This is a genomic window from Labrys sp. ALF-8 (assembly GCF_059699065.1).
In genome coordinates this window covers 3670248-3726755 of sequence record NZ_AP048537.1, presented here as the reverse complement: position 1 = coordinate 3726755, position 56508 = coordinate 3670248, and the positions used below count along the sequence as shown (strand labels likewise).

Annotated in this window: 54 protein-coding genes, 1 tRNA gene, 1 pseudogene and 1 riboswitch (2 of these 57 running past the window's edge); of the genes and pseudogenes, 37 read left to right on the top strand and 19 right to left on the bottom strand. The window is 64.0% G+C overall.

Annotated features, from left to right (window positions below):
• From AC6H34_RS17065 to AC6H34_RS17000, 14 genes and pseudogenes are all read left to right on the top strand, one after another.
• Positions 1 to 407: the final stretch of a dihydrodipicolinate synthase family protein gene (locus AC6H34_RS17065; protein ID WP_497539519.1), read on the top strand. 526 nt of this gene lie to the left of the window's left edge; the window shows 407 of its 933 coding nt (coding positions 527-933); its start codon lies off the left edge, out of view; it ends in the stop codon at positions 405 to 407.
• A gap of 124 nt (positions 408 to 531) precedes the next feature.
• On the top strand, positions 532 to 1305 hold the full coding sequence (locus AC6H34_RS17060) for an SDR family NAD(P)-dependent oxidoreductase (RefSeq protein WP_497539518.1): 774 nt from the start codon (positions 532 to 534) through the stop codon (positions 1303 to 1305).
• Positions 1306 to 1524: 219 nt separating this feature from the next.
• The gene (gene hisD / locus AC6H34_RS17055; RefSeq protein ID WP_497539517.1) at positions 1525 to 2865 is read left to right on the top strand and encodes a histidinol dehydrogenase; all 1341 of its coding nucleotides are present in this window, start codon (positions 1525 to 1527) and stop codon (positions 2863 to 2865) included.
• Positions 2862 to 3875, top strand: a complete 1014-nt coding sequence (locus AC6H34_RS17050) for a zinc-dependent alcohol dehydrogenase (RefSeq protein WP_497539516.1) — start codon at positions 2862 to 2864, stop codon at positions 3873 to 3875. The genes hisD and AC6H34_RS17050 overlap by 4 nt, the downstream gene beginning before the upstream one ends.
• 44 nt (positions 3876 to 3919) lie before the next feature.
• Complete coding sequence (gene hutC / locus AC6H34_RS17045; protein ID WP_448148727.1) at positions 3920 to 4651, top strand: histidine utilization transcriptional repressor HutC; 732 nt, start codon at positions 3920 to 3922, stop codon at positions 4649 to 4651.
• A gap of 49 nt (positions 4652 to 4700) precedes the next feature.
• Positions 4701 to 5846, top strand: a complete 1146-nt coding sequence (locus AC6H34_RS17040) for an alpha-hydroxy acid oxidase (RefSeq protein WP_497539515.1) — start codon at positions 4701 to 4703, stop codon at positions 5844 to 5846.
• 276 nt (positions 5847 to 6122) lie between these two features.
• The gene (locus AC6H34_RS17035) at positions 6123 to 7094 is read left to right on the top strand and encodes an ABC transporter substrate-binding protein (RefSeq protein ID WP_497539910.1); all 972 of its coding nucleotides are present in this window, start codon (positions 6123 to 6125) and stop codon (positions 7092 to 7094) included.
• Positions 7095 to 7121: 27 nt separating this feature from the next.
• Positions 7122 to 7961, top strand: coding sequence for an ABC transporter permease (locus AC6H34_RS17030; RefSeq protein ID WP_448148729.1), 840 nt, complete (start codon positions 7122 to 7124; stop codon positions 7959 to 7961).
• Positions 7962 to 7971: 10 nt separating this feature from the next.
• On the top strand, positions 7972 to 8751 hold the full coding sequence (locus AC6H34_RS17025) for an ABC transporter ATP-binding protein (protein WP_497539514.1): 780 nt from the start codon (positions 7972 to 7974) through the stop codon (positions 8749 to 8751).
• Between the two features lie 525 nt (positions 8752 to 9276).
• A complete protein-coding gene (locus AC6H34_RS17020; RefSeq protein WP_497539513.1) occupies positions 9277 to 10092 on the top strand; it encodes an ABC transporter substrate-binding protein in 816 nt (271 codons plus the stop codon).
• An 82-nt stretch (positions 10093 to 10174) separates the two neighbouring features.
• Positions 10175 to 11634, top strand: a pseudogene (locus AC6H34_RS17015) (amino acid ABC transporter permease/ATP-binding protein).
• A 58-nt stretch (positions 11635 to 11692) separates the two neighbouring features.
• Entirely contained in the window at positions 11693 to 12853 is a 1161-nt protein-coding gene (gene solA / locus AC6H34_RS17010; protein ID WP_497539512.1) for an N-methyl-L-tryptophan oxidase, read from the top strand.
• 23 nt (positions 12854 to 12876) lie between these two features.
• A complete protein-coding gene (locus AC6H34_RS17005) occupies positions 12877 to 13437 on the top strand; it encodes a CGNR zinc finger domain-containing protein (protein WP_497539511.1) in 561 nt (186 codons plus the stop codon).
• A gap of 89 nt (positions 13438 to 13526) precedes the next feature.
• Positions 13527 to 14168, top strand: coding sequence for a VOC family protein (locus AC6H34_RS17000; RefSeq protein WP_497539510.1), 642 nt, complete (start codon positions 13527 to 13529; stop codon positions 14166 to 14168).
• Between the two features lie 54 nt (positions 14169 to 14222).
• On the opposite strand, the gene AC6H34_RS16995 is transcribed toward AC6H34_RS17000, so the two are convergent.
• Positions 14223 to 15014 carry a helix-turn-helix domain-containing protein gene (locus AC6H34_RS16995; RefSeq protein WP_497539509.1) on the bottom strand — a complete coding sequence of 264 codons (792 nt, stop codon included), beginning with the start codon at positions 15012 to 15014 and terminating at the stop codon, positions 14223 to 14225.
• A gap of 392 nt (positions 15015 to 15406) precedes the next feature.
• On the opposite strand from AC6H34_RS16995, the gene AC6H34_RS16990 reads away from it, so the two are divergent.
• A complete protein-coding gene (locus tag AC6H34_RS16990) occupies positions 15407 to 17878 on the top strand; it encodes an autotransporter family protein (protein WP_497539508.1) in 2472 nt (823 codons plus the stop codon).
• Between the two features lie 444 nt (positions 17879 to 18322).
• Here the strand turns inward: AC6H34_RS16990 and AC6H34_RS16985 are convergent.
• Positions 18323 to 18397: transfer RNA gene (locus tag AC6H34_RS16985), tRNA-Gly, on the bottom strand.
• Between the two features lie 216 nt (positions 18398 to 18613).
• On the opposite strand from AC6H34_RS16985, the gene AC6H34_RS16980 reads away from it, so the two are divergent.
• Positions 18614 to 20221, top strand: a complete 1608-nt coding sequence (locus AC6H34_RS16980) for a peptide chain release factor 3 (RefSeq protein ID WP_448148738.1) — start codon at positions 18614 to 18616, stop codon at positions 20219 to 20221.
• A 156-nt stretch (positions 20222 to 20377) separates the two neighbouring features.
• Here the strand turns inward: AC6H34_RS16980 and AC6H34_RS16975 are convergent, their stop codons facing one another.
• The gene (locus AC6H34_RS16975; RefSeq protein WP_497539507.1) at positions 20378 to 21442 is read right to left on the bottom strand and encodes an alkene reductase; all 1065 of its coding nucleotides are present in this window, start codon (positions 21440 to 21442) and stop codon (positions 20378 to 20380) included.
• A gap of 135 nt (positions 21443 to 21577) precedes the next feature.
• Between AC6H34_RS16975 and AC6H34_RS16970 the strand changes: the two genes are divergently transcribed.
• The 5 genes from AC6H34_RS16970 (at position 21578) to ugpC (ending at position 26389) form a co-directional block, all read left to right on the top strand.
• Entirely contained in the window at positions 21578 to 21877 is a 300-nt protein-coding gene (locus tag AC6H34_RS16970) for an ArsR/SmtB family transcription factor (protein WP_448148740.1), read from the top strand.
• A gap of 125 nt (positions 21878 to 22002) precedes the next feature.
• Entirely contained in the window at positions 22003 to 23373 is a 1371-nt protein-coding gene (locus AC6H34_RS16965; protein ID WP_448148741.1) for an extracellular solute-binding protein, read from the top strand.
• Positions 23374 to 23491: 118 nt separating this feature from the next.
• The gene (locus tag AC6H34_RS16960) at positions 23492 to 24376 is read left to right on the top strand and encodes a carbohydrate ABC transporter permease (RefSeq protein WP_497539506.1); all 885 of its coding nucleotides are present in this window, start codon (positions 23492 to 23494) and stop codon (positions 24374 to 24376) included.
• 9 nt (positions 24377 to 24385) lie between these two features.
• A complete protein-coding gene (locus AC6H34_RS16955; protein WP_497539505.1) occupies positions 24386 to 25300 on the top strand; it encodes an ABC transporter permease subunit in 915 nt (304 codons plus the stop codon).
• Positions 25301 to 25318: 18 nt separating this feature from the next.
• On the top strand, positions 25319 to 26389 hold the full coding sequence (gene ugpC / locus AC6H34_RS16950) for a sn-glycerol-3-phosphate ABC transporter ATP-binding protein UgpC (protein WP_497539504.1): 1071 nt from the start codon (positions 25319 to 25321) through the stop codon (positions 26387 to 26389).
• A gap of 59 nt (positions 26390 to 26448) precedes the next feature.
• Here ugpC and ftrA read toward each other — a convergent pair whose 3' ends face one another.
• Positions 26449 to 27483 (bottom strand): transcriptional regulator FtrA, encoded by a 1035-nt coding sequence (gene ftrA / locus AC6H34_RS16945; RefSeq protein ID WP_497539909.1) that lies wholly within the window; start codon positions 27481 to 27483, stop codon positions 26449 to 26451.
• Between the two features lie 73 nt (positions 27484 to 27556).
• Here ftrA and AC6H34_RS16940 point away from each other — a divergent pair, with 73 nt between their 5' ends.
• Positions 27557 to 27862 (top strand): NIPSNAP family protein, encoded by a 306-nt coding sequence (locus AC6H34_RS16940; RefSeq protein ID WP_497539503.1) that lies wholly within the window; start codon positions 27557 to 27559, stop codon positions 27860 to 27862.
• 78 nt (positions 27863 to 27940) lie between these two features.
• Here AC6H34_RS16940 and AC6H34_RS16935 read toward each other — a convergent pair whose 3' ends face one another.
• From AC6H34_RS16935 to AC6H34_RS16925, 3 genes are all read right to left on the bottom strand, one after another.
• The gene (locus AC6H34_RS16935; protein ID WP_497539502.1) at positions 27941 to 28792 is read right to left on the bottom strand and encodes an amino acid ABC transporter permease; all 852 of its coding nucleotides are present in this window, start codon (positions 28790 to 28792) and stop codon (positions 27941 to 27943) included.
• 153 nt (positions 28793 to 28945) lie between these two features.
• A complete protein-coding gene (locus AC6H34_RS16930; RefSeq protein ID WP_497539501.1) occupies positions 28946 to 29746 on the bottom strand; it encodes a transporter substrate-binding domain-containing protein in 801 nt (266 codons plus the stop codon).
• 162 nt (positions 29747 to 29908) lie between these two features.
• On the bottom strand, positions 29909 to 30721 hold the full coding sequence (locus AC6H34_RS16925) for a lytic murein transglycosylase (RefSeq protein WP_497539500.1): 813 nt from the start codon (positions 30719 to 30721) through the stop codon (positions 29909 to 29911).
• A 227-nt stretch (positions 30722 to 30948) separates the two neighbouring features.
• Here AC6H34_RS16925 and AC6H34_RS16920 point away from each other — a divergent pair, with 227 nt between their 5' ends.
• Genes AC6H34_RS16920 through AC6H34_RS16910 form a run of 3 tightly spaced genes read left to right on the top strand, consistent with a single transcriptional unit; the run spans position 30949 to position 32938 of the window.
• Positions 30949 to 31872, top strand: a complete 924-nt coding sequence (locus tag AC6H34_RS16920) for a carbohydrate kinase family protein (protein WP_497539499.1) — start codon at positions 30949 to 30951, stop codon at positions 31870 to 31872.
• Positions 31869 to 32042: a hypothetical protein gene (locus AC6H34_RS16915; protein WP_497539498.1), complete on the top strand. Its 174-nt coding sequence runs from the start codon at positions 31869 to 31871 to the stop codon at positions 32040 to 32042. The genes AC6H34_RS16920 and AC6H34_RS16915 overlap by 4 nt, the downstream gene beginning before the upstream one ends.
• Positions 32039 to 32938, top strand: coding sequence for a pseudouridine-5'-phosphate glycosidase (locus AC6H34_RS16910; RefSeq protein ID WP_448148750.1), 900 nt, complete (start codon positions 32039 to 32041; stop codon positions 32936 to 32938). The genes AC6H34_RS16915 and AC6H34_RS16910 overlap by 4 nt, the downstream gene beginning before the upstream one ends.
• A 20-nt stretch (positions 32939 to 32958) precedes the next feature.
• Here the strand turns inward: AC6H34_RS16910 and AC6H34_RS16905 are convergent, their stop codons facing one another.
• The 7 genes from AC6H34_RS16905 to cysQ form a co-directional block, all read right to left on the bottom strand.
• Positions 32959 to 33396, bottom strand: coding sequence for a DoxX family protein (locus AC6H34_RS16905; RefSeq protein WP_497539497.1), 438 nt, complete (start codon positions 33394 to 33396; stop codon positions 32959 to 32961).
• A gap of 155 nt (positions 33397 to 33551) precedes the next feature.
• Positions 33552 to 34001 carry a tetratricopeptide repeat protein gene (locus AC6H34_RS16900; RefSeq protein ID WP_448151327.1) on the bottom strand — a complete coding sequence of 150 codons (450 nt, stop codon included), beginning with the start codon at positions 33999 to 34001 and terminating at the stop codon, positions 33552 to 33554.
• A gap of 189 nt (positions 34002 to 34190) precedes the next feature.
• Positions 34191 to 35165 (bottom strand): MBL fold metallo-hydrolase, encoded by a 975-nt coding sequence (locus AC6H34_RS16895; protein WP_448148752.1) that lies wholly within the window; start codon positions 35163 to 35165, stop codon positions 34191 to 34193.
• A 284-nt stretch (positions 35166 to 35449) separates the two neighbouring features.
• The gene (gene ubiA, locus AC6H34_RS16890) at positions 35450 to 36364 is read right to left on the bottom strand and encodes a 4-hydroxybenzoate octaprenyltransferase (protein WP_497539496.1); all 915 of its coding nucleotides are present in this window, start codon (positions 36362 to 36364) and stop codon (positions 35450 to 35452) included.
• Positions 36365 to 36451: 87 nt separating this feature from the next.
• Positions 36452 to 37615 carry a coiled-coil domain-containing protein gene (locus AC6H34_RS16885; RefSeq protein WP_448148754.1) on the bottom strand — a complete coding sequence of 388 codons (1164 nt, stop codon included), beginning with the start codon at positions 37613 to 37615 and terminating at the stop codon, positions 36452 to 36454.
• Positions 37616 to 37745: 130 nt separating this feature from the next.
• Positions 37746 to 38339 (bottom strand): DUF1134 domain-containing protein, encoded by a 594-nt coding sequence (locus AC6H34_RS16880; RefSeq protein ID WP_448148755.1) that lies wholly within the window; start codon positions 38337 to 38339, stop codon positions 37746 to 37748.
• A gap of 437 nt (positions 38340 to 38776) precedes the next feature.
• Positions 38777 to 39532: a 3'(2'),5'-bisphosphate nucleotidase CysQ gene (cysQ, locus tag AC6H34_RS16875; RefSeq protein WP_448151328.1), complete on the bottom strand. Its 756-nt coding sequence runs from the start codon at positions 39530 to 39532 to the stop codon at positions 38777 to 38779.
• Between the two features lie 313 nt (positions 39533 to 39845).
• On the opposite strand from cysQ, the gene chpT reads away from it, so the two are divergent.
• The 4 genes from chpT to AC6H34_RS16855 are packed head-to-tail and all read left to right on the top strand — an operon-like array spanning position 39846 to position 41826.
• Complete coding sequence (gene chpT / locus AC6H34_RS16870) at positions 39846 to 40490, top strand: histidine phosphotransferase ChpT (RefSeq protein ID WP_497539495.1); 645 nt, start codon at positions 39846 to 39848, stop codon at positions 40488 to 40490.
• A gap of 8 nt (positions 40491 to 40498) precedes the next feature.
• Positions 40499 to 40879 (top strand): RidA family protein, encoded by a 381-nt coding sequence (locus AC6H34_RS16865; protein ID WP_497539494.1) that lies wholly within the window; start codon positions 40499 to 40501, stop codon positions 40877 to 40879.
• A 47-nt stretch (positions 40880 to 40926) separates the two neighbouring features.
• The gene (locus AC6H34_RS16860; RefSeq protein WP_497539493.1) at positions 40927 to 41229 is read left to right on the top strand and encodes a hypothetical protein; all 303 of its coding nucleotides are present in this window, start codon (positions 40927 to 40929) and stop codon (positions 41227 to 41229) included.
• Positions 41230 to 41265: 36 nt separating this feature from the next.
• Complete coding sequence (locus AC6H34_RS16855) at positions 41266 to 41826, top strand: putative glycolipid-binding domain-containing protein (RefSeq protein WP_497539492.1); 561 nt, start codon at positions 41266 to 41268, stop codon at positions 41824 to 41826.
• A gap of 124 nt (positions 41827 to 41950) precedes the next feature.
• Here the strand turns inward: AC6H34_RS16855 and fliJ are convergent, their stop codons facing one another.
• Entirely contained in the window at positions 41951 to 42313 is a 363-nt protein-coding gene (gene fliJ / locus AC6H34_RS16850) for a flagellar export protein FliJ (protein ID WP_448148760.1), read from the bottom strand.
• A gap of 854 nt (positions 42314 to 43167) precedes the next feature.
• On the opposite strand from fliJ, the gene ctrA reads away from it, so the two are divergent.
• The 7 genes from ctrA to gcvPB all read left to right on the top strand — a co-directional run bounded on the left by ctrA (position 43168) and on the right by gcvPB (position 50691).
• Positions 43168 to 43869, top strand: coding sequence for a response regulator transcription factor CtrA (ctrA, locus tag AC6H34_RS16845; protein ID WP_448148761.1), 702 nt, complete (start codon positions 43168 to 43170; stop codon positions 43867 to 43869).
• Between the two features lie 278 nt (positions 43870 to 44147).
• Complete coding sequence (locus AC6H34_RS16840; protein WP_448148762.1) at positions 44148 to 44930, top strand: 5'-methylthioadenosine/adenosylhomocysteine nucleosidase; 783 nt, start codon at positions 44148 to 44150, stop codon at positions 44928 to 44930.
• A 149-nt stretch (positions 44931 to 45079) separates the two neighbouring features.
• The gene (locus AC6H34_RS16835) at positions 45080 to 45676 is read left to right on the top strand and encodes a hypothetical protein (protein ID WP_448148763.1); all 597 of its coding nucleotides are present in this window, start codon (positions 45080 to 45082) and stop codon (positions 45674 to 45676) included.
• Between the two features lie 83 nt (positions 45677 to 45759).
• Positions 45760 to 45864: riboswitch (glycine riboswitch) on the top strand.
• Between the two features lie 173 nt (positions 45865 to 46037).
• Entirely contained in the window at positions 46038 to 47177 is a 1140-nt protein-coding gene (gcvT, locus tag AC6H34_RS16830) for a glycine cleavage system aminomethyltransferase GcvT (RefSeq protein ID WP_497539491.1), read from the top strand.
• Positions 47178 to 47409: 232 nt separating this feature from the next.
• Positions 47410 to 47781 (top strand): glycine cleavage system protein GcvH, encoded by a 372-nt coding sequence (gcvH, locus tag AC6H34_RS16825; protein ID WP_497539490.1) that lies wholly within the window; start codon positions 47410 to 47412, stop codon positions 47779 to 47781.
• 4 nt (positions 47782 to 47785) lie between these two features.
• Entirely contained in the window at positions 47786 to 49126 is a 1341-nt protein-coding gene (gene gcvPA, locus AC6H34_RS16820; RefSeq protein WP_497539489.1) for an aminomethyl-transferring glycine dehydrogenase subunit GcvPA, read from the top strand.
• On the top strand, positions 49126 to 50691 hold the full coding sequence (gcvPB, locus tag AC6H34_RS16815; RefSeq protein ID WP_497539488.1) for an aminomethyl-transferring glycine dehydrogenase subunit GcvPB: 1566 nt from the start codon (positions 49126 to 49128) through the stop codon (positions 50689 to 50691). The genes gcvPA and gcvPB overlap by 1 nt, the downstream gene beginning before the upstream one ends.
• A gap of 81 nt (positions 50692 to 50772) precedes the next feature.
• Here the strand turns inward: gcvPB and AC6H34_RS16810 are convergent, their stop codons facing one another.
• From AC6H34_RS16810 to AC6H34_RS16795, 4 genes are all read right to left on the bottom strand, one after another.
• The gene (locus AC6H34_RS16810; RefSeq protein WP_497539487.1) at positions 50773 to 51369 is read right to left on the bottom strand and encodes a hypothetical protein; all 597 of its coding nucleotides are present in this window, start codon (positions 51367 to 51369) and stop codon (positions 50773 to 50775) included.
• A 70-nt stretch (positions 51370 to 51439) separates the two neighbouring features.
• Positions 51440 to 52108, bottom strand: coding sequence for a hypothetical protein (locus AC6H34_RS16805; RefSeq protein ID WP_448148768.1), 669 nt, complete (start codon positions 52106 to 52108; stop codon positions 51440 to 51442).
• 44 nt (positions 52109 to 52152) lie between these two features.
• Positions 52153 to 52935 (bottom strand): hypothetical protein, encoded by a 783-nt coding sequence (locus AC6H34_RS16800; RefSeq protein ID WP_497539486.1) that lies wholly within the window; start codon positions 52933 to 52935, stop codon positions 52153 to 52155.
• A 196-nt stretch (positions 52936 to 53131) separates the two neighbouring features.
• The gene (locus AC6H34_RS16795; RefSeq protein WP_497539485.1) at positions 53132 to 55858 is read right to left on the bottom strand and encodes a YadA family autotransporter adhesin; all 2727 of its coding nucleotides are present in this window, start codon (positions 55856 to 55858) and stop codon (positions 53132 to 53134) included.
• A gap of 603 nt (positions 55859 to 56461) precedes the next feature.
• Between AC6H34_RS16795 and AC6H34_RS16790 the strand changes: the two genes are divergently transcribed.
• Positions 56462 to 56508: the 5' end (the start) of an electron transfer flavoprotein-ubiquinone oxidoreductase gene (locus AC6H34_RS16790; protein ID WP_497539484.1), read on the top strand. The gene runs 1630 nt beyond the window's last position; only the first 47 of its 1677 coding nucleotides appear in the window; its start codon is at positions 56462 to 56464; its stop codon lies beyond the right edge, outside the window.

Here is a 56508-nt window from a genome sequence, read left to right as displayed (position 1 = left end):
AGATCTCCATGCTCCGCAGATGGGAGGCGGAGGGAAGCCTTCGCCATGTCTCCATCCTCTGCGGCAATGGCGGCCTGTTCCTGGATTTCGAAACGGAGCGGGGCGCCGACGGCGCCATGACGGGCTATGCCTTCCCCGACATGCTCGTGGACGTGGTGCGCCGCGCCCAAGCTGGGGAGCGCGATGCGGCGCATGATCTCTTCGACGCCCATCTGCCGCTGCTGCGCTATGAACAGCAGCAGGGCGTGGGATTGGCCGTGCGCAAATATGTGATGGCGCGGCGCGGCCTCATTGCTTCGGACGCCCAGCGGGCGCCCGCCGGCGGCCTTTCGCTGACGGCCCGGGCCGAGGTCGAGTATCTGCTCGCCCGCCTCGCCCGCAGCGACCAGCGCGCTGCCATCGCCTGATCGTGCGCTCCTGGTTGCCACCGGGGCACGGTGGATGGTGATTGAACGCGCCACTGCAGGATGTATATGGAAGTATAGCTAAGCTCCGAGCTGTTCGGTATCTACCAGCCTCCAGGCCCGCCCAATGCGCAATACATCCATCTTCGATCTTTCCGGGAAGAAAGCCCTCGTGACGGGCGCCAGCCGTGGCATCGGGCGCAGTCTCGCCGAAGCCTTGGGCGCAGCCGGAGCCGAGGTCGCGGTGGCGGCCAGGAGCCTTGCCGCCCTCGACGAAACCGTCGCCGCCATCCGGTCCGAAGGCGGCGCGGTCCACGCGGTGGCCATGGATGTCTCTTCCGTCGAGAGTTGCCGTGAAGGTGTCGGACAGGCGATCGACAGGCTCGGCGGTCTCGACATACTCGTGAACAATGCCGGCATTGAGGAAGTGCGCCCCTCGCTCGAGGTCGACGAGGCCCTTTGGGACAGGATCCTCGACACCAACCTCAAGGGTGCCTTCTTCTGCGCTCAGGCGGCGGCGCGCTGGATGACCAGCGCCGGAAAGAACGGTTCCATCGTCAACCTGTGCTCCCTGACCTCCCATGTCGGCATTCCCACTGCGGTTCCCTATGGTTCCTCGAAGTCGGGCCTGCTGGGCATGACGAGAGCCCTGGCCACGGAATGGGCAGCGCGCGGCATCCGCGTGAACGCCATCGTTCCCGGCTATTTCCGCACGGCGATGACCGAGGGGTTCTATGCCGACGAGGCGTGGCAGCAGGCCATGCTCGCGAAGATCCCGCAGCGCCGCTTCGGTGATCTCTCCGACCTGCACGGCGTGGCCATCTTCCTGTGCTCGCAGGCCTCGGACTACGTCACCGGCCAGGCGATCCCGGTGGACGGCGGCTACCTCGCTTCGATCTGAACTCCGATGGGAGGCGCCCTGGCCCGGCCCCTTCCTTGCCCTTCGGCGGCCGTGGCAGCCGGCGGCTAGATCGGAATCCAGCGGATTCCGGCCGCCTGATAAACAGCGCAAAGTTTGGGCGTGGCGCGATAAAAATCAGCTTGGCCCTTTCTTGTATGTGCTTGTATATACTTTTGAGCTGCGCCGCCGGATTTCCCCTGCCCGATATTGAGAACCTCGATGTCAGAAATCAGCTTTCACGATCTTTCACGTCTCGACTCCTCCCAACGCGCCGGCCTCCTGAAGCGGGCCGAAGCGGACCTGTCCGTCTTTCGCGAAAAGGTACGCCCGATCATCGATGCCGTGAAGGAGGAAGGCGATGTCGCCCTCGTCCGGTTCGCCCGGGAGTTCGACAAGGCCGAAGTCTCGAAGGACAACCTGAAGGTTTCGCCGGCGGAGTTCGAGGCTGCCTTCGCTTCGGTCGACCAGGATGTCATCGAGAGCATCGAGTTCGGCATCTCCAATATTCGCAAGTTCCATGAGGAGCAGCGCCCCGAGACGATGTGGCTGAAGGAGGTGCGCCCCGGTGTCTATGCCGGCGACCGCTACACGCCGATCTCGTCGGTCGCCCTCTATGTGCCGCGCGGCAAGGGTGCTTTCCCTTCCGTCACCATGATGACGTCGGTTCCCGCCGTCATCGCGGGCGTACCGCAGATCGCCATCGTGACGCCGCCGACGCCGGACGGCTCCGTGGACGCGGCAACGCTTGTGGCCGCGAGGATCGCCGGCGTCGAGACGGTGTACAAATGCGGCGGAGCCCAGGCCGTCGCGGCCGTGGCCTACGGCACCGAGACGGTGAAGCCGGCCGTCAAGATCGTCGGCCCCGGCAGCCCCTTCGTGGTGGCAGCCAAGAGCCTTCTCTCCTCGGTGATCGATACGGGCCTGCCCGCCGGCCCCTCCGAGGCCATCATCTTCGCCGACGAAAGCGTCGACGGGGCCCTGGCCGCCCTCGACGTGCTGATCGAAGCGGAACACGGCCCCGATTCGTCCGCCTATATCGTCACCCATAGCCGCAAGGTCGCCGAAGCCGCGCTGGCCGCCATTCCAGGCTACTGGTCGAAGATGACCGAGCAGCGCGTCGAATTCTCCCGCGCGGTGCTGACGGGCAAGCGCGGCGGCATCGTGCTCACGCGCTCGCTCGAAGAAAGCTATCGCTTCATCAACGACTATGCGCCCGAACACCTCGAGATCCTGTCCCGCGAGCCCATGGCCCATCTGGGCCACATCACCGAGGCTGCCGAAATCCTGATGGGTCCGCATACGCCGGTGACCATCGCCAATTTCGTTCTCGGCCCCAACGCCGTCCTGCCTACCAGCCGCTGGGCGAGAACCTACGGCCCTCTCTCGGTCCACGATTTCGTCAAGCGCTCCTCGGTCGGCTATGTCACCTCGACGGCCTACCCCGAACTCGCCATGCATGCCCGGCGCCTCGCGCGCTACGAGGGCTTCAGCTCCCACGAGAATGCCGTCTCCGAGCTCCGCCAGCCCTACCTGGACGCCCACCGGAGCGACCCTGCATGAGGGCGGTGCGTCTCTACGGGCCTGGCGACCTCAGGGTCGAGGATATGGCGACGCCGGATGCGCCCGCGCCCGGATGGGCAATGCTGAGAGTACGTGCCGCGGGCATCTGCGGATCCGACCTGCACAATTTTCGCACCGGACAGTGGATCAGCCGGTCACCGTCCGTGGCGGGACACGAACTGACGGGCGAGGTGATCGCCCTCGGCGACGGCGTCGAGGGCATGGCCGTCGGGGATCGCGTGGTCGCGGATTCGCGGTTCTGGTGCGGCGAGTGTGCACGGTGCCGCGCGGGGCGGAGGCACCTTTGCGTCTCGCTCGGCTTCATCGGCGAAGTCTGCGACGGTGGCTTTGCCGAGCGTGTCTCCCTGCCGGCCCGTCTCCTCCATCGCGTCGCCCCTGAGATTGGTTATGCCGTTGCCGCGATGGCGGAACCGCTCGCCGTGGCGCTCCACGCCGTCCGCCGCCTGCCGAAACCCGATGGTGCAGTCCTCGTCGCCGGTTGCGGGCCGATCGGCGGTCTCGTGGCCCTGCTTCTCTCGAAGACCGGCAGAAGCAAGGTCCTTGTGGTGGACCGAAACGAAGCTCGGGCTTCCCTGGTGGCTCGCCTCACCGGAGCCACGGTGGTCGATCTCGACCACGCGTCCGTTGCCGCGGCCGCCGGCGCCCCATTGCTGGCGGCGGTGGAGGCAACGGGCAGCACCACGGTGCTCGGAAAGGTTCTGGATCTCCTCGAACCGGGCGGTGCCATCGCCATGGTGGGCATATTCCACGGCCGCCTCGACATCGATCCGAACCTGTTGATCGAGCGGGAGATCGCGCTGCTTGGTTCGCACGCTTTCGCGGACGAATTGCCCGAGGCGGTTTCCATGCTCGGCGTGTTGAGCGCGGAACTGACTGCGATGATCGACCGTCAGATCGGCCTCGACGACGTACCTGCAGCCTATGAAAGGTTGCTTTCGGGCCAGGCGGAAGGGCTGAAGACGATTATCCGTCTGGACCGGAGCGTCTGACGCAAATTCACCTCAAGCGGCATGTCGGAAAGGATCTCTGGACCATGGCTTCCCTGCCGGATACGGCCAGCCCGCTCTACGAGAAGGTGAAGGACTACATTCTCACCAATATCGGGACGGGACATTGGAGCAAGGACAGCAAACTGCCGTCGGAGAATGAGCTGGTCACCGCCTTGGGTGTTTCGCGGATGACGATCAACCGCGCCCTGCGGGAACTGACGACTGCCGGCCTGCTGATCAGGATCCAGGGTGTCGGCACCTTCGTTGCTCCGCCGCGTCCACAGTCGGCGCTGATCGAAATCAACAACATAGCAGCCGAGATCCTGGCACGCGGCAATCGCCATCGCTCCGAAGTGCTGGTTCTGGAAACGCTGGCAGCAACGGCCGATCTCGCGGCATCGTTCGAGATCGCCCGTGGGCAGCACCTCCATCATTCCATCGTGGTGCATTTCGAGAACGACCTGCCGGTGCAGATCGAGGAGCGCTTCGTCAATCCGGCGCTGGTGCCCGACTACGACAAGCAGGACTTCGTCAGGATGGCCACGTACGACTATCTGATGCAGAAGACACCGGCTACCGAAGTCGAGCACATCATCTCGGCGGTCCCGGCGGATCAGGTGACGGCTGCCCATCTCGATATTGCGGTCGGCACCTGCTGCCTCCTCCTGTACCGCCGCACCTGGACGGGCGCCGTCGTCGCGACCATCAGCCGGCTCACCTATGTGGGAAGCCGGTACTCGCTGGGCAGCCGATACCTCACCTCCAAGATTTCGTGATCGCCGGCGCGCTGCCGGTGATGGCAGCGGATGCAGCAGGGACAGGCCGATGAAGCTGATCAATGTGGACGATGCCCGAGAGGCGGCCAGACGGCGCCTGCCACGCATCTTCTTCGACTATATCGACGGCGGCTCCTTCGGCGAGACGACGCTGCGGGCGAACCAGGTGGACTTCGAGCGCTGGCGCCTCGTCCAGAAAGTGCTGGTGAATCCCGAGAGGCGTGACCTGTCCACCACTTTCCTCGGCGTGCGCCATCCCCTGCCCTTCATGCTCGGCCCGGTCGGCTTCCTCGGCCTCTATGCCGGAAAGGGCGAGCAGAAGGCCGCCCGGGCTGCCCATGCAGCCGGCATTCCGCTCTGCCTGTCGAGTTTCTCCATCGCATCGCTCGCGGAGCTGCGCCGCGACACGACCGGTCCACTCCACTTCCAGCTCTATATTCTCAAGGACAAGGCCTTCTGTGACGAGCTTTTGCAGGAGGCGGAGAAGGCTGGTGTCGACACCCTGTTCCTCACGGTCGACACGGCCATCACCTCTGTGCGCGAGAAGGACGTCCGCAACGGCTTTCGCTCGCTCACCCGGGTCGGCCCGGCCCTTGTGCTGCAGATGCTGATGAGCCCCCGCTGGTTCGCCGACATCATGCAGGCGGGCGCTCCGCAGGTCGGCGCCCTGGCGAACAAGCCCGAATTCGGGAAGGGCATCCTCGAACAGGCGTCCAACCTGTCGCGGTCCATCGACCAGACCCTTTCGTGGCGCGACGTCGCCTGGCTGCGCCAACGCTGGCGTGGGCGCCTCGTCATCAAGGGCATCCTCTCGGCCGACGATGCGGAGCGGGCGCAGGCCGAAGGCGCCGACGCCATCGTCGTCTCCAATCACGGCGGGCGACAGCTGGATTGCGCCAGCTCGACCATCGCCATGCTGCCCGAGATCGTCGCCGCGGTCGACGGCAAGCTCGAAGTCCTGATCGACGGCGGCTTCCGGAGAGGCGCGGACGTGATCAAGGGCCTTGCCCTCGGCGCCGACGGCGTCCTGCTCGGGCGCGCCTATGCGTTCGGACTGGCCGCCGGGGGGACGGAGGGTGTCGCGGCCATGATCCAGGCCATCGCGCAGGAGATCGACATCTCGCTCGCGCTGATGGGGATCGCCTCCGTCGAGGAGTTGAAATCCCTCGGCCGTTCAGCCTTGAGGGCTCCCTGATGCGGCCGCAGCCCGTCTCCGGCGCGCGGGCGGCCGAGGCGGTTTGCGGAGCTCGTAAGTTGTATAGTCATGTATATATTTTGATCTTGACAGCCATCGATCGCGACGATGAGATGATGCCTGTCGTTCATGAAAGTTCAGGGCCGGATAGTCGCGGCGACATGCCCCGATTTTCATGTCCGCCGTCAAAAGGCCGCATAGCCAAAGAAGCGGCTTGATCCACCAAGGGGACCGAGAGAGATGCGCAATTTCACTGGACGTTTCCGCGCGTTCGTCATGGCAGCGGCCATCGTCACCGCTTCGCCCGCCACGGTGTATGCGGCGGATGCCACCATTCCGGCCACGCCGGAAGCCGGTTCGTTCAAGATCGGCATCGAGCCCTGGCTGGGCTACGGGCAATGGCATGTCGCCGAAGCCAAGGGCCTGTTCAAGGCCAACGGGCTGTCGGACGTGCAGATCGTCAATTTCAGCGAGGACAAGGACATCAACGCGGCTCTCGCGAGCGGCCAGCTCGATGCTGCCAACATCGCGACCCACACCGCGATGGGCATGGTCGCGGCCGGCCTGCCGGTCAAGATCGTCCTGCTGCTCGACGTCAGCATGACCGCCGACGCCATGATCGCCGGCAAGGACATCGCCTCCGTGAAGGATCTCAAGGGCAAGCAGGTCGCCTTCGAGGAAGGCACCACCAGCGACATTCTGCTCAAATACGCGCTTTCCAAGAACGGCATGACCGTGGCCGACATCGAGCCCGTGCCGATGCCTGCCGCCGATGCCGGAAGTGCCCTGATCGCCGGCCGCGTCCCCGTCGCGGTGACCTACGAGCCCTATCTCACCACGGCCCGGGCACAGAACAAGGACGTCAAGCTCCTCTTCACGGCGGGCGAGGATCCGGGCCTGATCAGCGACGTACTGGTGGTGCGCGACGAGGTGATCAAGTCCAAGCCCGGCCAGGTGCTGGCCATGATCAAGAGCTGGGATGCCGCCCTGAAGGCCTACAACACCAATACGCCGGATGGCCGCTCGATCATCGCCAAGGCGGTTGGTTCCAGCGTGGACGATCTCAACACCGCCTTCGACGGCGTGCGCTACTATTCGCTGGCGGAAAACAAGACGGCCCTCACCGGCGACTTCTCGACCAAGACTTTCGCTGATGTCGAGGCTGCCGCCAAGAATGCCAAGCTGCTCCAGTCCGACGTGACGCCCGAGCAGATGATCGATCCTTCCTTCGTCAAGGCGGCGGAATGAGGCGGCACGAGGGTTGAGGAAGAGCCTATGACTGCGCCTCGTACGGCCGGAGGACCGGCTACCCAGCGCATGGCGGGGCGCCGGCGGCCCTTTCGCATCGGCGTGCCCATCTCGCGGTCGCGCTTCCTGACGATTGCGGTCGTCGTGTTCCTCACCCTCGGTGCGATCTGGTGGGCAGCGACGGCATTGGGGCTGGTCACTCCGATCTTCCTGCCCTCGCCGTCCGGCGTCGCCGGCCAACTCGTCAAGCTTGCCGGCGACGGCACGCTGTGGATCGATCTGAAGGCGTCGATCTATCGGATATCGGTCGGCTTTCTCATCGCTTCGGCGCTCGCGATCCCGATCGGCGTGCTGATCGGCAGCTTTGCCGGTTGGGAAGCCGCCATCGAACCCCTGGTCGACTTCATCCGCTACATGCCGGTCGTCGCCTTCGTTCCCCTGTCGATCCTCTGGGTCGGGACGGGAGACGCCCAGAAGTTCCTGATCATCTTCATCGGCACCTTCTTCCAGCAGGTGCTGATGTTCATGGACAATGTGAAGCGCGTTCCGAAGGACTTCATCGGGCTCGGGCGTACCCTCGGCCTGTCCGACACCAGGATCCTGACGCGCATCGTGGTTCCCAGCGCCCTCCCCGGGATCTGGGACACGCTGCGCATCAGCCTCGGCTGGGCCTGGACATGGCTGGTGCTGGCCGAGCTGGTCGCCGCCACGTCGGGGCTCGGCTACCGGATCACCGTGTCCCAGCGCTATTTCCAGACCAACACCATCATCGGCTACATCCTTCTACTCGGCGTGCTGGGACTGATCACCGACCAGGTCATGAAGGGGCTCGGCAAGGTCCTGTTCCGGCAGGACAGCCGGGCATGAGGCAAATCGCATGAGCATTCAAAAACTTCGGATAGGCGGCCTGCACAAGAGCTTCGGCGTCGCGGAGCGGCGCACGGAGGTTCTGAGAGACATCGATCTCGATCTGGCCGACAACGAATTCGTCTCGCTCGTCGGCACGTCCGGCTGCGGCAAGAGCACGCTCCTGTCCATCGTCGCCGGCCTGCAGCCCTTCGATGCCGGCGAACTCTCCATCGACGGCGCGCCCATCCTCCAGCCGGGGCTCGACAGGGGCGTCGTCTTTCAGTCCTACACCCTGCTGCCCTGGCTGACGGCACAGCAGAACATCGAATTCGCGCTCAAGGCCGCCGGCTATGACCGTGCGAGCTGCCGGCAACTGGCGCGAGAACATCTCGCGCTGGTCAAGCTGTCCCAGAGCGCGGATCGCTATCCCTCCGAACTGTCCGGCGGCATGAAGCAGCGCGTCGCCATAGCGCGGGCCCTCTCCTACCGGCCCAAGATGCTGCTGATGGACGAGCCCTTCGGCGCGCTCGATGCCCTCACGCGCCACCAGATGCAGGAACTCCTGACCCAGATCTGGGAGGAGCATCGGCTGACCGTCCTCTTCGTCACCCACGATGTCGAGGAAGCCGTCTACCTGTCCGACCGCATCGTCGTGATGGGCATCGGCCCCGGGCGCATCACCCGCTCGTTCGACGTCGACATTCCCCGCCCCCGGCGCGAAGAAGTCATGGAGACCCCTGCCTTCATGGAACTGCAGCGCAACGTCCACAAGGCGATCCGCGATGCTTCCCGGCCGCTGGCCGCCTGACAGCAACAGGGAATGCGGCCGCAGTCGGATTCCTCAAGCCTGGTACCGGAGCAAAATGCGGTCAGGCTGAATCCCTCTCCGGCTTGACCCTCGGCTATCACGAGCAATTTCCGATTCGGACGATTCCGTCTGAAAAGTAAAATGCACTGAGATCGCCCGTCGATGAACTCTTCCACCATTCCCGTTTCGAACCTGGACGCGCGCGCTGGCCGCCCCACAGGCCGGCGTTGGGAGGCGTTCGCATAAAAGATCTGCCGCCGGAGCCGACGACCCGGCGTCCCCGATGGCCCGCTCTCCATCCACGCTCCGCTCCCATTGACGCCGTTCGCCCGCGTCACCATCCCGGCGGGATGGTGAGAGCGATGTCGCCTTGCTGCCCCGTCCTTTCCGAAACGCGTTCCGCCCCGAAGAGGGAACTGGCACCGACGGGAAGGCACGCGAAGCAACCAACAAAAACAAATGAGCTAAACTTGACTAGCTCATTTTCTGTGCATAGCGTGGAGGTGCCTTCCATGGGAGCAGTCCATGCCAATCAACCTCCGTAAAAAAATCGTCACCCTCCTTGCAGCATCCATCCTCGGCTTCGTCGGCGCTCAGGCCGCCATGGCCCAGACGGCCCTCGAACTCAACGAGCCGGGCAAGCTCACCGTTTGCATCGTCGATGCCAATGCGCCGATGTCGTCGGTGGTCAACGGCAAGCTCGTGGGATACGAGGTGTCCTTTTCGGAAGAGGTCGCCAAGCGGCTCGGCCTCACGCCCGACTTCAAGTTCACCGTGTTCGAGGGGATCTTCGCCGCCGTCGCGAACCATGTCTGCGACATGTCGGCCGGGTCGCACTCCATCACCCTCAAGCGCCTCGAGATCATCAACTTCTCGAGACCGCATTTCGTTGGCTCCTACACGATCCTGAGCAAGGCCGACAGCGCGGTTAAGACCGCGGACGACCTTGCCGGCAAGCGCCTCGGCGTGGTAGCCGCCTCGATCCAGGAGACCTATGCCAACGAGACCTACAAGAGCACGACCATCGTGCCGTTTCCCGACTCGGCGGCCATGCAGATCGCGCTCCTGTCAGGCCAGCTCGATGCCGCCTTCTATGACGGGGGATTGGCCGCGATCTATATGAAGGAGGCGACCACGCCCCTCCATATCGTCGTCTCCATTCCCAATACCGACCAGCCGGCCGGCCTCGGCATTGCCAAGGATCGTCCTGAACTGCTCAAGGCCGTCAACAAGGCCGCCGGCGACATCATCGCCGATGGCACCTACGCCAAGATCTACAAGGACACGATCGGCGGCGACGTTCCCGAACTGCCGGGCGCCGACTTCAAGCCGGCGCGCTAGCGCATCTTGGATCGACACAGGGCCGTGGTGCGCCGTCGCCGCCACGGCCCTTTCAATGCCAAAACCAACGATAAGGTCGGTCATGGGCGGCTTCTGGAATACCTTCTTCACCCCCAGCTACATGCTGGCGGTCTTGCCTGACCTCATCAGGGTCGGCATCTGGAACACGCTGAGCATCTCCATCTTCGCCACGATGATCGGCATTCTGATCGGTGCGCCGATGTCGCTCCTCGCCTTGTCCCGCATCGTCGTCGTCCGGGTGCTGGCGAGGGCCTATATCGACGTCTTCCGGGGCTTGCCCGTGATCGTCACCATCTTCCTGGTCGGGCAAGGCCTGCCCTTTTCCGGCTTCCGACCCTTCGGGCAAAATCCTTATCCCTACGGCATCCTGGCCATCGGCATCGTCACGGGCGCCTATGTCGCCGAGATCCTTCGAGCCGGAATTCAGAGCGTCGATCGGGGACAGTTCGAGGCAGGCCGCGCGCTCGGGCTCAGCTACAGGCGCTCGATGATACAGATCGTCTTCCCACAGGGCGTGCGCCGCGTGCTGCCGGCCCTGACCAACCAGTTCATCAACACGATCAAGGATTCGAGCCTGATTTTCGTGCTCGGGCTCAGTGTGGACCAGCGCGAGATCTACCGCATCGGGCAGGATATCGCCCAACGCACCGGCAACCTCTCGCCGCTGACCGTCGTGGGCCTGGCCTATCTGACCTTCACCGTGCCGCTGACCTATCTCGTCAACTACCTGGATCGTCACCTGAGAGAAGGCCGGCGTCCCGCGCCGGACCGGACGGGAGAGACGGCATGAGCACGCTTGCGATCAGCCTGCGCGACATCCGCGTCGCGTTCCATGGCCAGCCTGCCCTGCGCGGCGTGAGCCTCGACATCGAGGCCGGCGAGGTGGTCTGCATCATCGGCCCATCCGGCTCGGGCAAGTCGACCCTGCTGCGCTGCATGAATGGCCTGCAAGGCGTCGACAAGGGCTCGATCGATATCGTGGGGCATCGGCTGCCATGCCCGGACCAGCGCCAGAATGCCCTGCGCACGGATGTCGGCATGGTGTTCCAGCACTTCAATCTGTTCGCGCATATGACCGTGATGCAGAACGTCGTCTTCGCCCTGCGGAAGGTCAAGCGCCTGCCTGCCGCCGAGGCCCGCAAGATTGCAGCGGAGCGCCTCACCGAGGTGGGGCTCGCCGCCAAGTTCGACGCGCGGCCGTCTTGGCTCTCGGGCGGGCAGCAGCAGAGAGTCGCCATCGCCCGGGCGCTCGCCATGCAGCCGAAGGTCATGCTCTTCGACGAGGCCACCTCGGCGCTGGATCCCGAACTCGTCAAGGGCGTGCTTTCCCTGATCGCCGGGCTCGCCGGCCATGGCATGACGATGGTGATCGTGACACACGAGATGGGTTTCGCCCGCAGCGTATCGAACCGCGTCATCTTCATGGACGAGGGGAGGATCGTGGAACAGGGTGAGCCTGACCTCCTCTTCCGGCAGCCCGCCACGCAACGGCTCAGAACCTTCCTGGACCAGGTGCTCTGACCGACTTCTCCTTCTGGAAACAACCGGCGCCATTAGGCCCGGCAAGCGAGAAACACCCATGGACGCAGATGTAGCAATTCTAGGAACCGGCACGATGGGCAGCATGGCCGCCTGGCGTCTTGCCAAGCGCGGCGTATCGGTGCTCGGGTTCGACCAGTTCGCCCCCGGCCACGACCAGAGCGGGGCGGGCGGCGAGAGCCGCATCTTCAGGACCGCCTATAAGGAAGGCGCCAAATATGTGCCGCTCCTGCTGCGGGCCCGCGAACTCTGGCGCGAACTGGAAGCCGAGACGGGCATACCGCTCCTGACCCTGAACGGCGGCCTCATGATGGGCAGGGACACGACGCCGGGAATGGTCAATGTCCTGGCGACGGCCGAGAGCTTCAATCTGGACCACGAAATCCTGACACCCCGGCAGGTTGCCGACCGCTATCCCGTGCACAGGCTCGACCCAGGGGAAATCGCCATACTCGACAAGGCCGCGGGCTTCCTCAAGCCGGAACTGGCGGTGCTGACGGCTGCGGCACAAGCCGAACGGCTCGGCGCCCGCCTCATGCGCTACACCAAGATCCGCGACATCGAGCCGGACGCCAATGGCGTCACGCTTCATTCCGACAATGCTTCCTGGAGGGTGGGCAAGCTGCTCGTCACCGCCGGAGCTTGGACGCGCAACCTCCTCGTCAACAGCGCCGACGATCATCAGGTCGTCCGCATCGTCCTGGCCTGGTACGTGCCGAAGCGACCGGAGCTGTTTTCTCCCGAGGCGTTTCCGATCTTCATCCGGGAAAAGGACGAGATCGACTTCTGCGGCTGGCCGATGGTCAACGGCACGTCGGTCAAGATCGGCCGCAACGGCTCCCACGGCATCGTCGCCGACGCGGACCTGCTCGATCGATCGGTCGACGCCTCGTGGATGGTGCGCTGGAGGCGCATGATCGAACGCTACCTGCCGGACCTGCACCCCCACCCCGTGCGCATCGGCGCCTATATGGACGGGTGGACCGCCTCGGGGGATCCCTTCATCGGGCCACAGCCGGAATTGCCCAACACTTTCAGCATGTACGGTTTCTCAGGCCATGGCTTCAAGATGGCGCCGGCCCTCGGCGAGGTCGCCGCGGATCTGGTGACGGGTGCGAAGTCCAACTTCGACCTCTCCCCCTTCGCCATTGCCAAAAGCCGCTATACATCGTCCGTTCCCAGGCAGATATTCGTGCCTTGATGCCATGACCGCAAAAAGACTCGATGCTGATTCCCGATACAGTCCGCTCCCTGGGCGTATGCGCCGATCTCGTGAACTACGCGGATGCACCGCAAAGCGAGGCGGTTACGCTCGAATGGGCGAAGTCGATGATCCGCCGGTACAAGATGTCCTACGCCGGCCCTCTCGACGCCCCCATTCGCCACGCCCTGCGCCAGCTCGGAGCGCAATTTCGACCGCTTTTCGAAATGAAGGAAGCCCAGCTCGCCCAATGGGCAAATGGGACGGTCCGGGATCTGCGGATCTATCCGCAGATTGTGACGCATGACGGCTTGGGCTGGCACATCCACTATTTCGAGCCGGATACACCGCTTGTCGATCGGATACGCGGTTCCACGGCGATGGCCGCGATGGACGTCGTCCAGCGCGGCGAAGCCCGGCGCCTCCGGATCTGTGCCGCGGAGGACTGCAACAACGTCTTCCTCGACACGACCCGCAACCTTTCAAAGATCTTCTGCGATCCCGCCGGATGCGGCAATCGCGTGCACGGGCTTCGTTTTCGCCAGCGCAACCGCGCCAACGGACAGGACAGCCCCGTCCAATAGGGGCCGGACGCCGCGGCTTGGCCGTGCCAGCTCCGGCGCCGAAAGCCACGCGCGCCACGCCGCCCTTCCAGCGAACATGGAATAGTTAGATGAGACTCGATCATTTTGCCTGGGCATCCGCGTCCCTCGAACGCGCGGTTGCCGATCTCGAATCCTGGACTGGCGCCCGCGCCCAGGCCGGAGGCAGCCATCCGGGCAAGGGCACGCGCAATGCCGTTCTCTCCCTCGGACAGGGGCTCTATCTGGCTCTCGATGGACCGGATCCGGCCCAGCCGCTCGTTGACAACAATGGCGCCTGGATGTCGAAACTCGATGGCTACCTGCTTTTCCTCTTCGCTGTCGCGACAGACGATCTGGAGGGCGCGCAGCGGATTCTGGCCGACCACGGAGTAACGACGCAGGTCGCCTCCGGCGAGCGCCGCACCCCGTCGGGGCGGTTGATCGCATGGGACTGCCTCGTCGGGGGCGATCCCGATTTCGGCAGTGCCCTTCCCCATGTGATGCGCTGGAAGACGGATGCCCACCCTTCACAGGACAATCCCGGCGATTGCCGCCTCGCCGGGTTCGGCATCAGGCACCCCCGGATCGATCGCGTCAGGCGGCTCTATGCCGATTTGGGCCTCGAAGGGGCCGAGCTTTCCAAAGGCAGCGCCGTCGAGCTTCGTCTGACGATCCAAAGTCCCAGGGGCAAGCTTTTGCTGCCGACACAGCCCTCCGCTCGCGAGCCATAGGTCTATGCCTCCTCGCGATGCCTGCCTGCGATCGCACCTTCGGCATACGAGGTCCTAGGGGCGCAGCTTCCGAATATGACCGGGTGTAATGCCTCGCCATTGCTTCATCGCCCTGGTGACATGACTCTGGCTGGCGAAACCAGACATTTGAGCGATCAACGAAAGCGGAAGATTTGTCTCGACCAGAAGCCGCTCCGCCGCCTCGATCCGCAGCTTCAGAAGATACTGGTGCGGCGGCATGCCCGCGATCTTCTGGAAGGCCCGACGGAAATGACTCTGGGACAGAGACGAGATGGAGGCGAGTTCCTGCAGAGTGACACGGTTAGCCAAGTTTGCATGCATGTATTCGATCACTCTATTCCAGATGTACGGAGGCAAACTGACAGGTGGTGTCTCGAGCACATTGGGAATGGAGGAATAAGTTCTTATTAGATGTATCCAGTATATATTCTCTACGCTGTCAACAAATAGATCGCTGAATTCATCCCTCACCGTTATTGCAGAGATCAGGAGTTGCCCAATCTGATTTGCAACCTCATCACGACGACCCGGATGCGGCGGACGAAGCTCTATCTTCGTTTTATTAAACTCATGCTCCGCAAGAATTTCGATCTCTTTCCTTGGAGCTCCGAGTATTATATTCGCCTTCGCTACATTCCATTGCGCAAAATAATCGACGTTTGGCGGTATTATTTCAAGAGTTCCGGCAGGCGCGGAGAATTCTTCTTTCCGACTGCTCGCGATCGAAGTGACCCTTCGAGGTTGTGGCGTCAGAAGAAGAAGGCTGTAGTAGTTATCGATGGGAGAAATATTGATTTCGCCCGCTTCGGCCTGCGTAAGCGACATCGCGCCAAGTCTGGAGTCGACTTTGCGACCCCAACTGTTCGGAACAAAACGTAACGGCATATTCTTTTACGACTGCTGCGACAATCGAAGGAACGTTCCTGCCCCTTCTCTTGCCGTTGAGGCGCTGCCGCCCTTCGTATCCTGCCCATCGGCCCGACCCTTTTCTTGGAACGGGCATGGATAGACACGCTGGCGACGCGGTGGAAGCGCCGAAATTGCGATAACCTGCCGTTAGGATAAGCCGTTCGGCGCAAGTAGCAACAAAAATGGTCGTATAAAAATCTAATACTTTCGAGCTATACCTCTCATAAATTTTGATCATTTCGTGATATAAGAATTTTTTGTTGAACGATAAGACTTACGCCATTGAATTAATATGGTGGTGAAACTCTATGAAAGGCGTTGCTTCCAAATATCTGATTTCAACGGCAGTTTTGTCGAGTTGTATCCTGGGACCTACAACTGTACTGGCAGCCTGCATACAAACGGGGAACACGTACAACTGCACTGGCACGGACCAGGTTGCCCCAATCGGCTCGGGGCCGGCCACGCCATCGGGAACCACCGTCAATCTCGACGGGAATGCCTCGATCAACGTTTCCGGCAATCAAAATGCTGTTTCTCTGGGAGACAATGCCAGCATCACGCTGCAAAACGGGGCTTCGATAAGCAACGCTCCAACTGCCAGCACCAATGGCGGACTATATCAAACGGGCTATGATACCGTTGAATTCAATAACAACGGTACGCTGCTGGTAAACGCTGGCGCCTCCATTCGCCAGAACGGTCCTTCCGCCGGCACGGCGGAGGCCGTCAACGTCGAGGGGGCCGGTAATACGATCACCAACTACGGCACGATCTACTCGGCAGGCTCGGCAGCGATCTGGTTCCAGGATTCTACGATCGGCGCAGCAAACACTGTCGACAACTACGGCACCATCGAGACGGGGGTCAACGGCGGCAATTCCTCCGTCATCGGCAACAGCGGCAACGGAGCCGTCCATTTCATCAACCAGAGCGGCGCGACGGTCATCGGCAATATCAGCTTTTCTGGCGGCGATGACAGCATGACCCTCTACACGGGGTCTACGGTCACCGGCTCGATCGACGGCGGCGGCGGCACGAACAGCATGGTGCTCCGCGGTAGCGGTACCGCGACGCTTCAGGGACCGGTCAGGAACTTCAGTACGCTGACCAAGGAAGACAGCGGCATGTGGACGCTGACCGGCACGATGGCCAACAGCGGCGCGACTGGCAATACGCCGATTGCCGTCGATATCCAGCAAGGCACTCTCGCCGTCGGCGACGCCGCCAATGCCGATGCCAACATCGTGGGCAATGTCTCCATCGAGCAAGCCGGTGTCCTGGCCGGCTACGGCACGGTCAACGGCAATGTCACCAACAATGGCACGATTGCCGTCGCCAATGCCCTGCCCGCCTTCAGCGGGGACCCGATGGGCACGCTGACCATCAACGGCAACTACGACGGTATCGGCAATCTCGTGATCAGGACCCAGCTGGGCGCCGACGATTCGCCTACGGATGTGCTGCATATCACCGGTGACGCCACGGGCAGCACGGCAGTCACGGTGATCAACGCCGGCGGCACCGGCGCCTACACGACGGAAAGCGGCATCCGGATCATCGAAGTGGACGGAACCTCGTCGGCCACGGCCTTCCACCTGAACCAGGCGGTCGTCGTCGGTCCCTATGAATACGGCCTGTTCTACGGTGGGGTGGGCGCCAATGCCGGCAACCAGGACTGGTATCTCCGCTCCGACCAGTCCGGGACAAGGGGGCCGGCGCCGAACTCGTCGACTCAGACGGTCCTCCCCTATGCCGAGATCCTCAGCAACTACGCCGAGGCGACCCTGGGCACGCTGCAGCAGCGCACGGGAAACCGCATCTGGCCGAACGGGGCGACGCCCGAGACGATCTGGTGCAAGGACCCATCCCGGAACTTTCGCTGCGCGGTCGATGCCGGTCAGTCCAGTGTCTATGTCAACGGCGGGCCGTTCCTCTACGGCGCGGGCGCCTGGGGGCGCGTCGGCGGCCAGTATTCCTCCTTCGAGCCGCAGAAAGGCACGTCCTACACCCAGAAACTCGGCTTCATGCAAGCCGGCTATGAAGGTGCTGTCTTCGAGAACGCCTATGGCCTGGCAACCCTGGGCGCCTACGCCACGTTCGGCCGCTCAGTTGCCGACGTCGATCTCACGCCGGATCTCGTCTCAGGCGCCAGGCGCAGGGGCAAGATCACCACGGACGGCTATGGTCTCGGCCTGAATACGACCTGGCTGGGCAACAACGGCTTCTATGCCGATGCCATCGGCCAGTTCACCTGGTACCAGAGCAGCCTGTCCAACAAGGCGGGGGGCGACAGCCAGGGCTGGTCGTCGGTCCTCAGCCTGGAAGTCGGCAAGCGCTTCGATCTCGGTTCCGGCTGGGCCGTCGTGCCGCAGGCTCAGCTTGCCTGGACACATGTGGATTTCCAGAGCTTCAACGATATCTACGGCAGCCGCGTCTCACTGGGCGACGGCGACAGCCTCAAGGGTCGGGCCGGCCTGCGCCTCGAGAAGCTCGCAAGCTGGAAGAGCGAGGATGGGCAGTCTCGCCACCTGCAGCTCTACGGCATCGCCAACCTGTCCTACGAATTCCTGAACGGCACGAAGGTGGACGTCGCGGGCGTATCCTTCACGCAGCAGGAAAAGAAGCTGTGGGGCGAGGTTGGGGCCGGGGGCACCTACGCCTGGAACGACAAGTGGAGCGCCTATGGAGAGGCAACCTACGCCATGGCGCTGTCATCCCATAGCGGCAGCGACAACTATACCGTCAAGGGCACGGCCGGCCTGCGCTATCGGTGGTGACGAGCGGTTTTCTGGTGCACCTCACCGGGGGTCGGTGCCTGGAAAGCAGGCGCCGGCCCCCATCGGCGTTTCCCGATCGCACCGCGGCCGACGCGGTGCGATTTCGCAATGGATTGAGCAGATCCGCATGGCGTGCCGCGCCTGACTGTACCTGCCTGCCCTGGGGACCCGTGTGGGCCGCGTCGTCCGACATCCTCGCGCAAGGCTGAGGGGTCCACGGACTTTTCATGACCCGCTTACAAATCTGCGGCCCCGGAAGCGCAGGCAGACCCGGCTCCCTTGAAGCTCGATCCCGGCCCACGCATTCCGCCTCGGTCCCGATTCGACGCTGGGCATCGGAAGGCTCGACCGCCGCAGATACCTGTCGATGACCTATGCCACAAACGAGAAAAGCCGCCTTGCGGCGGCCTTCTCATAAACCCTAAATTCTCCTGCGAGGGAGAATGGAGCGGGCGAAGGGATTCGAACCCTCGACCCCAACCTTGGCAAGGTTGTGCTCTACCCCTGAGCTACACCCGCATCCGTGGGCCGCTGACGTCAGTGCCGTCGGCGAGGCCGCTCTATGCCAAAGCCCGGTGAGGATTGCAACAGGCAAATACCAGAAAATTTCATTTCCTCTTTTTCATCCACAGGGCCAACCCCAAATCCCTGGGTGACGCGCGCGGCGTTTCGTGTCAAAAGCGCGCCAAATCCTAAAACTCTCCAGGCCTTTGTGCCTTTTTGAACGGTTTCGCCTTGAACGATCTGTCGCATACCTCCAACCTCACCCCGCTGGAACGTGAAGTCGAGCGGCGGCGCACCTTCGCCATCATTTCCCACCCGGACGCCGGCAAGACCACGCTCACCGAAAAGCTCCTGCTGTTCGGCGGAGCGATTCAGCTCGCGGGGCAGGTCAAGGCCAAGGCCGAGAAACGCAACACGCGCTCCGACTGGATGTCGATCGAGCGCGAGCGCGGCATCTCGGTCGTCACCTCCGTGATGACCTTCGAATATCAGGGACTGGTCTTCAACCTGCTCGACACGCCGGGCCACGAGGACTTCTCGGAAGACACCTACCGCACGCTCACCGCGGTCGATTCGGCCGTGATGGTGATCGACGCGGCCAAGGGCATCGAGGCGCGCACCAGGAAGCTGTTCGAGGTCTGCCGCCTGCGCGACATTCCCATCGTCACCTTCATCAACAAGATGGACCGCGAGGGCCGCGATCCCTTCGAGCTGCTCGACGAGATCGAGAAGACGCTTGCCCTTTCGACCGTGCCGATGACCTGGCCGCTCGGGCGCGGGCGTGATTTCGCCGGCACCTACGACCTCGCCGCCAGCCATGTCCGCCTGCTCGACAAGGACATCGCGCCGATTCCGGTGGAAGCCGGCGATGCCGAGGCGCTGGCCAAGGCGGTGCCCGCCATCGATGCCGAGGCGGCCTCCGAGGAGATCGCGCTGGTGCAGGAAGCCTGCGGCAGCTTCGATCTCAAGGCTTTCCGCGAAGGCCATATGACGCCCGTGTTCTTCGGCTCGGCCATCAAGAATTTCGGCGTGGGAGACCTGCTCCAGGGCCTCGGCGACTACGCGCCCCAGCCGCGCGACCAGGAGGCCGCCACCCGCATGGTGGAAGCCACCGAGAACAATCTCTCGGCCTTCGTCTTCAAGATCCAGGCCAACATGGATCCGAACCATCGCGACCGCATCGCCTTCGTGCGCCTGTGCTCGGGCAAGCTCACCCGCGGCATGAAGGTGAAGCAGGTGCGCACGGGCAAGTCCATGAGCCTCAACGCGCCGCAGTTCTTCTTCGCGCAGGACAGAGCCCTCGCCGAGGAGGCTTATGCGGGCGACGTGGTGGGCATCCCCAACCACGGCGCGCTGCGCATAGGGGACACGCTCACCGAACGCGAGGACATCGCCTTCCTGGGCGTGCCGAGCTTCGCGCCGGAAATCCTGCGCCGCGTACGCCTGCCCGACGCCATGAAGGCCAAGAAGCTCAAGGACGCCCTCCAGGACCTCGCGGAGGAAGGCGTGGTGCAGGTGTTCCGCCCGCGCGACGGCTCGCCGGCCCTGGTCGGCGTGGTCGGCGCGCTGCAGCTCGATGTGCTGCAGAACCGGCTCGATGCCGAATACGGCCTGGAGATCCGGTTCGAGCCTTCCGAATTCGCGCTCGCCCGCTGGATCTCGGCGCCGACGAGGCAGGAACTCGACGGCTTCGTCTCCTCGCACAACTTCTCGATCGCCGACGATCTCGACGGCGATCCCGTGTTCATGGCGAAGTCGGCCTTCGACCTGCGCTACCAGAGCGAACGGGCGCCGGCCATCGCCTTCGCCGACATCAAGGATGTCAAGAGGGCGAAGTAGGCGAGGAGCGCGGACGTCCGCGGTCCCAGCGTCCGCGCCTTTTCAACCCCTGCGGCGGCCCCGAACAGAAAAAAGGTGCGGCCGATATGGCTGCACCCTTTCTCCTCGACTTCGTCGTTTCGCCGGGCTGAGCGGAAGCCCGCCTACCCGGGAAGCTTACGCCGGCTCATTTTCCAGGGCCGGATAGTCCGTGTAGCCCTCCGCGCCCTTCGCGTAGAAGGTGGCGGCATTCCAGGCATTCAGTTCGGCCTTGGCCGCGATGCGGGCCGGCAGGTCTGGATTGGCAATGAAGAGCTTGCCGAAGGCAACCGCGTCGGCACCGCCCTGCTCCACCAGCGCCTCGGCGCTCTCGGGCGTATGCTTCTCATTGGCGATGAAGACGCCCTTGAAGTTCTTGCGGATCGTTGGGGCGATGCTGGTGCCGTCGAGATATTCGCGGGTGCAGATGAAGGCGACGCCGCGCTTGTCGAGTTCCTTCGCCACATAACCGAACAGGGCCGGCGCATCGCTGTCGCCCATGGAATGGGAATCGCCGCGCGGGGCGAGATGCATGCCGACGCGGTCAGCGCCCCAGACCGAGATCACCGCATCGGTGACTTCGAGCATCAGGCGGGCGCGGTGCTCGATCGAGCCGCCATAGGCGTCCTCGCGCTTGTTGGTGGAATCCTGCAGGAACTGGTCGAGAAGGTAGCCGTTGGCGCCGTGGATCTCGACGGCATCGAAGCCGGCTTCCTTGGCGTTGAGCGCGCCCAGGCGATAGGCCTCGACGATACCGGGAATCTCGCTGGTTTCGAGAGCCCGCGGCGTGACATAGGCCTTCTCGGGGCGGACGAGGCTCACATGGCCCTTGGGGGCGATGGCGCTGGGAGCGACGGGGAGCGCGCCGTCGAGATAGACCGGATCAGAGATGCGGCCCACATGCCAGAGCTGCAGGACGATCCGGCCGCCGGCGGCATGCACGGCCTTTGTGATTTCCTTCCAGCCCGCGACCTGCTCCTTCGACCAGATCCCGGGGGTGTCGGGATAGCCGACGCCCATGGGCGTGACGGATGTCGCCTCGGTAAGGATCAGGCCCGCGGAAGCGCGCTGCACATAGTAATCGCGCATCAGACCGTTGGGCACGCGGCCCTCGCTGGCACGCGTGCGCGTGAGGGGCGCCATGATGACGCGGTTGGGCAGGTCGAGAGCTCCGACGCGGAGCGGATCAAGCAAAGTCGGCATCGTCAATAAACCTTATCGAGTGTTGATCGACACGAAATCCGTACACCCGGCTCACACAGACCTGACTGGCAATCGGAGCGGCCCGGCATTAGAGTTTCAAAGTTCGATAATCATCGAATATAGGCGAGCAGGCGCGTGAAGCAACACCCTCACCCCGATGTGAATGAGATCAGCCTGATCGGCGTGCTGGCCGCGCTGGGCGACCCGGTACGGCTGAGCATCGTTTCGGCGCTGGTGGCGGAGGGCGAAAAGGGCTCGACGGATTTTGCCTGCGACGTCGCCAATTCCACGCTCAGCCACCACATCAAGCAGCTGCGCGAGGCGGGCGTCGTGGTCCATCGCAAGGAAGGAACGCGCTGCTTCGTGGCATTGCGGCCTGAAATCGAAAGGAAATTCCCGGGCCTCCTCGAATCGGTGCTCAAGTTCGCCGGCTAATCAATATTTTGGCAGAACCTTGCTGGCCGAAGTCTTTTCCAGCTTTGTTTATAAACTGTCATAGAGTCTGACTACGAGCGTCCTTCTGATTGCGGCACATTCGTGCTGCTCGGAGAGGACGAGCGATGTCTATTCTTGGCAAACTGGCGAACCTGCGAAATCTGGCGAGCGTCGCCGGCGGCGTGATGATGCTGGCGGCGACTGCCGGCGGCGCCCTGGCGGACAAGACGAAGTTCGATTTCTGGTTCGGCAACTCCGGCGACATCGCCAAGCGCGTCCAGGACGTCTGCCAGCACTTCAACGACTCCCAGTCGGACTATGAGGTGGTCTGCACCAGCCAGAACGGCTACGCGAACGCGCTGCAGAACACCATCGCCGCCTTCCGTGCCAACAAGCAGCCGACCATCGTCCAGGTCTTCGACATCGGTACGCTCGACCTGATGCTCTCCGGCGCTTACTACCCCGTCAACAAGCTGATGGACGAGAACGGCTACAAGGTCGACTGGAGCAACTATTTTGCCGGCATCCGGGCCTATTATGCCACCTCGAAGGGTGACATGTACTCGATGCCCTTCAACTCCTCGACCGCCCTGCTCTACTGGAACCAGGATGCCTTCAAGAAGATCGGCAAGGATGCCGCTCCCAAGACCTGGGAAGAAGTCGCCGCTGACATGGACGCCCTGAAGAAAGCGGGCTACGACTGCCCGCTGGGCATCGACATCAGCGCCGACGAGGTCTGGCAGCTCCTCGAGCAGTTCTCCGCCATCCACAACCAGCCCATCGCCAGCGAGAACAACGGCTATGACGGCCTCGACGCGGAGCTGGTCTTCAACAAGGGCAAGTTCGTCCAGTACGTGACCGACCTGAAGAAGTGGTATGATCAGGGCCTGGTGAAGCTCAAGTCCAAGCAGGCCGGCGAGGACTACATCACCGCTTTCGCCAACGGCAAGTGCCAGATGACGCTGACCTCGGTCGGCGACCACGGCACCATCTCCCGCACCGCTTCGCCCGACATGCACTGGTCGGTGGCGGAACTGCCGGTCTATGCCGGTACCGACCGCAAGAATTCGCTGGTCGGCGGTGCCTCGCTCTGGGTCCTGCAGGGTAAGTCGCCCGCCGAATACAAGGGCGCCGCGGCCTTCCTGAACTTCATCGCCCAGCCCGAGCAGGCGCTCTGGTGGTCCTCCAACACCGGCTATATCCCGGTGACCAAGACCGGCTACGACTTCATGGTCAAGAACGGTTTCTACGACAAGGCGCCCTACAAGGGCCGCGAAGTCGCCATCGCCTCGCTGACAGCCTCGGAGCCGACGCCGATCACGCGCGGCCTGCGCCTCGGCGGCATGCCGCAGATCCGCGCGGAAGTGGCCAACGCCCTGCAGGCGATCTTCTCCAACCAGGCCGAGGTCCAGCAGGCCCTCGATGATGCTGCCTCCCGCGGCAATACCGTGCTGCGCCGCTTCCAAGCGACCTACAAGGGCAAGGAACTACCCTGATCCTTTCGCAGCACGATTGACGAACATGAGGCCGGGGATCAGTCCCCGGCCTTTGTCAGTAGGCGGGGCCTTCGGTGTGCCGGTCTGAAGACCGCCAGCCATTCCCTGGGGTGGATGCATGGAAAAGCGCGCGATCTTCACGAACAAATGGCTCGGCATCGCCTTCATCCTGCCGCAGCTCTTCCTGATCTTCACCTTCTTCTACTGGCCCGCGAGCCAGGCCCTCTACTGGGCCTTCACCCTGCAGCGCCCTTGGGGCGGCGGCAATGAATGGGTGGGCTTTGCAAATTTCCAGGCCCTCTTCTCCGACGCCGTCTACTGGCAGTCGGTGGTACGCAGCCTGGCCTTCGCCTTCATCTCGACCGGGCTCGCCATGGGTTCGGCGCTCGGCCTCGCGCTCCTGGTGGACCGCGAACTCTCCGGCAACCGCCTCTATCGCTCCATGTTCGTGTGGCCCTACGCCATCTCCGCGCCCGCGATCGGCCTCGCCTTCCGGTTCATGCTCGGCTCCGACGCCGGCATGATCGCCTTCGTCAACCAGATCTGGCCCGGTATCTGGAACCCCACCATCAACGGCTATGATGCCATGGCCGCGGTGATCTTCGCCTTCTCCTGGAAATATGTGGGCTACAACTTCATCTTCATGCTCTCGGCGCTGCAGGCGATCCCGCGCTCGCAGATCGAGGCAGCGGCCATGGACGGTGCCGGCTGGCTGCGCCGGGCCTTCGACATCCAGATCCCGCTGCTGACGCCCACGCTCTTCTTCCTGCTGGTCATCAACATCACCGACAGTTTCCAGGACAGCTTCGGCATCGTCGACATCATGACCTCGGGTGGGCCGGCCCGCGCCACCGAACTGATGGTCTACAAGATCTATTTCGACGGCTTCAAGGGCCTCGACTATTCCGGCGCCGCCGCGCAGTCCATCGTGCTCATGCTGCTCGTCATCGGCCTCACAATCGTGCAGTTCCGCTTCCTGGAACGGCGCGTGCACTACCGATAGGAGGACGCCATGGTCGAACGCACCCCGATCCTCGACATCATCACGCATGTGCTGCTTCTGATCGGCGCCGTCATCACGCTGCTGCCCTTCTTCATCGTGACGATCGCCGCTACCCATTCGCTGCGGGAAGTCAACCTGGTGCCGATGCCGCTCTGGCCCGGCCGGGACTTCATCGCCAATGTGCAGGAGGCCTGGAACCGTGCTGATCTCGGCACACTCCTCATCAACAGCACGATCTTCGCCGCGGGCCTGGCCTTCGGCAAGGTGATCATCTCGGCGATCTCCGCCTACTCGCTGGTCTATTTCGGCTATCGCGGGCGCACGGTTATCTTCTGGGCAATCTTCATCACTTTGATGCTGCCGCTCGAAGTGCGCATCGTGCCGACCTATGCGGTCGCCACAAATGCGCTCTCGCCCTACCAGGCCATCCTCGACGGCCTCGGCATCACTTCCGCGATAGCGATGCTGACCGGCACGACGGTGGACCTGCAGTGGAACCTGCTCAACTCCTATCCCGGCCTGATCCTGCCCTTTGTCGCCACCGCCACCGGCACGTTCCTGTACCGCCAGCACTTCATGACGCTACCCGAGGAACTGGTGGAGGCCGCCAAGATGGACGGCGCCGGCGCACTGCGCTTCTTCTGGGACGTGCTGCTGCCGCTCTCCCGCAACAACATGGCGGCGCTGTTCACCATCATGTTCGTCTGGGGCTGGAACCAGTATCTGTGGCCCTTGCTCGTCACGACCGACCCTTCGCACATGGTCTCGGCCGTGGGCCTGCATGCGCTGATACCGGGCCAGAACGGCATCCCCGAATGGCACCTGGCCATGGCGGGCACCCTGATCGTGATGCTGCCGCCCCTCATCCTCGTGATCCTCATGCAGCGCTTCTTCGTGCGTGGCCTGGTCGCCACCGAGAAGTAATCCGGAGAGACAACGGCAATGGCCGAAATTACCATCCGCAAGGTCCGCAAGAGCTATGGCCGCAATGAGATCGTGCATGGCGTCGACCTCGACATCCATGACGGCGAGTTCATCGTGATCCTGGGTCCCTCGGGCTGCGGCAAGTCGACTTTGCTGCGCATGGTGGCGGGACTGGAGGCGATCACCTCCGGCGAGATCTCGATCTCCGGCAAGGTGGTGAACAAGCTGGAGCCGCGCGAACGCGGCTGCGCCATGGTATTCCAGAACTACGCGCTCTACCCGCATATGAGCGTGGCCGAGAATATCGGCTACAGCCTCAAGGTCGCCGGCATCAGGAAGGCCGAGCGCATGGAGCGCATCCGCAAGATCGCGGAACCCCTGGGCCTCAGCGACTATCTCGACCGCCGTCCCGCCGCTCTCTCGGGCGGCCAGCGCCAGCGCGTCGCCATGGGCCGCGCCATGATACGCGAGCCCAAGGTCTTCCTGTTCGACGAGCCGCTCTCCAATCTCGATGCGCGCCTGCGAGTGCAGATGCGCGCCGAACTTCGCCGGCTGCACCAGCGCCTGAAGACCACCTCGATCTTCGTTACACACGACCAGGTGGAGGCGATGACGCTGGCGGACCGCCTGGTGGTCATCAACAAGGGCCATATCGAACAGGTCGGCACGCCGGCCGAGGTCTATTCGAAGCCGGCCACCCGCTTCGTCGCCGGCTTCATCGGTTCCCCGCCGATGAATCTCCTCGACGGCACGATCGAAAGCGGCGGTGTCTTCTCGCAGGGCAGCCACGCACGCATCCCGGTGCCGATCCTCGGCGTGGCGGAGAAGGTCGGCCGCAAGGTGACGCTGGGCGTGCGCCCGGAGGAGACCGCAATCGTGGAGACGGGCACGCCGGGTGCGCTCGCCGCGACGGTCGACTTCGTGGAGGAACTCGGTTCAGGCCGCATCGTGCAGGCCGACCTCAAGGGCACGCCGTTTGCGATCTCGGTCAGCGACAAGCGTCCGCTCAATCCCGGCGACGCGATCGGCGTGGCGATCCAGCCGGAGGCGATCCACCTCTATGATGGCGAGACGGGATTGAGGATATAACGCCGGCAGCACGACGTCCCAGGGACCGCTGGCATCCTTGCCTGCTCTTCCGGGGCGGCCTACGCCACCGCGCGGCTCGACAGCGGGCGAGAGGCCTGCGGTCCCAGGAAGCGTGCCCGGTATGCCGCCGGGCTCACCCCCATGCGCTTGCGGAAATGATGGCGCATGGTTTCAAGCGAACCGAAGCCGCACTCCGCGGCGACGTCGTCCAGCGTAACGTCGCGATTGCGCTCCAGCTGTTCCCTGGCGAGGCGCAGGCGCTCGACCACCAGCCACTCGCCGGGGGGCAGGCCCGTCGTCTCCTCGAAACGGCGCTGGAAGGTGCGCTGGCTCATGCCCGAGCGGGCCGCTATGGTCTCGATACGATGCGGCTGTCCCAGATTCTGCCGCATCCAGTCGATCAGCGGGCCGAGGCGAGCCGCCTCGCGCTCCCTCGGCATCGGGCGTTCGATGAACTGGGCCTGGCCGCCGTCGCGATGGGGTGGCACCACGAGCCGGCGCGCCACGGCATTGGCGATGTCGGGGCCGAAGTCGCGCCGCACGACATGAAGGCAGAGATCGATGCCGGCCGCGCTGCCCGCCGCGGTCAGGACGTCGCCAAGATCGACATAGAGCCGGTCGGGATCGAGCCGGATGGCAGGATAGCGGGCGCCGATCGCCTCGGCATAGCGCCAATGCGTGGTCGCGGCGCGGCCGTCGAGGAAGCCGCAGGCGGCCAGCACGGCGATGCCCGAGCACAGCGACATGACGCGGGCACCCCGCGCGTGCGCGGCCTGGAGATGGGCTAAGAGTTCCGCCGGCACCGGCGCATCGATGCCACGCCAGCCGGGCACGACGATGAGATCGGCCTGCGCCAGTACTTCGAGGCCCGCACTCGCGCCGACCATCAGCCCACCGGCGGCGCAGAGCGGCCCCGGCTCTATGGCGGCGGTGACATAGCGATACCAGCCTTCGCCGATCTCCGGACGCGGCAGGCCGAACACCTCATAGGCAACTCCGAACTCGAAAGTGCAGAGGCCGTCATAGACGAGCACGGCCACCAGCGGGCCACCGGGAGGAACAGGATTTGGCATGATCTTGATGCAGCATGCCATTTCCGCCATTGGCGGGCAAGGCCGAGGCATGCGATGAGCCGCCGTCCAGGCTTTCAGCGAGAAGGATTCGCCCGTGATCACCTGCTACCTGAAATATGTCATCGACCCCTACAAGCTCGCCGAGTTCGAGGAGCATGCGCGCATCTGGATCCCCCTCGTAAACCGCATGGGCGGCACCCATCACGGCTATTTCCTGCCCCATGAAGGCGCAAGCAACATCGCCTACGCCCTTTTCAGTTTTCCGAGCCTCACGGATTACGAAGCTTATCGCAAGCGCATCCCGGAGGATGCCGAATGCCAGGCCGCATTGGAGATGGAAAAGCGCAACCGCAGCATCCTGAGCTACGAGCGCAGCTTCATGCGGCCGGTGCTGGAGTAGTCCCCAAGCCCAAAGGTCGAACGCGCCCTGGGACCGCCGGCGGGACGCCTGCGGTCCCGGGAGGGCTCCGCCCTGAGGCTAGTCCCTTCTCTCCTCGTTCCGCTTCATCCGTCTCTCCAGCCGTCGCACCAGCAGCGTGAGGCCGATGGTCATGACGAGATAGAAGAAGGCCACTACCGTGTAGGTCTGGAAGAAGAGGAAGGTCGAGGCAGTGTAGGTCTTGCCGTTCTGGGTGATGTCCGCGATGCCCAGCACCGAAACCAGCGACGAATCCTTCAGCATCGAGACGAGGTCGTTGCCGAGCGGCGGCGTCATCGTCTTGAAGGCCTGGGGCAGGATGACCAGGCGCAACGTCTTGAAACGGCTGAGGCCCAGTGCCTGCGCCGCCTCCCACTGGCCGATGTGGATCGACTGGATGCCGCCGCGCATGATCTCGGCGATGAAGGCCGAATAGGCGAGCGTCAGCGCGAAGATGGCCCGCCACTCGAAGCTGAAGTCGCGAATGGTGATCTGCGGCATGAGGCCGGCCGCGATGGCGGCGCGAAACAGCGAGGCATAGCCGTCTATCAGCGCCGGACCGATGGCGAAGGCAATGTAGTAGAGCAGCACGATCATCGGCACGCCGCGCATGATCTCGACATAGGCCTTCAGGCCCTCCGCGACCCAGCGAGAGGTGGAAACCAGCCCGAGCGCGAGAACGGTGCCCAGCAGGAGCGAGGCCGCGAAGGCGATGATCGTCACACGGATGGTGACGGTGAGTCCCGAACCCACCACCGTGAAGATGGTGCGGTACTGTTCGTCTGCGAGCCCGAGCGCGACCAACGCGAGGCCGAGCAGGCAGAGGATCACCAGCCACCATGGAATGCGGCTGAACCGGGACGGCGGCGGCGGGGGGCTATGTTGGCTCGCGGGGGGAGACGATGCGTTCATGATGAGCGGGATATCCCGGAAAACTGGATGTCCCGTCCAAGACGCCGACATCGAATGCACCGGCGCAGGGAACGGAGTGGCGATCTCCGACCGCCATTCTTGGAACGATGCGCTTGCCAGCGAGAAGATGGCGGTCGGAGACGGCCCCTCCAATCACTTCGCGGCTTGATATTCGTAGAACCACTTCTTGCTGAGTGCATCGAGCATGCCGTCGGCCTTCATCGCCGCCAAGGCGGCGTTGACGGGCGCCACGAGATCCGAGCCCTGCTTGAAGATGAAACCGAACTCGTCATGGCCGAGGCCGTTGCCGATGATCTTGAAGCTGTCGGGCGAGGCCGCGATGTTGCCCTCGGCGCCGGCCTTGTCCATCAGGACCGTATCGACGTCACCCGCCTTCAAGGCCTGAACCGACGCGCCGAAGGTTTCGAACAGCTTCATGCGCGGGCTCTTGTCGTTGCCGCCGAGCAGGTCCGACACCGAGACGAAGTAGTTGGTGGTGCCGGATTGGGCGCCCACCAGCAGCTTGTCGTCGGCCGCAAAGCTCTTGGCGTCGGTAAAGCGGCTTTCGTCCTTGCGCACCAGCATGAACTGCTCGGACACCATGTAGGGATCGGAGAAGGCCACCTGCTTCTTGCGCTCGTCGGTGATGGAGATGCCATCCATGCCGATATCGAACTGACCGCCCTGCACGGCCTGGATCATCGCGTCCCAGGACGAGGTCTTCCAGTCGATTTTGGCGTTGAGGCGCTTGCCGATCTCGTTGACGGCATCATATTCCCAACCGATGCCGTTGCCGCTCTTCGGGTCGGTGAAGTTCAGCGGAAAATAGGCGTTCTCGGTCACGGCGACGATGGTGCGGCCCTTGAGATCGGGCAGCGGGTCGGCCGCGGCGGATCCGACAGTGAACGCCAAGGCAATGGCGGCACCAAACCCAAGAAGTATGCGGCGAAGCATCGGGAAACTCCGGTGAAGCAGGATTGTTTTACAACCTTGCCACGCAGTTTCCCCATGGAACAGGGGGATCTGGCGCTTCTCCCGTGGAAAAGCGCCGGGTGCCCTGACGCCGGGCGACTTCCTGGGGCGGGGCGCGCCTGCCGAGGAGGACGTGACCGACCGTTACTGACCCGCAGCGATCTTCGTCGCGAGCAGCGCCACGGTCTTGCGGTAGATCTCGCTGCCATTCCAGGACTTCAGCGCATCGAAGTTGGGCTCGCCCGGCTCCCAGCCGGCGCCGCGCTGCCAGCCGCCGTCGGCGAGGAACTTGGCGACCGAGCCGATGACGTCTGCCTGGCTCTTCACCAGATCCTTACGGCCGTCGCCGTCGAAGTCGACCGCATGCTTCAGATAGCTGGAGGGCAGGAACTGCACCTGGCCGATCTCGCCAGCCCAGGCGCCCTTCATCTCCGAAAGCGGCACATCGCCCTCATCGACGATCTTGAGCGCGTCGATGAGTTCGGGACGGAACTTGTCGGCGCGGCGGCAATCATAGGCGAGCGTGGCGAGCGAACGGATGGAGTCGAACTTGCCGATATTGGCACCGAAATCCGTTTCGAGAGCCCAGAGCGAAGCGATGATCGGCGCCTGGACGCCATATTGCTCTTCCGCCCGGGCAAACACCGCCTGATATTTCTTGATGACCTGCTGGCCGCGCCTGATGCGGAAAGCGTTGACCATGCGTCCCGAAAATTCCTCGAAGCTCTGCTTGAAGACCTTCTGGCCACGATCGTGCGAGATGACGTTCTGGTCGAAGGTCACACCGTCGAGAGCCGCCAATCCGCGCGCGCCGATACCCTGGGCGGCCGCGTCCTTCTTCACACCTTCCAGCCACTGCGGAAACCCGTCGGGATTGGTGGCGCAGCTCTGGCTCTGGGCCAGGACCGGGGTTGCGGCGAACATCATCAGGGCAGCATAGAGCGTGGCGGTGCGCATGAACTCATCTCGAAGGGAAGGATGGCCACACAAGGCAGACAAGAATGCACAAAATGTGGCGATGGTGGGTGAAAGGATTGGCTGGAGGCAGTTATGGCCCGAAAACTGCGCCTCTATTGGCGGCAAACCGCCACCAAAACAAGAAGAATCCGGCGCTACTTCTGCTCGCATTGTTGGAAATGCGAATCTGTGGCACGGGGAGCGCGGATTGTCGGCCGCGAGGAGTCATGAAGGAGCGTTCCGTTCTCTGCCTGGGAGGCTGCGTGATCGACCGTGTCGGCGAGACCGTCGATGCGAAGGAGCGCCTGCACACCTCCAACATCGGCCGGATGCGGTCCAGCCTCGGCGGCGTCGCCCGAAATGTTGCGGAGAATCTGGCGCGGCTCGGCATAGCCGTCGGACTGGTCTCCCAGGTCGGCGACGATGCCGAAGGCGAGCGGGTCATCTCCGGCAGCCGGGAGGCCGGCATTGACATGGGCCTTGTCGGCCGGCGTCCGGAGGCGGCGACGGCCTCGTACACAGCCATCTTCAACGGCGAGGGCGAACTCGTCATAGGCCTCGCCGACATGGCGATCTTCGAGACGATCACGCCCCGAAACGCGACGGAGGGCATTGCCGCTTTCGCGCGTGACGGCTTCCTCTTCGCGGATGCCAATCTCCAGCCTCCGACCCTGGAGGCAATCGCAGGAGCCAAGAACGACCGGATCCTCGCCTGCGTGCCTGTTTCGATTCAAAAGCTTGCGCGCCTTGCGCCGTTGCTTGGCAAGATCGACATCCTCTTCCTCAATCTCTATGAAGCACGCGCCCTGCTCGGCAGCGAGGAGAGCGCCGAGGTACTGGCCACGCGTCTGGCACGCGGTCCCGTCCCCCGGGGATTGCTCACGCTCGGCCCGCGCGGGGCGCTCGCCTGGGCCAAGGGGGCAGTGACGGAAATACCCGCGCTTGCTTCCCGCCCCATCAACGTCAATGGTGCGGGCGATGCCCTTGCGGGCGCGACACTGGCGCGTCTCGCTGCAGGCGACGATTTCATTCTGGCGGCGCGCCGTGCCATGGCAGCCGCTGCGCTCACGGTGGAATCGCCCCACACCGTGCGCGCCGATCTGACCATGCAGGCCCTGCTGGCCCGCTACGACCTGGCCAACGCTCGATGAAGAAGGCCGTGGTATCTCGACTTGTCGTCATCACGGGGCTTGCCCCGCTGATCCTCTATGGCGCAAACGCGAGCGGCAGCCTGGACATGACGACAATCCGCATCTTCCCTGCCTTGCCGGGACGCGCATATCAGCCCCTTCCCCCACGCAACGAAACGATCATCCCATGAGCGCTGTCACCCACTCCCCCGCCGTCGCCGCCGCCCTCAAGGCCGGAAAGCCGGTGGTTGCCCTCGAATCGACCATCATCACCCACGGCATGCCCTTCCCGCAGAATGTCGAGACGGCCCGACAGGTGGAGGCCGCCGTTCGGGCCGAAGGCGCGGAGCCCGCGACCATCGCGGTGCTGGACGGTGTCATCCACGCAGGGCTCGACGATGCCCAGCTCGAGGCGATGGGGCAGGCCAAGGGGTTCCTCAAGCTCAGCCGCGCCGATCTGGGCTACGCCGTCGCCACCAAGAAGAACGGGTCGACGACGGTGGCCGCGACCATGATCGCCGCAGACCGCGCCGGCATCCGCGTCTTCGCTACCGGCGGCATCGGCGGCGTGCATCGCGGCGCCGAGAAGACCTATGACGTTTCGGCGGACTTGCAGGAACTGGCGCGCACACCGGTCTGTGTCGTCTGCGCCGGCGCCAAGGCCATCCTCGACCTGCCCAAGACGCTGGAGACCCTGGAGACGCTGGGCGTTCCGGTGGTCGTCAACGGCTCCGACGAATTCCCGGCGTTCTGGAGCCGCAAGAGCGGCCTGCCGGCCCCTCTCCGCCTCGACAGGCCGGAGGAGATCGCCGCCCTGATCCGCGCGCGCGCCGAGCTGAAGCTCGACGGCGGCGTGCTGGTGGGCAATCCCATCCCGCTCGACGACGAAATCGCCGCCAGCGAGATCAATCCGGCCATCGAGGCTGCCATCGACGAGGCGGACGCCACAGGCGTCTCGGGCAAGGCGCTGACGCCTTTCCTGCTCTCCCGCATGCTGACCCTCACCGAGGGCCGCAGCCTGATCGCCAACATCGCCCTGGTGGAGAACAATGCCCGTCTGGCCGCCCGGATCGCCGCGGCGCTGTGAAGCCGCAGGGCTTGCTCCCATCAGGACGGCCTGTTCCGTGAGGCCGCCATATAGGTAGGAAGGGGCAGCAGTCGATCCAGGGAGAGCCGGCCCGGCCCTGAAACGGCGAGCAGGAACATGCCGCCGGCTATGGCGAGGTCCTTCTCGAAGTGCAGCAATTCGTTCTGGTTCGCGAAATCCATATGGAACATCGTCGCCGTCGCGAGGCAGAACAGGCCGAGCAGGACGGCGCCGATGCGGGCCAGAATGCCCGAGGCGATGGCAAGGCCCGCCCCGAGCTGCAGGGCAATGACGCAGACGACGAGGGGAGCGCTGATGCCTACGGCCGCCATGGCGGTCACGGTGCCGGTGAAATGCGTCGCCAGGGTCGTTCCCTCGTGAACGAATATCAGGGCGAGCAGCAGCCGGCCCGCCAGCAGAACGGCGTCGGAAAGGCAGGCCTTCATGGTGTCGATCATCTTGGCGAACTCCGGATGAGAGGTGGGAGCGCGGGCGGGAGCGGCGATCGTGGACCGCCGCTCCTGGAAGCGACGCGCAGGGGGAGAGGAGATGACGGCCGCGGATCGCCACTTCGCCGGCCGCTCGCCTCATCTTGGAAGCGCGACGCCAGTCGTCACTTCGTCACCTTGGTTGCGATGGCCTTCTGCAGGTCCTCGAGTTCCTCGCACCCTTGCGGGCACAGCTTGCCGAGTGTCGCCAGCTGCTCGTTGGCCTTGGCCATGTCGCCGGTCTCGACATAGAGTTCGCCGAGATATTCATGCGCCGCCTTGTGGTCGGGCTGCATTTCCAGCGCCTTGGTGTAGTAGGTCAGGGCCGTCTTGTAGTCGCCGGTCTTGCGCAGCGTGAAGCCGAGAAGATTGTAGACATCGGCCTGCTGGGTGTCCTCGGCAAGGCCGCGAAGCTCCTCGAGGGCGCCGGTGTAGTTCTTGGCGTCGATCTTGGCCTTGACGGAGGTCAGGTCCGGAGCGTCTGCGGATTCGATATTGTCGACGGCGTAGGCGGGGATCGAAAGCACCGTCGTAGCGACGGTAAAGACGGCGAGCGAGCCGAGCGCAGTCGCCATGGCATATTTCAACATGGTTTTTCTCTCATTATTTCAAATGGTTAAAGTCATCGAGGCTTCGGCGTTGTCATGTCCGGGTCCAGCCCGGGCATCCGGCCTGGATGCTTGAAACGCCCGCGATTGGGGGACCACCGGAACATGCCCGGTGATGACTGGCGTCGAGGCTCTCGCGCCTCCCTACATGGCCCTTCAGGTCTGCGAAGTCGGCGTGAACCCATAGGCGTTGCCGTCCTTCACGAAGGTGCCGGTGCCCGGGAAGGGGAAATGCGAGCCGCAGATCCTGATGTTGTCGGCGATCACCCTGTCGATGAGCTTGCGCCGCGTGGTGATAGCCATGGGGCCGTCCTGATCGTAGGTGCCCTGCCATTCCGGATGAGGCGCCAGCAGGGCTGGGACATACATGATGTCCGCCGAGACCATGAACTGCTCATTGCCGGAGCCCATGAGATAGACGGAGTGCCCGGGCGTGTGGCCGGGAGCAGCCAGGATATGGATGCCCGGCGCGACCTCGGCGCCATCCTGGACGAGCTTCCAGTTTTTCCATTTCGGGAAGTTCTCGACGATGCGCTTGCCGGCCGGGCGGCGGCCCTCGGCGAGCTTCTCGACGCGTGAGGGGTCGGTCCACCAATTGTATTCGGTGGCGTTGACGATCAGTTCGGCATTGGGGAACACCGGCGTATTGGTACCCTTCTCCATCAGGCCCCAGACATGGTCCGGATGGAAATGCGAGATCATGATGGTGTCGATCGCCTTGTAGTCGATCCCGGCCGCAGCCATGTTGGCCGGCAGGTGGGTCGCATTGGCCTGCCATTGGCCCACGCCCGAACCGGCATCCATCATGATCAGCCGGCCATTGACCTTCAGCACCACCACGGTAAGTGGAATGGGCATGAAATCCGTCGTCAGGCCGGCCTTGGCCAGCGCATCCTTGGTGTCTTCCACCGACGCGTTCTTGATGAAGGCCGGGTCGTGCGGCTTGCGCCAGATACCGTCATAGATGGCGGTCACCTCGATATCGCCGACCTTGTACTTGTAGAAGCCGACGCTGGGCTCGACCGGCGTGTCGGCCAGGGCGGGGGCCACGAACTCCAGCTTTCCCGCGAGACCGAAGGCAGCGGCTGCCAGAGTAGAGCCGAGCACCGTGCGGCGCGTTACATTCAACATCCTGTTCACTCCTCTTTCGAAGCGGCATGGGCCGTGCGGCTGCACTTGCTTGCGTGCCTTCGATGAGTGTCCAGACTGGACGCCTGCCGGATTTATTCCCGCAGGCGTAAAAATTTTCGCCGGGAGATTTGGCAAAGGTGCGCGAAGGGCGGCGGGGCCGGCAATCCTCGCCCTCACCGATGGCGATTTTCGGGGTTCAGGAGCGCATGGCTGATCGTACGCAGAAGGGGCGGACGATCTCCTCGGGATCAGACGTCCGCGTTCGTCGCCCCACAGCCCGGCGCTCACATCGTGCCGATGAAGGCTGCGCCCGTGAGCAATATTCCGGTAAGAATGTTCGCCAGGAAAAGACGGAAATTCACTTCGGGACGGCCAAGGTCGATCCGCAAGGTCTGCCAGGCGAGGTGCGCGGCGATCACCAGCATTCCCATGGCGTAGGGCAACGACATGCCCTGCATCCAGCCCCCGATCGACCACGCCGTGACTGCAAGGAGATAGAACAGGCCGATGCAGGCCCTGCCGTGCCGGCCGAACAGAAGCGCCGTGGACTTCAGGCCGAGTTGCGCATCGTCCTTCACGTCGACATAGGCGTACACCGTGTCGTAGCCGATCTGCCATGCCACGGCCCCGCACCACATCAGAACGGCGCCGACCGGGATGTGGCCGGCAACCTCCGCCCACGCCATCAGCATGCCCCAGTTGAAGGCGGCTCCGAGAACGGCCTGGGGCCAGTATGTGAAGCGCTTGCAGAACGGGTAGACGAAGACGAGAGGCAGAACGCAGAGCGCGGCCAGGCGCGCGTAGGGCGTCAGGAAGAAGAGAAGAGAAGCAGCCAGGGCAAGCTGGACCGCCAGAAAGACGAGAGCTCGCGGCACGCCGATCTGTCCGCTCGCCAGGGGTCGGAAGCGCGTACGCTCGACATGACCGTCAAACCTGCAGTCCGCAATGTCGTTGATGGTGGAACCGGCGCTTCTCATCAGCAGGGCGCCGAGCGTGAAGAGGGCCAGTTCCCGAAGATCCGGCACACCGCGCGATGCCTGGACGAGCGCCGCCCAGCAAGGAAAAAGCGTAAGCCATATGCCCACCGGGCGGTCGAGTCGTGCCAGGCGCGTATAGGGCCGCCATGCCGTCGGCAGCCGGCGATCCACCCAATCGCCCCGGTGAATGTCGCTCAGGTCCGGGCGGCTCAGAGTGGTCATGGTCGTATCCGGAACCTTGGGTCTGGCTGTGTCGATCGATTGTTCGCGCCGGGCGTTCGAACGCCCCGTCGAGGCAGGAAGGCGGGCTCAATGCCTGTCGGAAATGGTCGTAGCGCCCGTGCCCGCATTGTCCTGATCGTTGGCCGCCACCCGCTCGGCAGGCCCCACGCCAACGGCCGGACGACTCGCCACATCCCGGGCGATCTCGGCAGCGATTTGTGCCATTTCGCGGCGAAGCATGCGGTTGTCGGCCTCAATGCGCAGCCAGGAGTCGTGTGCTTCCTCGCGAAGAGCCGCCAACTCGGCCTGCAGGCGGGCGCGCTCCAGGCGAAGCGCCGCGATCTCCTCATCGGCGGCACCCGGCTCGTTGCCCCGGCGCAGGCGCGTCACCTCCGCCACCAATTCCGCTTCGCGGCCGGCCGCGATGGCAAGGCGGACGTCGCGTTCCGCCAGCGCGGCATCGCGGCGCCGCATGTCGCCGGTGAGGTTGGCCAGACGCGTCTCCAGATCCGCGCGCTCGATCTCCGAACTCTGGCGACGATCGGCCATCACCTGGAATTCGTGGTGGAGCGAAGCCGCCCGGGCTTCGAGCGCGGCGATGGCGGTCTCGCGCCGCATGAGTTCGACCGCCTGGACGGCGAGGCGGTCGTCCTTGTCCGTCACCGCGTCGAGCGCGAGCAGAAGCTCGCGCTGGCCCAGCACGGCACCGTCCTCCGCTGCGCTCAGCTTGGTGCGCAAGGCAACCAGCTCGACGCGCAGGCTGTCATTGCTGATGCGCGCGGCATTGAGTTCCCGCTCATGCTCCGTGGCCTTGTCGTCGCGAAGGGCTATGGTGACGCGGGCGGCGGCGAGTTCCGCCTTGAGAGCCGAGAGATCCTGGTGGGCCGTGAGCACGTCGCGCTGCGCGGAGGCGGCTCCCTCCTCGATATTCCCCAGGCGATTGGCATCGACGCCGAGCAGGGCCTCGGCACGGCGCAGCCGCTCGCTCTGCCGTCCATGTTCGGCCATGAGGTCGTGGCGCAGGCCGCGTTCGCGATCCAGCTTCTGTTCGAGGCGCCGATGGGTCATCGCGGCCTGGGCGCGGACATGATCCTGCGCCGCCTGGACCTGCGCCATCGACAAGGGTAGCGCATTCTCCATCTCCCGGCGGATCAGCCGGCGCGCACGCGCCCAGATCGCCGGCACCAGGGCCAGGGCGACCAGGCCGGCGAGGGTTCCCCCCAGGAAAAAGGCGATCGCGTAGTCGAGCACCGTAAAACCTCAGTGCGGCGATGAATTCCGCCACACTATACGTCAATGCCCCCGGAATGAAGGAACAAAACGCACAATGTGCTTAAGACGTATCGTCATCTTCCCGTGATCCCAAAGAATGGGGCCAGGGTCAGAAGGGGTTCCAGGTAGCGGAGGGCGTGAACTTCAGATAGCCCAGATTGATGCCGAGCCGGGCACCCACGCCCGACTTGATCGGCACCACCATCATGCTTCCATCGCCCAGAGCCGTCATGCCGAAGCCGCCGACGATGTAGGCCGAGCCGGCGATGCCGGGGAAGCGGCTGTAAATCTCATCGACCCGCGACATGTTGTAGACAAGCATCATCGTGCGGGCGCCGTCGCCGCCGAAATCCCAGCCCACGGACGGCCCCTGCCAATACACCTTGCGGTCACCCACATTGCGGGTGAACAGCGTGCCTTCGCCATAACGCAGGCCCCCGATGAAGGCGCCGGAGCCTTCCTGGCCGAGGACATAGCCGTTCGGCTCGCCCCAGCGCGAGACCGCCTTCTGGATCGCCAGTGCAAGGTCGCGGGAAACCGTGCCGAAGAAGCGGTGGCCGGAATTGATGAGTTCATTGGAAGAGATCTGCTCGGGGCGCTCGGCCTGCGCCACCGCCAGGGAAGAAGTAACGAAACCGGTCGCCGAGAGGGTCATACCGGCCATGACCGTCAGAGCCTTGCGGCGAGGGAGAAGGTCGCTCATGTCAAACCTCGTTTGCTTAGGCCTTTCGATCCCAATTTGTGCCCCATCAGGGTTAACAAATTGCTTCCATCAGCCACCAATTTGTCGATTTGGCCAAGCAAACGGCACGGAACTGTGGCTCGACTCGCGCTGAATTGCGGCAGAATCCGCAAGAATTTCCAGTAGATCCGGCCTTTCGGCAGGCATGCAAGCTCTCGAGCATGCCGAGGCTGCATCGACTGACCTTCAGGGCGCAAGCGAATGGCCGAAGAGATCTCGACGGCCGGCGCATTTCGCTTTCGGACGGAATCACCCTGAATCGCAAAAATGTTCGTGATCCACGCGGGTCAGGCTGGATGATCGAGTCGACCTGATCGCATTTTGCTCGAGCGTCGATGCGCGCAGAAAAGCACCGGACGCCGAAGGCGACCGGTGATCGAGCGCCCGTCGCCGCTCCGTTACTTCGGTTCGTTCTGGCCCCAAGCGACGAAGGCGACATTCTTGAAGCCGCTCTCGGTCTTGCCATAGGTGAAGGGCGCCCCGTCGGGCATCAGCACCTTGCCGCCGGCTGCCGCCAGCACGGCGTGCCCCGCGGCCACGTCCCACTCCATCGTCGGCCCGAAACGCGGATAGACATCCGCCGCCCCTTCCGCCACGCGGCAGAACTTCAACGAAGAGCCGGCCTCGCGGCGATCGGCAATCGTGAAATTTGCGAGGAAGGCCTCGCTTTTCGGGTCGGGATGGGAACGGCTGCACAGGGCGGTGAGGCCCTCGGCGGGATATTCGCGCGTGGCGATCCCGCTCTCGACACCGTCGCGCACGCGCCAGGCGGTATCGCCGCCAGCGTAGAGCGTGTCGACCGCCGGTGCAAAGACGCAGCCCGCCACGGGCTTGCCGTCCTCGATCAGGGCGATGTTCACGGTAAACTCGCCGTTGCGGTTCAGGAACTCCTTGGTGCCGTCGAGCGGGTCGACCAGGATGAAGCGCGAGCCGACATTGTCGGGCAGCACGCCCTTGGCGGCGCATTCCTCCGCGACCACGGGCACATCGGGCACCAGCGCGGCGAGGCGTTCCAGGATGATGGCCTCTGCCAGTTCGTCGGCCTCGGTCACCGGGGACCGGTCATCCTTCATGCGGGCGGCGCAGCCCTTGGCGTAGACCTGCATGATGGCTACACCCGCCTCGCGGGCGATATCGGCAAAGGCGCGCGCCATCGCGTCATGCGAAGGAACCTGCGGCGCTGCTTGCAGGGAATGGGACACTGTCGACCCTCTGTTGATCCCGGCCTGTTTAGTCACACAGGCCGCAACTGACAAGCATATAGGGATGACCGGAGCCGATTGCGCCCCGCTCCCCGGGCGCATCTGACCGGCGAAAACCAGGGACCGGCACGCCTGGTCGCCTGCCTTTCCGGTCAGGCTCATTCGGGAAGTCCGGAAGGCTGCCTTCACATCCGCAGCGGCAGAGTCTATCTGGAAACGCGTTCGATGTGACGTGATTCTCTCTTCTTCTGTCCCGGGTGCTGCGATGACCGCCGGTTTTCAACTCGATGCGCTTGATCTTGCCGCCCTGCTCTGCTCGCGCGTTTGCCATGACGTGATCAACCCCGTCGGCGCCATCGTCAACGGGCTGGAAGTTCTCGAGGACGAGGACGACGCCTCGATGAAGGCCTTCGCCCTGGAACTCATCAAGAAGAGCTCCCGCACGGCCTCGGCCCGTCTGCAATTCGCCCGCATCGCCTTCGGAGCTGCCGGTTCGGCCGGCGCCTCGATCGATCTCGGCGATGCCGAGAACGTCGCCCGCGGCTTCATCCAGGACGAGAAGGTGACCCTGCACTGGACGGCCCCACGCCTGTTCATGCCAAAGAACAAGGTGAAGCTGCTGCTCAACCTCCTTGTGGTCGCCGGCTCCACCATCCCGCGCGGCGGCACCATCAACGCCAGTGTCACGGGAGATGCCGAGGCACCGCGCTTCGAGATCGTGACGCAAGGCGGCAATTCGCGCATTCCGCAGGGGCTGATGGGCCTGCTTGCGGGCGAGCCCGAGAACGGATCGCTCGACAGCCATGTGATCCAGCCCTACTACACCGGCCTCATCGCCCGAGCCGCCGGCATGGGCGTCAAGGTCGAGGCGATCGACGGCGGCGTGCGCATCGTCGCAACACCTGACTGAGGTTCGTGATGCCCCGCAAGCTCATTTCCAGCGGTTCGCCCTTCGAACGCACCGCAGGCTATTCGCGCGCCGTGGTGCAAGGCGACTGGTGCTTCGTCGCGGGCACCACCGGCTATGACTATGCCCGCATGGTGATGCCGGAGGATGTCTCGTCCCAGGCGGAGAATGCGCTTGCCACGATCGAGAAAGCCCTGGCCGAGGGCGGATTTGCCATGAGCGAAGTGGTGCGCGCCACCTACTACGTCACTCAGGCCGAGCATGCCGATGCCGTCTTTGCCGTGACCGGCCGCATCTTCGGGGACATCCGGCCTGCGGCAACCCTCCTGGTCTGCGATCTCCTCAAGCCCGAAATGAAGGTCGAGATCGAAGTCACCGCATTTCGCGGGTAGCATGCCCGGCGGGGCCAAGGCTCGGCCGACCGGAAGGACCCATCACCATGCGCAATGCATTTCTCCGTCTCTGTCTGTTCGCCGCTGTTGCGGCGTGCCTCGCCGGCGGCTCCGCGAGGGCTGAGGATGCGCCGGCCAAGCCAGAGACTCCTGCCCCCTCGCAGCCGGTAGCGCCCGACAACACGATCCTCTCCTTCGTCGCCGCCAATCCGGACTGCAGCGAACTGACGGACGAATGCATCATCTGCGCCGTCGTCAACGGCAACCCGATGTGCTCCACGCCGGGCATCTCATGCGTGCGCAAGGCGGTGCGTTGCACGAGCACCAAGCCCCCTACCCCCAAACAGTGATAGGGTGCGGCCCGGCCGAGACGCGGCTTGGGGGCGATGATGAACGAATTCGTGTTCTGGCGACGGCTGGACGTGCCGGGTCACGACATGGCCGTGCTGAGTGCGACGGCGACGGGCGGCTGGCTCCTGCAAGGGCACGCGGTGTTCAGCGAGGCGGGTGTCCCAACAGGCCTTCGCTACGAGGTCGAACTGGACACCCGCTGGCATAGCCGCGCGGGGCGGGTCCAGGGTTTCGTGGGGTCTCGCGGCTTCGACCATGTGATCCGGCGCCACGACGAAGGCTGGTCGCTGGATGGAAGCCTAGTACCGCACCTCGGCCATCTCGTTGACCTCGACTTCGGTTTCACGCCGGCAACCAACATGCAGCAACTGCGCCGAGTGCCCATCGACATCGGGCAAGGAGTCCATCTGCCGGCGGTGTGGTTCGACGTTGATGCCGGCACGTTGACGGAGCTGCCGCAATTCTATCGCCGGGAGAGCGAGACGACCTATTGGTATGAATCACCCACCGCAGCCTTCGAGGGACTGATCGAACTCGCGCCCAGCGGCTTTGCGAGACTGTATTCCACGCTGTGGGAGGAGGAGAGGCCGGGCTGAGCATCCGGCGGCGCCGGGGGCGCCCGCGTTGAGCACGAAACCGCAGCGGCGGCCTGTGACCGCCGCTTGCTTCACTATAGAGGCCCGCCATCCCGAGTGCGGTGGCGGAAGGCCAGCATTCCCTTCAGCCCGGTACCGCCAGGCTGCGTTCTGTGGCCTTCTCGCGATCCTCCAGCGTCTCGACCATCTTGAGGTCCTCGACGGCGTCGGCGAGGGCAACCTTGGCATCCTCGAGCTTGATCTTGAGATCGTCCGCCGAGCCCCGGAGATTGTCGCGGCGGGAAGTCGCCGCGCGGGCATAGGTCGGATAGGCGAAATGGCTGGGATCGGTGATGCCGGCCTTGGTTTCCTCGACCTTGATTTCCCGGTCGAGGTCGGCCGCCATGCGCTCGAATTCGGCAACCATGGTTTCGATCTGCATGACCTGGCGGCGCTTCTCTTCCACCTGGAAGCGCTTGAGACGAATGAGACTATTGCGCGACTTCATTACTCATACTCCATCAGCCGCATCGGTCCGTGACCCGCTGGCGCGGAACGGACCGCATAACTTGGCCGCCCGGCAACAGGCCCGGCGAGGGCTTCACCTTCCAGCATGGACGTGAATTCTTCCTTACTGGCCGCAAAAAAGCCGCGAACCAACGCGGGACACGGCAAGTGCAGGGCGAGCAAAGGCGCCGTTCACAAAGATGAATCGTCTCCCCTCCCCATGCGGGCAAATTTTCTTAAGATTTTTTCGAGGTGCCGACACGGCGAGCGCAAGCTCCATGTCCTTGCGTCATGCACGGTTCGCCGGAACCCTCGTCCCGCTCTGTCGAAGGTCACTGAAAGATGTTCATAACATATTGGTATTTAACGATTTTTTATCGTATTGCCCATCCCCCTCGACCTGTGGGCAAGGGGACCTGAAACGGCGTCCGGAGAACGCCGGCAGTCCCGTCAAAAACGGGGCAGCACGGCTGACTGATTCGGCCGAAATCGCTAAGAGCCTGCCGCCACGGTAACCTTTAATTTACCTGGCTCGTTAATGATCCCTAATGCGGATCAACGGTCCCGCAACCAAGTTTGTCAATCTTTGCGGCGGAATGGTTGAGTCCGATGAATCGCTTAGGTGGGTTTCTTCATGTGAATGTTGACGCCTTCCATTCGCCAAATTCGTCTTTCAGGCAATGTGTTACGGGAAGTTTCACATCCTTTTTTCAGGTTTCGCTTGCATGAGAGAATCACAATTTGTTAACCATTCCTGCGTAGCGTCGCGGTTGATCATCGACGAGGTGAATTTACCGTGTCGTCTGCGCATTCGCGACGGCGGTCGACCCTCCGAGGCCGCAGTGGGGGATTGAGATGCGCGTACTTCTTGTCGAAGACGATAGCGCCACGGCGCAGAGCATTGAGCTGATGCTCAAGTCAGAAAGCTTCAATGTCTATACGACGGACCTCGGCGAAGAGGGCGTCGACCTGGGCAAGCTTTATGACTATGACATCATTCTGCTTGACCTGAACTTGCCCGATATGTCGGGTTACGAAGTATTGCGCTCGCTGCGCGTTGCCAAGGTCAAGACGCCCATCCTCATCCTGTCGGGCCTCGCCGGCATCGAGGACAAGGTGAAGGGCCTCGGCTTCGGCGCCGACGACTACCTCACCAAGCCCTTCCACAAGGATGAGCTGGTGGCCCGCATCCACGCCATTGTGCGCCGCTCGAAGGGGCATGCCCAGTCGGTGATCGCCACCGGGGACCTCATCGTCAATCTCGACACCAAGACGGTGGAAGTCCACGGCTCGCGCGTCCATCTGACGGGCAAGGAATACCAGATGCTGGAGCTGCTCTCGCTGCGCAAGGGCACGACGCTCACGAAGGAAATGTTCCTCAACCACCTCTATGGCGGCATGGACGAGCCGGAACTGAAGATCATCGACGTCTTCATCTGCAAGCTGCGCAAGAAGCTCGCCAACGCCACCAGCGGCACCAATTACATCGAGACCGTCTGGGGCCGCGGCTATGTGCTGCGCGAGCCCAACGAGCTGGAAGAACGCATCGCGGTGTGAGCCGCGTGCCATCGAACCCCTGAGCAGGCCGGGCGTCGTCCCGGCCTTTCTTTTTGGAGCAGCAACGGTAGGATCGAACACGATGGAAGACAGCGCGATCGGAGACTGCTCCGAGCCGCGTGTCTTTCCGGATAGTTATATGTTTCGACTCGAGTTTCAGCCGCAACCTCCCTGGGATCGCAGGCATCTCGCGTGCTCTTGAACAGCCGTCATTTCCAAGAGCAGGCGAGATGCCTGCGATCCCGGGAATACTCCCACCGCACTCCTCGGAACCCCCCATGACCTCCACCCGTCCTTTCGGCATCCTCGTTCCTCTCGCCGAGGAGGCCGAGGCGCTCTTCGCGCTCATGCAGGAGGACGGCGCCACCAAGACCCACCGGATCGGCGGGCGGGACTACCACACCGGGCACCTCTTCGGGCGACCCTGCGTGCTCACGCTCTCGCGCGTCGGCAAGGTGGCTGCGGCCACGGCCGCCGTGGGGCTGATCCACGAATATGCAGTGGGCGCGATCCTGAATGTCGGCGTTGCCGGCGGCGCGGCCACCTCGGTGAAGGTCGGCGACATCGTGGTGGGCGAAACCATGCTCCAGCACGACCTCGACGCCCGGCCGATCTTCCCGCGCTACGAGGTGCCGCTGACCGGCGTGTCGCGCTTCTCCGCTGATGCCGCCATCAGCGAGAACCTGTCCCAGGCCGTCCTCGACTTTCTCACCGAGGACCTGCCGGCGCTCCCAGCCGAGATTCGCGACCAGTTCGCGCTGGCCTCACCCAGGCTCCACCAGGGCCTGATCATCAGCGGAGACCAGTTCGTCAACGGCCACGACGCCGTAGCCGCCTTGCGCCACGACCTTCCCGACGCGCTGGCGATCGAGATGGAAAGCGGCGCCATCGGGCAGGTCTGCCACGACTACGGCATACCCTGCGCCGTGCTGCGCATCATCTCCGACAGTGCCGACGACAATGCCCATGTGGATTTCCCGGCCTTTCTCAGGGCGGTGGCGAGCTACTACTCCCATCACATCCTGCGCCGTTTCCTGACGAGAGCCGACTGGACGCTGTAGGAGGACGCCGTTTCGGGCGCTCTGGACGGGATGCGGCGGTCTCGACCGGTTCGTCCCCTACCCTGTGCAAGCCGCGTTCGGGTACACTGGCCGAAGCTGGCGGGCGTGTTATAAGGGCGCCGGTAACTATGCGCCCAGGGAGTGTTTCGATGGTTGGCAGTCAGTTTGGCGTTTGGGCGGCTCGTGGTGCCCTGTTGGCGGGCGTCTTCGCCCTTGCTGGATGTTCCGGCGCCAACACCTTCATATCGGGCGTCTACGGGACGCCCCCCGCACCGACCGAAGCCCAGAACGCCAATGCAGGCCCCACTCGCGTCGATTTCGATCCGGACACGGAGTGCCCGGTCATCAATGTTCCTACCGGCGCCTCTTCCTACGGCACCCCCAATGGCTCGCAGTTCTCGATCTCGAACTTTGCGCGCGAGTGCAACCTTGCGAGCGGCGACACCGTGACCATCAAGATCGGGGCCGAGGGCCACGTCATCCTCGCGGGCTCGGGCAGCGGCAGCTATTCCGCGCCGCTGCGCATCACCATCCGCGACCGCGACGAAAAGCCGGTCTACACCAAGGTCATCCGCGTCGCGGCTTCGGTGGATCCCGGCGCGGCCCAGGGCAAGTTCAGGGTGGTCGATACCTCCGCGCCGATCACCATCGGCCTCCAGCAGCCGCTGAGTTCCTACGACATCGTGCTCGGCTTCGACGGCAAGGGCATGGCCAACGCACCGCACAAGAAGAAACGGCGTGGGTAACGCTCCCAACGCACTTTTCCGGTTACGCCCTCTTTTGACCGGTTGACGACAGGGAGGGGCGGCGATAGGGTCCGGCCATTCGGTCGATCCCCGCGGAAGAGACTGGCCCGATTCGGGTTGAATCGATGGTCGGCGCCGAAGGAGCAACCGCCCCGGAAACTCTCAGGCATCCGGACCGCGGGGGAACGAAACTCTGGAAAGCGGCACGGGCGTCGAGACGTCCGGGCTCACCGACGGGCGTAAGCGGCTCCCAACTTCGGCACCTCATTCGGGTGCGGGGTCGTGAAATCTCTCAGGTACCGCGACAGAGGGGGCACAACCGGACATTCGTCCGGCGTGCAACCTTTTTGTCGGAGTGCCTATGGCCGAAGCCTCAGCCGGACCGCTTCTCACCACCCCCCTTCACGCGGAGCATGTTGCGCTCGGCGCCCGCATGGTGCCCTTTGCGGGCTATGACATGCCGGTGCAGTACCCGACGGGCATCATCGCCGAGCACAACCACACCCGCAACGCTGCCGGGCTGTTCGACGTCTCCCATATGGGCCAGGCTCTCCTCGTGGCCGAGAGCCACGAGTCCGTCGCGGCAGCCCTGGAAACGCTGCTGCCGGCCGACATCCTCAATCTCGGCCGCGGCAGGCAGCGTTATTCGCAATTCCTCAATGATGCGGGCGGCACGCTCGACGACCTGATGGTCGCCCGCTCACCCGATCCGGCCGAGGATGGCTCCCTGGTGCTGGTGGTGAACGCAGCTTGCAAGGAAGCCGATTTCGCCCTCCTGCGCGAGAAGATCGGCGACAGGACGAAGCTTCTCGTCGCCGAGGACCGCGCCCTCCTCGCCATCCAGGGGCCGCTGGCCGCGGCCGTGATGGCGGATCACTGCCCCGATGCCGCCGCCATGCCCTTCATGGCGTGGCAGCGCTCCACGTTCGACGGCATCGAGATCGGGATCTCCCGTTCGGGCTACACCGGCGAGGACGGCTACGAGATCTCGGTCAAGGCCGACAAGGCCGTGGCCGTCTGGCGTGCCCTCGTCGCCGACGAGCGCGTCCGGCCGATCGGCCTCGGCGCCCGCGACAGCCTGCGCCTCGAAGCCGGGCTCTGCCTCTACGGCCACGAGTTGAACGAGACGATCTCACCCGTCGAAGCCGGCCTGGTCTGGTCGATCCAGAAGCGCCGCCGCGAGCAGGGCGGCTTTCCCGGTGCCTCGCGCATCCAGAGGGAAATCGCCGACGGCGTCGGGCGCACCCGTGTCGGCCTCGTCCCGGAGGGGCGTTCACCCGTACGCGATGGCGCGCCGCTGAAGAACACCGACGGCGAGACCATCGGCACCGTCACCTCCGGGGGTTTCGGCCCCACGGTCGGCGGCCCGGTTGCCATCGGCTACGTGCCCCCTGCCCTTTCGGCCCCGGGCACGGCCCTACTCGTCGAGCTTCGCGGCAAGGACGTGTCCATCAAGGTCGCTGCGATGCCCTTCGCGCCGCACCGGTTTCATCGTTCTTAGGAAGAACCCGATGGCAAGAGTCACGCAGATCGGAGCCGACCATCCAGGACGGGACGCCGGTCTGGCGTGGCAGTCCGCCGGCGGCCCCTTTCCAGCCAACGCTCCGTTTCCGGAAATGGCGGTCGGAGACCGCCACTCCGCCCCGGCGCCAAACCCGCCGCGGCAGCGCTCATGACCATTGCCCACCCTCTCGCCTGAGCCACGTCAACCCACCCTCCACAGGACCCCACCCATGGCCACCATCAAGTTCACCACCGATCACGAATATGTCTCCGTCGAGGGCGATGTCGCCACCATCGGCATCACCGACTACGCCCAGTCCCAGCTCGGCGACGTGGTGTTCGTGGAGTTGCCGGCGAACGGCAAGGTGCTCAAGCAGGGCGACGAAGCGGCCGTCGTCGAGTCCGTGAAGGCGGCCAGCGAGGTCTATGCACCCGTATCCGGCACGGTGATCGAGATCAACGAGGGCCTCCCCGACACGCCCTCCAACGTGAACGAGGATCCGCTCGGCAAGGGCTGGTTCATCAAGGTCAAACTCTCCAACCCCGCCGAGCTCGACGCCCTCATGGATGATGCGGCCTACAAGGCCCATATCGGAGCCTGATAGAATGCGCTACCTGCCCCTGACCCCCGACGATCGCAGCACCATGCTGGCGAAGATCGGCGTCCGCGATATCGACGCCCTTTTTGCCAATGTTCCGGCTGACAAGCTCCTGAAATCCTCACCCGTCCTGCCGAACGGCAAGGGCGAAATGGCGGTCGAGAAGATCATGGGCGCCTTCGCGGCCCGTAATCTGGCCGCCTCCTCCGTGCCCTTCTTCGTCGGTGCCGGCGCCTACAAGCACCATGTGCCCGCGACCGTCGACCATCTCATCCAGCGTTCGGAGTTCCTGACCTCCTATACGCCCTACCAGCCGGAGATCGCGCAGGGCACGCTGCAATATCTCTACGAGTTCCAGACGCAGGTAGCCCTGCTGACGGGAATGGAGGTCGCCAACGCCTCAATGTATGACGGCTCCACGGGCGCGGCCGAGGCCGTGCTGATGGCCCATCGCGTCACCCGCCGCGGCAAGGCCGTGCTCTCGGGCGGACTGCACCCGCATTATACCGACGTGATCAAGACGGTCTCGCTGATGGCCGGGCACAACGTGAAGGCAATGTCTTGCGACGTGCAAGCCACCGAAGACCTCATCGCCGAGATTGACGGCGAGACCTCCTGCGTGGTGGTGCAGACCCCCGACGTCTTCGGCAACCTGCGCGACCTCACCGCCATCGCGGCGGCTGCCCAGAAGGCCGGCGCCCTGCTGATCGCCGTCTTCACCGAGGCGGTCTCACTCGGGCTGCTGAAGTCGCCGGGCGAGATGGGCGCCGACATCGTGGTGGGCGAGGGCCAGTCCATCGGCAATGCGCTGAACTATGGTGGCCCCTATATCGGCCTGTTCGCCACCAGGCAGAAATATGTGCGGCAGATGCCCGGCCGTCTCTGTGGCCAGACCGTCGACGCAGACGGCAACCGCGGCTATGTGCTGACGCTTTCGACGCGCGAGCAGCATATTCGCCGTGACAAGGCCACGTCCAATATCTGCACCAATTCGGGTCTGTGCGTGCTCGCCTTCACCATCCACATGGCGCTGCTCGGCCAGACCGGCCTGCGCAGACTGGCCCTGGTGAACCATGCGAACGCCGTGAAGCTCGCCGGCATGCTCGACTCCGTGAAGGGCATCGAGATCCTACAGCAGAACTTCTTCAACGAGTTCACCATCCGCGTTCCCGGCTCGGCTGCGGCTCTCGTGGAAAAGCTTGCGGCACGCGGCATTCTCGGCGGCGTGCCCTATTCACGCCTGTCGCCCAACGCGGAACTGAAGGACCTCATCATCATCGCCTCCAGCGAGGTGAATACTGATGAGGATCGCGTCGCCCTCGTGAGCGCCCTGAAGGAGCTTGTGTGATGTTGAACAACCAGGGACGTCCCACCTCCGCCGGCGAGAATGCCGGCACCAGCCACGGCACTTTCACCGGCAACCGCGCGCTCATCATCGAGGAGGCGCTGCTGTTCGAATCCGGCCGCCTCGAGGTGACGGGCGTCGACATCGAGGAACCGGAGGCTTTCACACCCCGCCTCGGGGGCCTCGAACGCAGCCCGGAGATCGGCCTGCCCGGCCTGTCCGAGCCTGAGACGATGCGCCATTTCGTGCGCCTCAGCCAGAAGAACTTCGGCATCGACACCGGGCTCTTCCCGCTCGGCTCCTGCACGATGAAGCATAATCCGCGTCTCAACGAGAAGATCGCGCGGCTGCCGGGTTTCTCCGACATCCACCCCCTGCAGCCGGTCTCGACCGTGCCCGGCGCGCTGGCGGTGATCGACCACCTCGCCCATTACCTCAAGACCCTCACCGGCATGCCCGCCGTGGCGATGAGCCCCAAGGCCGGCGCGCATGGCGAGCTCTGCGGCATGATGGCGATCAAGGCCGCCATTGCGGCGCGCGGCGAAGGCGAGACGCGCAAGGTGGTGCTGGTGCCCGACTCCGCGCATGGCACCAATCCGGCCACGGCTGCGCTGATCGGCTTCCAGGTCGAGTCCATTCCGGCGCGGCCCGACGGCACGGTGGATTCGGCCGACGTGCGCAAGGCGCTCGGCCCGCATGTGGCAGCGATCATGCTGACCAACCCCAACACCTGCGGCCTGTTCGAGAAGGACATCATCGGCATCGCCGACGCCGTGCATGAGGCGGGCGCCTATTTCTACTGCGACGGCGCGAACTTCAATGCCATCGTCGGCAAGGTCCGGCCGGGTGATCTCGGCGTCGATGCCATGCATATCAACCTCCACAAGACCTTCTCCACGCCGCATGGCGGTGGCGGGCCAGGGGCGGGACCGGTGGTGCTCTCCGAGAAGCTCGCGCCGTTCGCACCCTTCCCCTATGTGGTGAACGCGCGCGTGCTGATCGAGCGGCAGGAAGAGGTGATGAACGGCGAGACGCCCTTCGGCCGCCTCACGGCTTTCCACGGCCAGATGGGCATGTTCACACGGGCCCTGACCTACATGCTCTCGCATGGCGCCGATGGCATGCGCCAGGCCTCGGAGGACGCCGTGCTCTCGGCGAACTACATCCGCGTCAGCCTGCACGACCTGATGTCCGCCCCCTTCGGCGACCAGCCCTGCATGCACGAGGCGCTGTTCGACGACAGCTGGCTGAAGGAGACCGGCGTCACCACGCTCGATTTCGCCAAGGCCATGATCGACGAGGGTTATCATCCGATGACGATGTATTTCCCCCTTGTCGTGCACGGGGCCATGCTGATCGAGCCGACCGAGAGCGAGTCCAAGGCCTCCCTGGACCTGTTCATCGCCACCCTGCGCGACCTCGCCCTGGCGGCGAAGCGGGGCGAGACGGAACGTTTCTCCGGCGCCCCCTACCATGCCCCGCGCCGCCGCCTCGACGAGACGCGAGCGGCGAGGCAGCCCGTGCTGCGCTGGACGCAGCCGGAGCCGGTCAAGGACGCGGCGGAGTGAGACCACGGAAACGCGGGCGACGGTTCCCCGTCGCTTGCGTCATTCCGCTTGCAGCGTCGGTACCCTCGGCGACGACGGCCCTTACTCGTCGTAGCTGACTCGCGTTTCGACCATGACGCAGCCCCTGCCTGCCGTAGGCACCAGAAGGATCTGGCTTCCATCCGTCTGGAAGAGCGGTACGCCGCTCAGGTTCACGAGAAGCTTGCCGTTCTGGGTGATGACCTTCTGAAGATCGTCGCAGGCCAGGGGGCTGGGCAGCACCCGGATGGACGCCGCGTCGCAGCGTTCAGCCCCCTGCGGAGCCGCGATGATGGCGGCGACGCCGAAGGGCAGGTTGGGATTGTTGCCGAATTTCTGGCCGATGAATGTCGAGGTCACATGCGCGTCGGCTGCCTTGGCGAACCAGCTCGACGCAAAATTGGTTTCGGTGGTGCCCTCGATCAACTGGGGCGCCAACCTGTCCACCGAATGCAGGCATGCCTTCGCCCCCGCCTGCCTGAGCTGGCCGGTAAAGGGCGTCTGCGGTACCTCGGGCACGTTGGCGGCGCGCGGTGGTTCGGAGGGCGACGCCGCCTCCGTCTGATAGGTCTTAAGCAGATAGAAGGCGCCAGCGGCGCCAACCGCGACCAGGCAGCAGACGAGAAGAAACTTGGAGATGAGACGCAGGCTTGATGTCACGTTCGACTCGATGGGTTGAAGGAGCTTGCAGGCGGCAGCCCGCCGTGTGCGTTCATGGGGCGCTGAAGGGTCATGGGGTACCGAAGACGGTATCGACCGCCACGGCGATGCAGGTATTGGAGAAGCCGGGCACCAGGAAGAGCCGGTGGCCTTGCGCATCCAGCAGGATGCTGCCCTTCAGCAGGGTGCCGAGCTTCTTGCCCGAGGCCAGGATGTTCTTCTCGGCAAGGGCGCAACTGCCCGCGAGCGGAAAGACCTGCAGGGTCACGCCCTCGCATCCCCTGGGCATCGGAGCTGCGACGATCGCCGCGAGCCCATCGGGCGGCACGTTCGCCGGCGAATTGAGGATCGCGACGGACTGGAAGATATGGTTCGCCGGATCCTGCCGGTTCCAGCCGGCCTGGATGTTGTAGTTCGCCGTCAGGACGGACTTCGACATCTGCCCCAGCAGCGGCACGCAGGACGTCATGCCGATCTGGCTGGCCTGCTGGACCGGGAGTGGCGGATCCGGCAGCACCAACGGCGGTGGCGGCTGGGGCGTTACAGCGGCGGCCGGGGTAGCGGGCGGCTTCTTTCTGGCCGGCGGCTTTTTGGGCTTGACGGCCGGCTTGGCCTGTGGAGCCGACGATGCGGCGGGCGCTTCCTGGGCCTGGGCCGCCCACGGCAGGAGGGGGGCCAGCCCCAGAGCCGCGCAACACAGCAGGGGCCCGAGGCGGGATCCCGCCCTGACGCTCACCATCTGGCTCCGCCCATCGCGCCGGTCGTTCCGGGAGATCGCTTCTTCTACCAATGCCCCTGCGCCTTCATGCCGGCCTCGAGATCGCCCTGATAGTTGTACTGCCCCAGATGCATCAGCTTGGAAGTGGAATCGGCCCAGACCTTGCCGCCCATGTCGCGCCAGCGCCGGCAGAAGGCGTAGTCCTCGGAGAGGTAGCGGCCGCTGTCCGGATCGACCATGCAATCGAAGAACAGCCAGTGCAGATGGGCAAGCGGATGGTTCGGCGGTCCGTCCGGCGTGTATCGGAGCTGGGGATAGTGGCGCATCATCTTGAGGAAGACATCGCGCTTGATCACCATGAAGCCGGTTGGAGCCTCGGAGACTTCGATGAAGCCATCCTCGTCGATATGCTGGCTGAGCGGCGTCTTGCCGTGATCGACGGAGTTGAAGGCATAGGTCGCATAGCGCCGGTGGTATTCGTCCTGCGACAGTCCGGCGGGCGGCCCCTGCTGGGGCCAGTTCATGTTCTTGATCGGATAGATGCCGGCGGCCACGTCCTTGTCCGAAAGCAACAGCCGGAATGCGGCCTGCGACGTGAAGGCGATATCGGAATCGATCCAGAAGAGATGGGTCAGGCTCTCGTCCTGCAGGAAGCGCATGACGATGTTGTTGCGCCCCCTCGTGATGAGACTTTCCGAGTGCATGTGGAGCATGCAGTTCAGCCCGAAATGGGCGGAGTCCAGCGTCAGGGAGAACAGGCTCGTCACATAGTTCATGCTGACGGCGGAGATGTAGCAGGGCGTTGCGAACATCACCTTCATCGAGCGGAGCGCGTTGTCGGGAAGCATCTCTTCCTGCTTGGTTGGCTGGACGAAAACAAGCCATGAAACCGCCGCGAAGAGGTTTCATGGCAAGGTCGGGAGGTCGGGGCCAAGGTTCCACCCTGGCCCGGGTGCCAGGCGGGGGCGCCTGAACGGCAGGCCCCATCGCCCGAAAAGAGTACGGAGATTGGCCCTGGGACAACCTCCGCACCGTTGCTCGAGGTCAGTTCCAGGTGTAGCTCACGCCACCCATGACGCCGAAGTCCGGCTTGTGCTGGGTAGGCGAGTAGGTCACGCCCAGGCTGGTGCGCCAGCGCTGGTCTTCCGACGTCCAGCCCACGCCGGCGGCAATGCCCATCTGGCTGTGATAGGCACCCACGGCGACGGCCGTGGAGATCTTGCCCGCGCGGTCGTCGTAGCGCAGCGCCGAGGCGGCGAGCGCGCTGGCGATGCCGGCGTTTGCCTTCTTGTAGTTGGTCGAGACCTGGCCCTGCAGGTTGGTCAGGCTGTTGTTGATGTTGGTGATGCTGGAATCGATTGCTCCCAGCGCCGAGCCGACATCGTGATAGGTGCCGCCCTGCACGGTATAGGTGGGGGCCGAGAGCCCGACACCCGGCGTGTAGGTGGAACCGCCGCCAAGCGCCGAGGCCGTGTCGGAGCCGAGCGTGTTGACGTTGGACTGGACGCTGTAGAGCTGCGAGCCGTTGACGGCATCGGTCGACGTCGCCGTCACGGCGCCGGCCGCGACGTTCTGGATCTGGCGCTCGGAACCGGCGCTGCCGACCGAAACCACCCTGCCCGAACCCGCCGCGACGGCACCCGCATTGTTGGTGATGCCGGCCGCCGCATTGCCGGAGGTATCGCTGGCAGCGGTGGTCGTCGATCCCTGGCCGAGAGCCACGGAGTACTCCATGGTGGCACTGGCGCCCTGGCCGATGGCCGTGGCACTAACGGTCGCGGCCGAGGCGCCCTGTCCGAGAGCGGTGGCCTGGTCCGCACCCGCAAAGGCACTGCTGCCGACGGCAGTCGCCGTGGCACCGTTCGCGGTGGCCAGATAGCCTGTCGCCGTGGCGCTGGCACCGGTAGCGTTGGAGCCGGAACCCGTCGCGGTCGCCCCGGCGCCATTCGCGGTGGACAAATAGCCTGCCGCTGTCGCGTTAGCGCCGGTAGCATTGGCCATGGCTCCCGTCGCTGTCGCATTTGTGCCGTTCGCCTTGGCCAAGGAACCTGTCGCCGTCGCGAACAGACCGTTCGCGTTGGAGCCGGAGCCGGTCGCCGCAGCATAATTACCATTAGCTTTGGAACTCGCACCCGTCGCGGTCGCAGTGGTACCGGTTGCGTTGGAGTTATTACCCGTGGCTGTCGCCATCAGGCCATTTGCGTTAGCTGAAGCACCCGCAGCAGTGGCAAAGTCACCGTTTGCCTTGGCGCTGGCGCCCGTTGCCGTAGCGCTCGCGCCATTAGCATTGCTACCTTCGCCCGTCGCTGTGGCTTGCGCGCCGATCGCGTTGGCGCCGGAGCCCGTTGCCGTCGCAGCTTGGCCATTTGCCGTAGCAAAGGAGCCGGTCGCCGTTGCGGCACCACCGTTAGCGTTGGCGAGATAGCCGGACGCCGCAGCATAAGTGCCGTTCGCGATCGAATCCTGGCCGGTCGCCGTGGCGCTCTGGCCGGTTGCGTTCGCGTTGAGGCCCGTCGCCGTTGCTCCAGCACCGTTGGCCATTGCGTAGGAGCCCGTAGCCGTTGCACCGTCGCCAGTGGCCTTGGAGAGGGAGCCCGAGGCCGTCGCGAAGTCTCCAAGAGCAAGAGCCTGATTACCCGTCGCGGTAGCATTGCTGCCGCTCGCGAAGGCACTGTCGCCGGTGGCCGTCGCCGCATCGCCGTCCGCCCAGGCATATGAGCCGGTAGCCGTGGCGTGGTCGCCGGCAGCGTTGGCAGAAGCACCAACGGCGGTTGCGTTGGCCCCGGATGCCTTGGACAAGAAACCAGCCGCGGTAGCGTAAGTACCGCTTGCGTTCGAGTTGGCCCCCGTCGCCGTGGCTGCCGGGCCATTGGCTACTGCCAACTTGCCCGTCGCCGTCGCGTTATTGCCGTTCGCGTTAGCCTGATAACCCGTCGCCGTCGCCCAAGTTCCAGTGGCGTTTGCCTGAGCGCCCGTGGCGGTGGCACTTTGGCCGTTTGCATTGGAGTTGAAGCCCGTCGCCGTAGCGAAGATGCCATTCGCCTGCGAATTATAACCATAAGCCGACGCAAGGTTGCCATTCGCATTGGCGTAGGCACCAGTCGCTGTGGCGTACGTGCCATTCGCCTGCGCATCATAGCCATAAGCCGACGCAGCAGAGCCATTCGCATTGGCCGCCGTGCCCGTGGCGGTGGCGTTGGTGCCGTTCGCGACTGAGTGCGAGCCCGTCGCTGTAGCGAAGCCGCCATTCGCATTCGCCCAATAGCCGGTCGCCGTCGCCTGAGTGCCGTTCGCGCTGGTGTATCCGCCTGTCGCCGTGGCGCCCCAACCATTGGCGTTGGAACTCAATCCGGTCGCCGTAGCGTCTTTGCCATTCGCTATGGAACCAACACCCGTTGCGGTGGCACTCTCGCCATTCGCCACGGTGTTGGCGCCCGTTGCCGTGGCGGTCGCGCCGTTAGCTTGAGCATTGTACCCCGTAGCAGAAGCGCCTGCGCCATTGGCGTTGGAATATGCCCCCGTGGCGGTAGCGAAGCCACCGTTTGCCACACTGCCCTGGCCGATCGCGACGGCGTTGGCGCCGATGGCAAGTCCCCAGATGGAAACGGGAAGAGCCTGCGCCGGCGTCGCTGCCATGAAGATGCCCGAGGCTGCGATCGTCAGCGTCGCGGCCAGCGCACCGCCGGCAAGGGCGCTCGATCCGAGCAGGCGCGGGCCGACCTTTGCCAGCTGCGACTTCGTTTCGGAGGTTGGGACGGAATGGAACGGCACGATATTCCCCTTCAAGCTTCTCGCAAGACTTTCTCCAGCCCAACGGCAGCAAATCCCCCAAGAATCTCCGTGCTGAGCCTTCCATCTACGAAGCTATATAAAAAGAATAAAGTCGTATTCCATGAAACGATCTCGACTTTTATGAAACGATCATTTGCGTCAGTTTGAGCTAAAGTTACGTAAAATTAACAATTAAAACTCCAATGTCTTGGAATTTATCATTGTATCTAATATTATAATTTAAGGATGTTTATGTAATTTTATACCTTAAATAAATTGTGATACAACTTGATCGGCGTTGAATTAGAGAAAACCGAAATATATCCTCGGAACTCGACCCTTGGAAATTCGGGAGGCCCGGCAGCGCATTGCCCATCCGATTGAGATTTCTGGCCACGCGGCGGCAGAATCACGAGCCTTTGCAGGCGGAAATCGATGCATTTCCGGGGCCACGCGGCTTCGAAGCACTTTACGGCGAATGCCTTTCCGATTGGCCCCGCAGCCCTCCCAGTCAAGATTCCGTCGCAACGCGGTTTGCACCCTTTCCAAAAACATGAAAAAAGCACGCGTGATCAACTGCCCCCATGCGTGGAGACTCCAGGAATGACCGACAGCGCCGATCTCGGCCCCCGCGAGGCGATGGAATACGA

Coding starts and splice junctions, on each gene's coding strand:
- AC6H34_RS16880 (WP_448148755.1), bottom strand. CDS start 38,339: ATGAGCGACCTTCTCCCTCGCCGCAAGGCTCTGACGGTCATGGCCGGT.
- AC6H34_RS16930 (WP_497539501.1), bottom strand. CDS start 29,746: ATGCTTCGCCGCATACTTCTTGGGTTTGGTGCCGCCATTGCCTTGGCG.
- gcvH (WP_497539490.1), top strand. CDS start 47,410: ATGGCCACCATCAAGTTCACCACCGATCACGAATATGTCTCCGTCGAG.
- AC6H34_RS16800 (WP_497539486.1), bottom strand. CDS start 52,935: ATGCTTCCCGACAACGCGCTCCGCTCGATGAAGGTGATGTTCGCAACG.
- hutC (WP_448148727.1), top strand. CDS start 3,920: ATGGCTTCCCTGCCGGATACGGCCAGCCCGCTCTACGAGAAGGTGAAG.
- gcvPB (WP_497539488.1), top strand. CDS start 49,126: ATGTTGAACAACCAGGGACGTCCCACCTCCGCCGGCGAGAATGCCGGC.
- AC6H34_RS16955 (WP_497539505.1), top strand. CDS start 24,386: ATGGTCGAACGCACCCCGATCCTCGACATCATCACGCATGTGCTGCTT.
- ctrA (WP_448148761.1), top strand. CDS start 43,168: ATGCGCGTACTTCTTGTCGAAGACGATAGCGCCACGGCGCAGAGCATT.
- AC6H34_RS16835 (WP_448148763.1), top strand. CDS start 45,080: ATGGTTGGCAGTCAGTTTGGCGTTTGGGCGGCTCGTGGTGCCCTGTTG.
- AC6H34_RS16905 (WP_497539497.1), bottom strand. CDS start 33,396: ATGATCGACACCATGAAGGCCTGCCTTTCCGACGCCGTTCTGCTGGCG.
- AC6H34_RS17005 (WP_497539511.1), top strand. CDS start 12,877: ATGCTGATTCCCGATACAGTCCGCTCCCTGGGCGTATGCGCCGATCTC.
- cysQ (WP_448151328.1), bottom strand. CDS start 39,532: ATGGCGCGCGCCTTTGCCGATATCGCCCGCGAGGCGGGTGTAGCCATC.
- AC6H34_RS17060 (WP_497539518.1), top strand. CDS start 532: ATGCGCAATACATCCATCTTCGATCTTTCCGGGAAGAAAGCCCTCGTG.
- AC6H34_RS16935 (WP_497539502.1), bottom strand. CDS start 28,792: ATGAACGCATCGTCTCCCCCCGCGAGCCAACATAGCCCCCCGCCGCCG.
- ftrA (WP_497539909.1), bottom strand. CDS start 27,483: ATGGCATGCTGCATCAAGATCATGCCAAATCCTGTTCCTCCCGGTGGC.
- hisD (WP_497539517.1), top strand. CDS start 1,525: ATGTCAGAAATCAGCTTTCACGATCTTTCACGTCTCGACTCCTCCCAA.
- AC6H34_RS16920 (WP_497539499.1), top strand. CDS start 30,949: ATGAAGGAGCGTTCCGTTCTCTGCCTGGGAGGCTGCGTGATCGACCGT.
- AC6H34_RS17040 (WP_497539515.1), top strand. CDS start 4,701: ATGAAGCTGATCAATGTGGACGATGCCCGAGAGGCGGCCAGACGGCGC.
- AC6H34_RS16910 (WP_448148750.1), top strand. CDS start 32,039: ATGAGCGCTGTCACCCACTCCCCCGCCGTCGCCGCCGCCCTCAAGGCC.
- AC6H34_RS16855 (WP_497539492.1), top strand. CDS start 41,266: ATGATGAACGAATTCGTGTTCTGGCGACGGCTGGACGTGCCGGGTCAC.
- AC6H34_RS16895 (WP_448148752.1), bottom strand. CDS start 35,165: ATGTTGAATGTAACGCGCCGCACGGTGCTCGGCTCTACTCTGGCAGCC.
- AC6H34_RS17020 (WP_497539513.1), top strand. CDS start 9,277: ATGCCAATCAACCTCCGTAAAAAAATCGTCACCCTCCTTGCAGCATCC.
- AC6H34_RS16805 (WP_448148768.1), bottom strand. CDS start 52,108: ATGGTGAGCGTCAGGGCGGGATCCCGCCTCGGGCCCCTGCTGTGTTGC.
- solA (WP_497539512.1), top strand. CDS start 11,693: ATGGACGCAGATGTAGCAATTCTAGGAACCGGCACGATGGGCAGCATG.
- AC6H34_RS16960 (WP_497539506.1), top strand. CDS start 23,492: ATGGAAAAGCGCGCGATCTTCACGAACAAATGGCTCGGCATCGCCTTC.
- AC6H34_RS17035 (WP_497539910.1), top strand. CDS start 6,123: ATGGCAGCGGCCATCGTCACCGCTTCGCCCGCCACGGTGTATGCGGCG.
- AC6H34_RS16995 (WP_497539509.1), bottom strand. CDS start 15,014: ATGTCGCTTACGCAGGCCGAAGCGGGCGAAATCAATATTTCTCCCATC.
- chpT (WP_497539495.1), top strand. CDS start 39,846: ATGACCGCCGGTTTTCAACTCGATGCGCTTGATCTTGCCGCCCTGCTC.
- gcvT (WP_497539491.1), top strand. CDS start 46,038: ATGGCCGAAGCCTCAGCCGGACCGCTTCTCACCACCCCCCTTCACGCG.
- ugpC (WP_497539504.1), top strand. CDS start 25,319: ATGGCCGAAATTACCATCCGCAAGGTCCGCAAGAGCTATGGCCGCAAT.
- fliJ (WP_448148760.1), bottom strand. CDS start 42,313: ATGAAGTCGCGCAATAGTCTCATTCGTCTCAAGCGCTTCCAGGTGGAA.
- AC6H34_RS17030 (WP_448148729.1), top strand. CDS start 7,122: ATGACTGCGCCTCGTACGGCCGGAGGACCGGCTACCCAGCGCATGGCG.
- AC6H34_RS16860 (WP_497539493.1), top strand. CDS start 40,927: ATGCGCAATGCATTTCTCCGTCTCTGTCTGTTCGCCGCTGTTGCGGCG.
- AC6H34_RS16915 (WP_497539498.1), top strand. CDS start 31,869: ATGAAGAAGGCCGTGGTATCTCGACTTGTCGTCATCACGGGGCTTGCC.
- AC6H34_RS16925 (WP_497539500.1), bottom strand. CDS start 30,721: ATGCGCACCGCCACGCTCTATGCTGCCCTGATGATGTTCGCCGCAACC.
- AC6H34_RS16900 (WP_448151327.1), bottom strand. CDS start 34,001: ATGGCGACTGCGCTCGGCTCGCTCGCCGTCTTTACCGTCGCTACGACG.
- gcvPA (WP_497539489.1), top strand. CDS start 47,786: ATGCGCTACCTGCCCCTGACCCCCGACGATCGCAGCACCATGCTGGCG.
- AC6H34_RS16840 (WP_448148762.1), top strand. CDS start 44,148: ATGACCTCCACCCGTCCTTTCGGCATCCTCGTTCCTCTCGCCGAGGAG.
- AC6H34_RS16990 (WP_497539508.1), top strand. CDS start 15,407: ATGAAAGGCGTTGCTTCCAAATATCTGATTTCAACGGCAGTTTTGTCG.
- AC6H34_RS16975 (WP_497539507.1), bottom strand. CDS start 21,442: ATGCCGACTTTGCTTGATCCGCTCCGCGTCGGAGCTCTCGACCTGCCC.
- AC6H34_RS17050 (WP_497539516.1), top strand. CDS start 2,862: ATGAGGGCGGTGCGTCTCTACGGGCCTGGCGACCTCAGGGTCGAGGAT.
- AC6H34_RS17000 (WP_497539510.1), top strand. CDS start 13,527: ATGAGACTCGATCATTTTGCCTGGGCATCCGCGTCCCTCGAACGCGCG.
- AC6H34_RS16865 (WP_497539494.1), top strand. CDS start 40,499: ATGCCCCGCAAGCTCATTTCCAGCGGTTCGCCCTTCGAACGCACCGCA.
- AC6H34_RS16965 (WP_448148741.1), top strand. CDS start 22,003: ATGTCTATTCTTGGCAAACTGGCGAACCTGCGAAATCTGGCGAGCGTC.
- AC6H34_RS17025 (WP_497539514.1), top strand. CDS start 7,972: ATGAGCATTCAAAAACTTCGGATAGGCGGCCTGCACAAGAGCTTCGGC.
- ubiA (WP_497539496.1), bottom strand. CDS start 36,364: ATGACCACTCTGAGCCGCCCGGACCTGAGCGACATTCACCGGGGCGAT.